59 protein-coding genes and 1 pseudogene (2 of these 60 only partly in view) are annotated in these 55,463 nt (G+C 71.3%); 35 read left to right on the forward strand and 25 right to left on the reverse strand.

What is annotated here, in order from left to right; translation table 11 throughout:
• Together AB0950_RS26015 and AB0950_RS26020 are read right to left on the reverse strand one after the other, a co-directional pair.
• A protein-coding gene (locus AB0950_RS26015; protein ID WP_360160045.1) for an HAD family hydrolase crosses the window boundary here: on the reverse strand, positions 1-556 show its 5' portion. The gene continues 245 nt to the left of window position 1, outside the view; the window shows 556 of its 801 coding nt (coding positions 1-556); it begins with the start codon at positions 554-556; its stop codon lies beyond the left edge, outside the window.
• Positions 505-1,389, reverse strand: a complete 885-nt coding sequence (locus tag AB0950_RS26020; RefSeq protein ID WP_360160046.1) for a winged helix-turn-helix domain-containing protein — start codon at positions 1,387-1,389, stop codon at positions 505-507. The genes AB0950_RS26015 and AB0950_RS26020 overlap by 52 nt, the downstream gene beginning before the upstream one ends.
• Positions 1,390-1,523: 134 nt before the next feature.
• Between AB0950_RS26020 and AB0950_RS26025 the strand changes: the two genes are divergently transcribed.
• Positions 1,524-1,691: a hypothetical protein gene (locus AB0950_RS26025; protein WP_360160047.1), complete on the forward strand. Its 168-nt coding sequence runs from the start codon at positions 1,524-1,526 to the stop codon at positions 1,689-1,691.
• Positions 1,692-1,723: 32 nt separating this feature from the next.
• On the opposite strand, the gene AB0950_RS26030 is transcribed toward AB0950_RS26025, so the two are convergent.
• From AB0950_RS26030 to AB0950_RS26040, 3 genes are all read right to left on the reverse strand, one after another.
• Complete coding sequence (locus AB0950_RS26030) at positions 1,724-2,638, reverse strand: GntR family transcriptional regulator (protein ID WP_360575290.1); 915 nt, start codon at positions 2,636-2,638, stop codon at positions 1,724-1,726.
• Between the two features lie 302 nt (positions 2,639-2,940).
• Positions 2,941-4,176, reverse strand: coding sequence for a GNAT family N-acetyltransferase (locus AB0950_RS26035; protein WP_360160049.1), 1,236 nt, complete (start codon positions 4,174-4,176; stop codon positions 2,941-2,943).
• 52 nt (positions 4,177-4,228) lie between these two features.
• On the reverse strand, positions 4,229-4,918 hold the full coding sequence (locus AB0950_RS26040; RefSeq protein WP_360160050.1) for an aerial mycelium formation protein: 690 nt from the start codon (positions 4,916-4,918) through the stop codon (positions 4,229-4,231).
• Between the two features lie 160 nt (positions 4,919-5,078).
• Here AB0950_RS26040 and dtd point away from each other — a divergent pair, with 160 nt between their 5' ends.
• Positions 5,079-5,504 carry a D-aminoacyl-tRNA deacylase gene (gene dtd, locus AB0950_RS26045; protein WP_360160051.1) on the forward strand — a complete coding sequence of 142 codons (426 nt, stop codon included), beginning with the start codon at positions 5,079-5,081 and terminating at the stop codon, positions 5,502-5,504.
• Positions 5,505-5,559: 55 nt separating this feature from the next.
• On the opposite strand, the gene AB0950_RS26050 is transcribed toward dtd, so the two are convergent.
• The 3 genes from AB0950_RS26050 to AB0950_RS26060 all read right to left on the reverse strand — a co-directional run bounded on the left by AB0950_RS26050 (position 5,560) and on the right by AB0950_RS26060 (position 7,729).
• Positions 5,560-6,525, reverse strand: a complete 966-nt coding sequence (locus tag AB0950_RS26050) for a folate-binding protein (RefSeq protein ID WP_360160052.1) — start codon at positions 6,523-6,525, stop codon at positions 5,560-5,562.
• Positions 6,526-6,534: 9 nt separating this feature from the next.
• Entirely contained in the window at positions 6,535-6,972 is a 438-nt protein-coding gene (locus AB0950_RS26055; protein WP_330339135.1) for a transcriptional repressor, read from the reverse strand.
• A 181-nt stretch (positions 6,973-7,153) separates the two neighbouring features.
• Positions 7,154-7,729, reverse strand: coding sequence for an FABP family protein (locus AB0950_RS26060; RefSeq protein WP_360160053.1), 576 nt, complete (start codon positions 7,727-7,729; stop codon positions 7,154-7,156).
• Between the two features lie 911 nt (positions 7,730-8,640).
• On the opposite strand from AB0950_RS26060, the pseudogene AB0950_RS26065 reads away from it, so the two are divergent.
• Positions 8,641-9,006: pseudogene (locus tag AB0950_RS26065) on the forward strand (helix-turn-helix domain-containing protein); the annotation flags it as partial.
• Here the strand turns inward: AB0950_RS26065 and AB0950_RS26070 are convergent.
• Complete coding sequence (locus AB0950_RS26070; RefSeq protein ID WP_360160054.1) at positions 8,932-10,239, reverse strand: benzoate/H(+) symporter BenE family transporter; 1,308 nt, start codon at positions 10,237-10,239, stop codon at positions 8,932-8,934. The pseudogene AB0950_RS26065 and the gene AB0950_RS26070 sit on opposite strands and share 75 nt — an antisense overlap.
• A gap of 253 nt (positions 10,240-10,492) precedes the next feature.
• On the opposite strand from AB0950_RS26070, the gene AB0950_RS26075 reads away from it, so the two are divergent.
• From AB0950_RS26075 to AB0950_RS26090, 4 genes are all read left to right on the forward strand, one after another.
• The gene (locus AB0950_RS26075; protein WP_366779524.1) at positions 10,493-11,488 is read left to right on the forward strand and encodes a TauD/TfdA family dioxygenase; all 996 of its coding nucleotides are present in this window, start codon (positions 10,493-10,495) and stop codon (positions 11,486-11,488) included.
• Positions 11,475-12,257: a TSUP family transporter gene (locus AB0950_RS26080; protein WP_366779525.1), complete on the forward strand. Its 783-nt coding sequence runs from the start codon at positions 11,475-11,477 to the stop codon at positions 12,255-12,257. The genes AB0950_RS26075 and AB0950_RS26080 overlap by 14 nt, the downstream gene beginning before the upstream one ends.
• Before the next feature lies 1 nt (position 12,258).
• On the forward strand, positions 12,259-12,957 hold the full coding sequence (locus tag AB0950_RS26085) for an amino acid racemase (RefSeq protein ID WP_366779526.1): 699 nt from the start codon (positions 12,259-12,261) through the stop codon (positions 12,955-12,957).
• A 133-nt stretch (positions 12,958-13,090) separates the two neighbouring features.
• On the forward strand, positions 13,091-13,453 hold the full coding sequence (locus AB0950_RS26090) for a DsrE family protein (RefSeq protein WP_360160058.1): 363 nt from the start codon (positions 13,091-13,093) through the stop codon (positions 13,451-13,453).
• Positions 13,454-13,457: 4 nt separating this feature from the next.
• Here the strand turns inward: AB0950_RS26090 and AB0950_RS26095 are convergent, their stop codons facing one another.
• Positions 13,458-13,721 carry a DUF3099 domain-containing protein gene (locus AB0950_RS26095; protein ID WP_360160059.1) on the reverse strand — a complete coding sequence of 88 codons (264 nt, stop codon included), beginning with the start codon at positions 13,719-13,721 and terminating at the stop codon, positions 13,458-13,460.
• Between the two features lie 118 nt (positions 13,722-13,839).
• On the opposite strand from AB0950_RS26095, the gene AB0950_RS26100 reads away from it, so the two are divergent.
• The 5 genes from AB0950_RS26100 (at position 13,840) to AB0950_RS26120 (ending at position 18,560) form a co-directional block, all read left to right on the forward strand.
• Positions 13,840-14,583, forward strand: coding sequence for a DUF2993 domain-containing protein (locus AB0950_RS26100; protein ID WP_360160060.1), 744 nt, complete (start codon positions 13,840-13,842; stop codon positions 14,581-14,583).
• A 408-nt stretch (positions 14,584-14,991) separates the two neighbouring features.
• Complete coding sequence (locus AB0950_RS26105; protein WP_361983456.1) at positions 14,992-15,837, forward strand: sulfurtransferase; 846 nt, start codon at positions 14,992-14,994, stop codon at positions 15,835-15,837.
• 57 nt (positions 15,838-15,894) lie between these two features.
• A complete protein-coding gene (locus AB0950_RS26110) occupies positions 15,895-16,185 on the forward strand; it encodes a DUF1416 domain-containing protein (RefSeq protein WP_004000115.1) in 291 nt (96 codons plus the stop codon).
• A gap of 386 nt (positions 16,186-16,571) precedes the next feature.
• The gene (locus tag AB0950_RS26115) at positions 16,572-17,213 is read left to right on the forward strand and encodes a hypothetical protein (RefSeq protein WP_360160062.1); all 642 of its coding nucleotides are present in this window, start codon (positions 16,572-16,574) and stop codon (positions 17,211-17,213) included.
• A gap of 699 nt (positions 17,214-17,912) precedes the next feature.
• Positions 17,913-18,560: a hypothetical protein gene (locus AB0950_RS26120; protein ID WP_360160063.1), complete on the forward strand. Its 648-nt coding sequence runs from the start codon at positions 17,913-17,915 to the stop codon at positions 18,558-18,560.
• Between the two features lie 194 nt (positions 18,561-18,754).
• Here AB0950_RS26120 and AB0950_RS26125 read toward each other — a convergent pair whose 3' ends face one another.
• Genes AB0950_RS26125 through AB0950_RS26135 form a run of 3 tightly spaced genes read right to left on the reverse strand, consistent with a single transcriptional unit; the run spans position 18,755 to position 21,039 of the window.
• Positions 18,755-19,873, reverse strand: coding sequence for a hypothetical protein (locus AB0950_RS26125; RefSeq protein WP_360160064.1), 1,119 nt, complete (start codon positions 19,871-19,873; stop codon positions 18,755-18,757).
• A 4-nt stretch (positions 19,874-19,877) separates the two neighbouring features.
• Positions 19,878-20,132, reverse strand: coding sequence for a MoaD/ThiS family protein (locus AB0950_RS26130; protein ID WP_366779527.1), 255 nt, complete (start codon positions 20,130-20,132; stop codon positions 19,878-19,880).
• Between the two features lie 46 nt (positions 20,133-20,178).
• Positions 20,179-21,039 carry an alpha/beta fold hydrolase gene (locus AB0950_RS26135; RefSeq protein ID WP_366779528.1) on the reverse strand — a complete coding sequence of 287 codons (861 nt, stop codon included), beginning with the start codon at positions 21,037-21,039 and terminating at the stop codon, positions 20,179-20,181.
• A 178-nt stretch (positions 21,040-21,217) separates the two neighbouring features.
• Here AB0950_RS26135 and AB0950_RS26140 point away from each other — a divergent pair, with 178 nt between their 5' ends.
• The 6 genes from AB0950_RS26140 (at position 21,218) to AB0950_RS26165 (ending at position 26,925) form a co-directional block, all read left to right on the forward strand.
• The gene (locus AB0950_RS26140; RefSeq protein WP_360160067.1) at positions 21,218-21,997 is read left to right on the forward strand and encodes a response regulator transcription factor; all 780 of its coding nucleotides are present in this window, start codon (positions 21,218-21,220) and stop codon (positions 21,995-21,997) included.
• 126 nt (positions 21,998-22,123) lie between these two features.
• Positions 22,124-23,182 carry a LacI family DNA-binding transcriptional regulator gene (locus AB0950_RS26145; RefSeq protein ID WP_360160068.1) on the forward strand — a complete coding sequence of 353 codons (1,059 nt, stop codon included), beginning with the start codon at positions 22,124-22,126 and terminating at the stop codon, positions 23,180-23,182.
• A gap of 158 nt (positions 23,183-23,340) precedes the next feature.
• Complete coding sequence (locus AB0950_RS26150) at positions 23,341-24,324, forward strand: trypsin-like peptidase domain-containing protein (protein ID WP_360160069.1); 984 nt, start codon at positions 23,341-23,343, stop codon at positions 24,322-24,324.
• A gap of 28 nt (positions 24,325-24,352) precedes the next feature.
• A complete protein-coding gene (locus AB0950_RS26155; protein ID WP_360160070.1) occupies positions 24,353-24,598 on the forward strand; it encodes a hypothetical protein in 246 nt (81 codons plus the stop codon).
• A gap of 114 nt (positions 24,599-24,712) precedes the next feature.
• Entirely contained in the window at positions 24,713-25,447 is a 735-nt protein-coding gene (locus AB0950_RS26160; protein ID WP_330339116.1) for a response regulator transcription factor, read from the forward strand.
• On the forward strand, positions 25,444-26,925 hold the full coding sequence (locus AB0950_RS26165; protein WP_366779529.1) for a HAMP domain-containing sensor histidine kinase: 1,482 nt from the start codon (positions 25,444-25,446) through the stop codon (positions 26,923-26,925). Before AB0950_RS26160 ends, AB0950_RS26165 begins: the two co-directional genes overlap by 4 nt.
• Positions 26,926-27,808: 883 nt before the next feature.
• On the opposite strand, the gene AB0950_RS26170 is transcribed toward AB0950_RS26165, so the two are convergent.
• Complete coding sequence (locus tag AB0950_RS26170) at positions 27,809-28,294, reverse strand: MarR family transcriptional regulator (protein ID WP_360160072.1); 486 nt, start codon at positions 28,292-28,294, stop codon at positions 27,809-27,811.
• Positions 28,295-28,412: 118 nt separating this feature from the next.
• Here AB0950_RS26170 and AB0950_RS26175 point away from each other — a divergent pair, with 118 nt between their 5' ends.
• The 6 genes from AB0950_RS26175 to AB0950_RS26200 all read left to right on the forward strand — a co-directional run bounded on the left by AB0950_RS26175 (position 28,413) and on the right by AB0950_RS26200 (position 35,239).
• A complete protein-coding gene (locus AB0950_RS26175) occupies positions 28,413-29,306 on the forward strand; it encodes an NmrA/HSCARG family protein (protein WP_366779530.1) in 894 nt (297 codons plus the stop codon).
• Between the two features lie 103 nt (positions 29,307-29,409).
• Positions 29,410-30,057, forward strand: a complete 648-nt coding sequence (locus AB0950_RS26180; RefSeq protein ID WP_366779531.1) for a Uma2 family endonuclease — start codon at positions 29,410-29,412, stop codon at positions 30,055-30,057.
• 206 nt (positions 30,058-30,263) lie between these two features.
• Complete coding sequence (mshD, locus tag AB0950_RS26185; RefSeq protein ID WP_366779532.1) at positions 30,264-31,190, forward strand: mycothiol synthase; 927 nt, start codon at positions 30,264-30,266, stop codon at positions 31,188-31,190.
• Between the two features lie 264 nt (positions 31,191-31,454).
• The gene (locus AB0950_RS26190) at positions 31,455-33,686 is read left to right on the forward strand and encodes an RNA degradosome polyphosphate kinase (RefSeq protein ID WP_360160076.1); all 2,232 of its coding nucleotides are present in this window, start codon (positions 31,455-31,457) and stop codon (positions 33,684-33,686) included.
• The gene (locus AB0950_RS26195; protein WP_366779533.1) at positions 33,667-34,812 is read left to right on the forward strand and encodes a CHAD domain-containing protein; all 1,146 of its coding nucleotides are present in this window, start codon (positions 33,667-33,669) and stop codon (positions 34,810-34,812) included. Before AB0950_RS26190 ends, AB0950_RS26195 begins: the two co-directional genes overlap by 20 nt.
• A gap of 19 nt (positions 34,813-34,831) precedes the next feature.
• A complete protein-coding gene (locus AB0950_RS26200) occupies positions 34,832-35,239 on the forward strand; it encodes an NUDIX hydrolase (RefSeq protein WP_360160078.1) in 408 nt (135 codons plus the stop codon).
• On the opposite strand, the gene AB0950_RS26205 is transcribed toward AB0950_RS26200, so the two are convergent.
• Entirely contained in the window at positions 35,221-35,394 is a 174-nt protein-coding gene (locus AB0950_RS26205; RefSeq protein WP_360160079.1) for a hypothetical protein, read from the reverse strand. The genes AB0950_RS26200 and AB0950_RS26205 overlap by 19 nt on opposite strands.
• Before the next feature lie 142 nt (positions 35,395-35,536).
• Between AB0950_RS26205 and AB0950_RS26210 the strand changes: the two genes are divergently transcribed.
• The gene (locus AB0950_RS26210) at positions 35,537-36,385 is read left to right on the forward strand and encodes a hypothetical protein (RefSeq protein WP_366779540.1); all 849 of its coding nucleotides are present in this window, start codon (positions 35,537-35,539) and stop codon (positions 36,383-36,385) included.
• 92 nt (positions 36,386-36,477) lie between these two features.
• Positions 36,478-36,666, forward strand: coding sequence for a hypothetical protein (locus AB0950_RS26215; RefSeq protein WP_360160080.1), 189 nt, complete (start codon positions 36,478-36,480; stop codon positions 36,664-36,666).
• On the opposite strand, the gene AB0950_RS26220 is transcribed toward AB0950_RS26215, so the two are convergent.
• A complete protein-coding gene (locus AB0950_RS26220; protein WP_360160081.1) occupies positions 36,663-37,055 on the reverse strand; it encodes a metal-sensitive transcriptional regulator in 393 nt (130 codons plus the stop codon). The two genes, AB0950_RS26215 and AB0950_RS26220, sit on opposite strands and share 4 nt — an antisense overlap.
• Before the next feature lie 217 nt (positions 37,056-37,272).
• Here AB0950_RS26220 and AB0950_RS26225 point away from each other — a divergent pair, with 217 nt between their 5' ends.
• Together AB0950_RS26225 and AB0950_RS26230 are read left to right on the forward strand one after the other, a co-directional pair.
• Positions 37,273-37,893, forward strand: a complete 621-nt coding sequence (locus tag AB0950_RS26225) for a DUF47 family protein (protein WP_116150267.1) — start codon at positions 37,273-37,275, stop codon at positions 37,891-37,893.
• A 7-nt stretch (positions 37,894-37,900) separates the two neighbouring features.
• The gene (locus AB0950_RS26230) at positions 37,901-38,899 is read left to right on the forward strand and encodes an inorganic phosphate transporter (RefSeq protein WP_360160082.1); all 999 of its coding nucleotides are present in this window, start codon (positions 37,901-37,903) and stop codon (positions 38,897-38,899) included.
• Positions 38,900-39,356: 457 nt separating this feature from the next.
• Here AB0950_RS26230 and pstB read toward each other — a convergent pair whose 3' ends face one another.
• The 4 genes from pstB to pstS form a co-directional block, all read right to left on the reverse strand.
• The gene (gene pstB / locus AB0950_RS26235; RefSeq protein ID WP_073901271.1) at positions 39,357-40,133 is read right to left on the reverse strand and encodes a phosphate ABC transporter ATP-binding protein PstB; all 777 of its coding nucleotides are present in this window, start codon (positions 40,131-40,133) and stop codon (positions 39,357-39,359) included.
• Between the two features lie 72 nt (positions 40,134-40,205).
• The gene (gene pstA / locus AB0950_RS26240) at positions 40,206-41,267 is read right to left on the reverse strand and encodes a phosphate ABC transporter permease PstA (RefSeq protein WP_360160083.1); all 1,062 of its coding nucleotides are present in this window, start codon (positions 41,265-41,267) and stop codon (positions 40,206-40,208) included.
• Entirely contained in the window at positions 41,264-42,271 is a 1,008-nt protein-coding gene (gene pstC / locus AB0950_RS26245) for a phosphate ABC transporter permease subunit PstC (RefSeq protein WP_360160084.1), read from the reverse strand. The genes pstA and pstC overlap by 4 nt, the downstream gene beginning before the upstream one ends.
• Positions 42,272-42,385: 114 nt before the next feature.
• Positions 42,386-43,519 carry a phosphate ABC transporter substrate-binding protein PstS gene (gene pstS, locus AB0950_RS26250; protein ID WP_360160105.1) on the reverse strand — a complete coding sequence of 378 codons (1,134 nt, stop codon included), beginning with the start codon at positions 43,517-43,519 and terminating at the stop codon, positions 42,386-42,388.
• Between the two features lie 350 nt (positions 43,520-43,869).
• Between pstS and AB0950_RS26255 the strand changes: the two genes are divergently transcribed.
• On the forward strand, positions 43,870-45,426 hold the full coding sequence (locus AB0950_RS26255; RefSeq protein WP_360160085.1) for an FAD-binding oxidoreductase: 1,557 nt from the start codon (positions 43,870-43,872) through the stop codon (positions 45,424-45,426).
• A 189-nt stretch (positions 45,427-45,615) separates the two neighbouring features.
• Here AB0950_RS26255 and AB0950_RS26260 read toward each other — a convergent pair whose 3' ends face one another.
• The 5 genes from AB0950_RS26260 to AB0950_RS26280 all read right to left on the reverse strand — a co-directional run bounded on the left by AB0950_RS26260 (position 45,616) and on the right by AB0950_RS26280 (position 49,904).
• The gene (locus tag AB0950_RS26260; protein ID WP_366779534.1) at positions 45,616-46,320 is read right to left on the reverse strand and encodes a phosphatase PAP2 family protein; all 705 of its coding nucleotides are present in this window, start codon (positions 46,318-46,320) and stop codon (positions 45,616-45,618) included.
• A gap of 237 nt (positions 46,321-46,557) precedes the next feature.
• Positions 46,558-47,565, reverse strand: coding sequence for a bifunctional lytic transglycosylase/C40 family peptidase (locus tag AB0950_RS26265; protein ID WP_360160087.1), 1,008 nt, complete (start codon positions 47,563-47,565; stop codon positions 46,558-46,560).
• 205 nt (positions 47,566-47,770) lie between these two features.
• On the reverse strand, positions 47,771-48,007 hold the full coding sequence (locus AB0950_RS26270; protein ID WP_360160088.1) for a hypothetical protein: 237 nt from the start codon (positions 48,005-48,007) through the stop codon (positions 47,771-47,773).
• Positions 48,008-48,070: 63 nt separating this feature from the next.
• The gene (locus tag AB0950_RS26275; RefSeq protein WP_366779535.1) at positions 48,071-48,841 is read right to left on the reverse strand and encodes a trypsin-like peptidase domain-containing protein; all 771 of its coding nucleotides are present in this window, start codon (positions 48,839-48,841) and stop codon (positions 48,071-48,073) included.
• A gap of 163 nt (positions 48,842-49,004) precedes the next feature.
• Entirely contained in the window at positions 49,005-49,904 is a 900-nt protein-coding gene (locus tag AB0950_RS26280; protein WP_360160090.1) for an oxidoreductase, read from the reverse strand.
• 62 nt (positions 49,905-49,966) lie between these two features.
• Here AB0950_RS26280 and AB0950_RS26285 point away from each other — a divergent pair, with 62 nt between their 5' ends.
• The 6 genes from AB0950_RS26285 to AB0950_RS26310 form a co-directional block, all read left to right on the forward strand.
• Complete coding sequence (locus AB0950_RS26285; protein ID WP_360160091.1) at positions 49,967-50,572, forward strand: TetR/AcrR family transcriptional regulator; 606 nt, start codon at positions 49,967-49,969, stop codon at positions 50,570-50,572.
• Positions 50,573-51,235: 663 nt separating this feature from the next.
• Positions 51,236-51,544 (forward strand): hypothetical protein, encoded by a 309-nt coding sequence (locus AB0950_RS26290; protein ID WP_014673544.1) that lies wholly within the window; start codon positions 51,236-51,238, stop codon positions 51,542-51,544.
• A 107-nt stretch (positions 51,545-51,651) separates the two neighbouring features.
• Entirely contained in the window at positions 51,652-52,485 is an 834-nt protein-coding gene (locus AB0950_RS26295; RefSeq protein WP_360160092.1) for a hypothetical protein, read from the forward strand.
• Complete coding sequence (locus AB0950_RS26300) at positions 52,475-53,806, forward strand: hypothetical protein (protein ID WP_360160093.1); 1,332 nt, start codon at positions 52,475-52,477, stop codon at positions 53,804-53,806. Before AB0950_RS26295 ends, AB0950_RS26300 begins: the two co-directional genes overlap by 11 nt.
• Positions 53,803-55,362, forward strand: a complete 1,560-nt coding sequence (locus tag AB0950_RS26305; protein WP_366779536.1) for an SCO6880 family protein — start codon at positions 53,803-53,805, stop codon at positions 55,360-55,362. Before AB0950_RS26300 ends, AB0950_RS26305 begins: the two co-directional genes overlap by 4 nt.
• A gap of 14 nt (positions 55,363-55,376) precedes the next feature.
• Positions 55,377-55,463: the 5' portion of an ATP-binding protein gene (locus tag AB0950_RS26310; RefSeq protein WP_360160095.1), read on the forward strand. The gene runs 1,326 nt beyond the window's last position; the window shows 87 of its 1,413 coding nt (coding positions 1-87); its start codon is at positions 55,377-55,379; the stop codon falls past the right edge of the window.

The following is a 55,463-nucleotide window of genomic DNA, read 5'->3' on the forward strand; positions in this document are numbered from 1 at the left end:
CGGTGGTGCGGCCGTAGATGTGGGGGGCGAAGCAGGCGGTGAGGCCGCGGTCGTCCAGGTAGGCGGTGACCACCTTCGGGGAGTTGTTGGTGGTGATGGCCAGCCGGGCGCCCACCGCGGTCCAGGTGCGTATCAGGGGGTCGGCGTAGGCGGTGGGGTGCGCGGAGCCGGCCGCCCGCAGTTCCTCCTGGGTGAGACGTTCCTCCAGCTCGGTCACCAGGTCGCTGCCTGGGTGCCGCAGGTCCACGGCGCGCAGCACCTCGTGCGGGTCCAGCGAGCCGCGTTCGGAGTCGCTGAGCAGGTTGTGCAGCCCGCGCCCGGCCAGCCACTCCACCAGCCCGGTCGCCACCCGTTCGGCCTTGTGCCGCGCGAACAGACGGCAGATCGGTCCGTCGAAGTCCCACAGCACCACGCGGGCGTTTTCGATCAGATCCCGAAGCATCTCGATCTCGTTCGCGCTCTGTTCGGTCTGCGTCGTCTCAGTCTGCGTCGCATCAGAAGTCACTAGGAGAGTGTCAGGTCCGACGTGATGGTTTCCCAGAGGGCGTCGAACCACTTCCGCGATTGCTCCACGAACGCCGCGTCCCGCTCTCCGGCCCGCTGCTCGAAGGAGAACAGCAGCGACTCCGAGCCCAGCGTGTCGTACATCTGAAGCGTCTCACCGCTGTCGGTGGACTCCTCGCGGCGTGTGATCATGTAGTGCGCGAACAGCGCCTCCACCCCGTTGAGCAGATACAGCTTGACCGGCGGCGTGAACGGCAGCGCGCGAAAGGTGACCTGGACGTCGATGTCATGGGTGCCGCGCAGCGCCTGGAGGTTGTACTGCAGCACCTGGCCCTGGGCGTTGCGCATGGCCAGCCAGCGCTGGTGCACGGCGTCGTCCTCCTCGCTCCCGGCGTCGACCGAGACCGGGAAGGCGAGGTTGATGTCGCGGGAGGGCAGCAGGATGCGGGCGTCGATCCGCTCCGGGCGCAGCCGGCCCTCGTGGATCAGGCGCAGCGGCTCACCGAGGGCGGGGATCAGGCTCTGCGCGGTCAGGCACACGGCGTCGATGCGCACGTGCGGCGCCGAGAACGCCTCGGTCAGCCGGGGCGCGAGCGCCACCATCGTGGGCTGCGGCTCCCCGCGCGGCGCCGGCGGCTCGGCGACCCGGGGCGGGCTGCCCTTGCTGACGTCGGCGAGCAGCCCCTCCTCCTGGAGCACCCGCAGCGCCTGGCGTACGGCGCCGCGCTCGACGCCGAACTCTCCGGCCAGCTCGGCCTGGGTGGGCAGGCGCTCGCCGGGCCGCAGCTCCCCGGTGCGGATGCGCCGGCGCAGGGCGTCGGCGATCTCCTGGGGCGTAAGCCTCCTGCTGCCGTTCACTGCCACATGCTCCTGAGTCACGACCAAACGCTACAACTCTGATCCATCTTTGAGGAGTTGCTGGGAAGTTGTTTATGAACCATGACCAAGTGGGGACAACTTAGGTGGAGTTGGTTGCCAACTTTCGCAAGTTGGCCAATCTTCGGAATGGGGGAACCGCCGTGCCTGCCCTCGCTCTCCTCGTCGAGCAACTCGTCCAGTGGAAGTACGGTGTCGCCGGCGCCACCGGACTGCTCCTGATCTCCGTCGGCATCGAGACCAGGAGTCACAAGGCCGTCTCGGCCGGCGCCGTCCTGCTCGCCGTGCTCCTCGCGGGCCCGGCGCTGTAACTCCCGCGCACCGAGCCCCGGGCCCTGTCGCCCTAGGAACTGAGCAGCAGCCCCGAACTGATCGTCTCCCACAGCGCCTCGAACCACCGCCGCGACTGCTCCACGAACGCGTCGTCCCGGCGCCCGGCACGCCGCTCGAAGGCGAACAGCATCGAGCGCGTGCCGTCGGCGTCGTACAGCTCCAGGTGCTCGTGCTCGATCTCCCGCTCGCGGCGCCCCAGCGTGTAGTAGGCGAACAGCGCCTCGGACCCGTTGAGCAGATACAGCTTGACCGGCGGGGTGAACGGCAGCGCGCGGAAGGACACGTGCACGTCGATGCCGTGCGTGGCGGACAGCGCCAGCAGGTTCTGCCGCAGCACCAGGCCCTGGGCGTTGCGCTGCACCAGCCAGCGCCGGTGCAGCAGGCCGTGGTCGTCGGCGGCCACCGGCGCCGGGAAGGCGAGGTCGATGTCCCGGCTGGGCAGCAGCACCCGCACATCGATCTTGGCCGGTTTCAGCCGCCCCGCGTGGATCTGCCTCAGCGGCTCGCCGATGGCCAGCGTGAGCGAGACCGAGGTCAGACAGAGCGCGTCGATCCGCACGTGGGAGGCGGCGAAGGCCTCTGCGATCCGGGGAGCGAGGCCCACCATGGTGGGCTGCGGCGGCGCCGCGGGGCCGGCCGGCGGCCGGGCCGGCCCCGGCACGCCCGCCACCGTGGCCGGGCTGCCCTTGGAAACATTGGTGAGCAGGTGCTCCGACTGCAGGATGCGCAGGGCCTGGCGCACCGCACCGCGCTCGACGCCGAACTCGTCGGCCAGCTCGGCCTGCGTGGGCATGCGCTGACCCGCCCGCAGCACACCGGTCCTGATCCGGCTGCGCAGTTCGTCGGCGATGTCGCGGTGGGACGGGTGAGGCCGCTGCGACCTCGTCCGGCCACTGGCGGAGGCGTGCTCCGGGTCCACGGACAAACACTACAACTTCCCGCCAAGTTGCGGCAGTTCCGTGATAGCTGGTTATGAGTCGCTTCCCAACGGACATAAGTCAGGAGAAGTTGGCTGCCAACTTGTCCAACATGGTCAAGCTTCCCAGTGGTTGGCCGATCGGGCTCCCTTCCGGAGGGGAGCCGGGAGCCCGGACAGGGGACGGCCACCGAAGCGCACAGTCACAACTGAACACGACATCGCACAGCCACAACTGAACACCGCGGCACAGCCACAACTGAACAGCTCGCTACGGATGCACAGTCAGCGTCGCCGGGAGAGGGGAGCGGTCAGAACAGGTCCGGGCACCAGGGTCGCCCGGGCGAGCGGAAAAGGGCGTCGGCCTTCCGGGCGGCGCCCTCTCGTTCTTCCCGCACGCGGCCGAGCGCCGTGAGCCGCAGCGCCGACTCACCGCCGAGCCAGAGGGACGCCAACTCACCGGCGCCCAGCGTGAGATCGGAGCGCTGATCCGTGGGCGCGCAGGAGGCACCGTCCGGCGAGGCGTCCAGCCGGAACCGCCCCGCGGCCAGGCCGTCGCCGTCCACGACCTCCAGCACCAGCGTGCCCGGCACGTCGTACGTCCGCGCCTCAAGGGCGCGTACGACGTCCAGGATGCGCACCCACAGCCAGTCCGCGTGGTCGGTGATCCGGGCCGCGCGCCGGTCCGGGAGGTAGTACGGCAGCAGGTCGTCGGGGCCGCGGGAGCCGCTCTTCACCTTCGTGATCCAGTCGATGGAGCACAGGTAGAGCCACAGGGCGCGCTCGGCGGCCGGGGTGGTGGCGATCAGCTCCTGCACGGTGGCGGTCTGCTCCGGCTGCATGCCGTTCCACGTCTCGTCGGACCGGTACGTCACCAGGCCCCGGACCTCGCCGTCGGCGGCCCTGTGGACGGCGTGGAACGGCTCGGTCCAGTCGGCGTGCAGACGGACGGCGCCGGTGTGCGCCTGCCACCACAGCTCGTTCCGGCTGACCGCGCCCGGCTGCGCCCGGCGGAACCGCTCGTGCAGCTCGGGGCCGAGCTTGCGCACCTCCTCGCCGTCCACGAGGTCGATACGACCGCCGTCGCCGGGCCCGGACCAGCGCGGGTCGAGACCGGTGCGGGGCACCTCGACCGTCCACTCGCTCGTCCAGGTCGCCGGGCCGAAGCCGTACCGGCCGTAGATCGGGTACTCGGCGGCGATCAGCGTGGCGACCACGTCACCGCGCTCCTTCGCCGCCGCCAGGTCCCGGCTCATCATGCGGGTGAGCAGGCCGCGGCGGCGGTGCGTGGGGCTGACGGTGACACCGGAGACCGCGTCCGCGGGGACGGCCGCGCCGCCGACCGCGGTCACCTCCTGCGCGAAGGAGCGGAACGTGGCCACGCACCGGCCGCCGTCGAACGCGCCGAGCAGCCGCCCCGGAACGAACAGCGCCCGCCGGGCTTCGAGTTGCTCGGCGGGCATCACGGGCGGCCGCAGGAAACCGGTGCTCACGGCGCGCTGCCAGTCCTCGAACTCGGCCTCGGTGACGGTACGGACGTCGGTCATGGGCCCACCGTAGGCAGGCCGCGCACCGCGTGTCGCCTCCTTTTCGCCCCGCTCACATCAGCAGGTCGTCCACCTGCGCCTCACCCACCCGGTACCGGCGGGCGATCTCCGCGCTGCACTCGTCGGTCGTACGCTGCAGGCGCTGGCGGCGCCCGGAGACCTCCTGCTCGTAGCGGATCAGGCGCCCCATGGCCACGGTCAGCTCCAGGTCCGTGCGCGCCTGGAGATCGCTCAGCTCGACCTCGGCGAGCATCTCGGCGGCCAGCTGCCGGTACTCCTCGTTGTGCGGGGTGCCGAGCGTGACATGGCGGGCCGAGGAGCGGTGCCGGGCCGGGGCGTCCTTGAGGATCTCCGGGAGCCGGTCGACCATCGAACCGTCTGCGGGCGCCGGCACGGACGCCCGGCCGCGCCGGCACAGCTCGGCGCGCAGGATGTCGATCCGGCCCTGCAGCAGCCGCCGCACATAGCTGAGGTCCGCCTCGTCGCGCTGGGCGTCGCGGCGCAGGGTGCGCAGCTCGGGCAGGCTCAGCCGGGCCAGCTCCGGCTCGGGCCGCGCGGACGGCGTGAGGCCCGCCGGGTGGACGGGGGCCGCCGGATGGACGGGGGCCGCCGGATGCATGGGGCCGGCCGGATGGATGGGACCCGCCGGATGCATGGGGCCCTCCGGCTCTTCGGCGCGCTGGACGGGCGGCCGGTACGTCCCCTGCGCCCCCAGCTGCCCGCTGGTACTCGGTGTGCTCATCGTGCTTGTGACCGTCCCCTCGACCGGCGTGTGACAGCATCGTGCCACCCCAACTGGCCCCTATGTGACCGAGTGCCCCCGAACAGCCCCAGATGGGGGGTAAGGGATCGATATTGGACCCCCTGTCACCGCCTACCGGGCACCCGGCATGATGGTCCGCATGCGAGCGGTGGTGCAGAGAGTGGACGGCGCGAGCGTCGTCGTGGACGGCGAGACGGTCGGCGCGATCGAGGGCGAGGGGCTGTGCGTCCTCGTCGGGGTGACCCACGAGGACACCAAGGAGAAGGCGGCGCAGCTGGCCCGCAAGCTCTGGTCGATCCGGATGCTGCACGACGAGCGGTCGTGCAGCGACATCGACGCCCCGCTGCTGGTCGTCAGCCAGTTCACGCTGTACGGGGATGCCCGGAAGGGCCGCCGGCCCACATGGAACGCGGCGGCCCCCGGCGACGTGGCCGAGCCGCTGGTCGACGAGGTGGTGTCCCAGCTGAGGGCGCTGGGCGCGACGGTGGCCACGGGCCGGTTCGGCGCGCGGATGAGGGTGTCGCTGACGAACGACGGGCCGTTCACGGTGCTGCTGGAGATCTAGCCCGCCGGCCGCGCGCGCCCGCAGCCGTACGACCACGGACTACGCAGCCGTACGACTACGGCTCGACCACGACCTCCTGCGCGGCCGCCGTCTCCCCGGCCAGCAGCCGCGCGTCGACCGGCACATTGCGCTTGACCAGGGCCAGTGCCACCGGTCCCAGCTCGTGGTGCCGTACCGACGTCGTCACGAAACCGACCTTGCGGCCGTCCGGGCCCTCGTCCGCGAGCCGGATCTCGGTGCCCGCCACCGGCAGGTGCACCTCGCTGCCGTCGAGGTGGAGGAAGACCAAGCGGCGCGGGGGCTTGCCCAGGTTCTGGACGCGGGCGACCGTCTCCTGGCCGCGGTAGCAGCCCTTCTGGAGGTGCACGGCGCTGCCGATCCAGCCCAGCTCGTGCGGGATCGTCCGGTGGTCGGTCTCGAAGCCGAGCCGCGGCCGGTGCTGCTCGACCCGCAGCGCCTCGTAAGCGAGCAGGCCGGCGGCCGGCCCGTGCGCGGCGGCGAAGGACTCCAGGTCCTCGCGCGGCAGGAACAGATCACGGCCGTACGGCGTCTCGCGGACGACCACGCCCTGGGGCGCCTCGGCGATGGACCCGGCGGGCAGGTGGACGACCCCGAAGTCGGCCGTCCGGTCGGCGACCTCCACGCGGTAGAAGAACTTCATCGACTCCAGGTACGCGAGCAGCGCGTCCTGGGTGCCGGGCTCGACGTGCGCCCAGACGGTCGTACCGTCGTCCACCAGGTACAGCGCGTGCTCGATGTGCCCGTGCGCGGAGAGGATCAGCGCCTCGGTGGCCTCACCGGCCGGCAGCTCGCTGACGTGCTGGGTGAGCAGGAGGTGCAGCCAGCTCAGCCGGTCCTCACCGCTGACGGTGACGACACCGCGGTGGGACAGGTCGACGAAACCGGCGCCGTCGGCGAGGGCGCGCTGCTCGCGGAACAGGTCTCCGTAGTGCGCGGCGACGCCTTCGTCCACGCCCTCGGCGGGGACGGCGCCGGGCAGGGACAGCAGGGGGCTCTTCATACCGCCAGCCTACGACGTGGTAGTTGAACTCTTCAGGGAACAGTCCTTGCAGCGGCCGAAGATCGCGAAGTGCTTCATGTCGGTGTCGAACCCGAACTGCTGCCGCAGCTTCGCGGTGAACTCGGCGGCCACGTCCACATCGGCCTCGATCACGTTCTCGCAGTCGCGGCACACCAGGTGCAGATGGTGGTGCCGGTCGGCGAGGTGGTAGGTGGGCGCACCGTGACCGAGGTGGGCGTGGCTGACCAGGCCGAGTTCCTCCAGCAGCTCCAGCGTCCGGTAGACGGTGGAAATGTTGACCCCCGACGCCGTCTTCTTCACTTCCGTGAGGATGTCGTCGGGGGTCGCGTGCTCAAGGGTGTCCACGGCTTCGAGGACAAGCTGCCGCTGCGGCGTCAGCCGATAGCCGCGCTGCCTGAGGTCGCTCTTCCAGTCGGTGCTCACCACACGCCCAGTCTAGGGCGGTGTGAGCCGGATCATGGCTCGGCGGACAGGACGGCGACGGGACCACCGCGCCCGCCGTTCGGGTCTGGATCCGGTCCTGTGCGGCCGTCGCGCTCAGATGAGCGGTGAGATACGTGGCGGCGACCTGCCTCGGTTCCGGCAGCCGCAGGCGCACCAGAGCGCCTTACTTGAAGAAGGCGATGCCGTCGTCCGGCAGGTCGTCCGGGAGGGCCTTGGCCCAGCGCTCGACGTCCTCGGGGGTGACGACCTTCTTCAGGTGGGCCGACATGTAGGGGCGGAGCTGGACCTCGGGGGTCTGCTTCTCGCCGACCCACATCAGGTCGCTCTTGACGTAGCCGTACAGGCGCTTGCCGCCGCTGTAGGGGCGGGAGCCGGGCGTGCGGGCCACGGCGTCCGTGACCAGGTCGATCTGCGGCTTCTTCTCGGCCATCTCGCCGTACCAGATCTCGATGACGCCGTCGTCGCGGGTCATCGTCGCCTCGACCTTGCGGTCGGCGTCGATCCGCCAGAAGCCGGACTCCGACTCCAGCGGGCGGACCTTGTTGCCGTCCTTGTCCAGCACCCAGGTGTGCGAGTGGTACTCCAGGAAGTCGCGGCCGTCGTGGGTGAAGCTGACCTCCTGACCGAAGTTGCACTTCTCGGAGCCGGGGAAGTCGTGCACGCCCGCGCCGGCCCAGTTGCCGAGCAGGAAGGCGAGCGGAACCAGGCTCTTGTGCAGGTCGGACGGGATCTCGATCATGAGCGGCGGCTTTCCTGGATCTTTGCCGGGTACGGGGTCAGCGCTGGCCCTGGTACAGCTTCTTCACGGTCAGGTACGCGAAGGCGAGCACGCCGACGCAGACCAGGACCAGCAGGGTTTCGAAGAAAGTCTCCACGGGTGCTCCTCGGGTGAGCGGGCAGTACGCGATACGACAGGGCCGCCCCAAGCTTACGCGTCCCGGGCCCGGCGCTCTCGGCCAGGTCAGCCGTCGTCCGCCCCGGCGCGTGTCTCCCGTTTCGCGTAGGGTCTCGTGCCGTGTGACAAGGGCCGTCACTCCCCGGCGCGGGCGGGACGACCCTTTCGCTCCCCCGGGGCAGCGTCGACTAGGGGGACTTTTGACCAGCGGTAACGAGCTGGAGCACAAACTCGCGCAGCGTCTCTACGAGATCGCCGTCCAGGGCGCCGCCTGGACACCGGCGGCCGTGTGCCGGCGGCTTGCCTGGAGCAGCGAGGAGTACACGGCGGCCATCCAGGTGCTGTCCGAACTCGGCCTGCTGGTGCGGACCACCGCCACGCCCAGCGGCTGGGCCTGCGTGTCGTCCGAATCCGCGCTTCATCACCTTCTCGCCGCCGACGCCCGCCGCGTCGCCGAGCTCGTCGAACAGACCACCCGCACCCGCGAGGCGATGGTGCGGATGCTCACCGACTTCCACCCCATCCACGCCATGCGCCTGTCCGGCACCCAGGCCCAGCTGGTGGAGGGCACGACCAATATCGCGGCCGCCCTGGAGGACGCCGCGCAGCAGGCGTACGAAGAGGTGGTCTCGCTGCACCCGCGCGGGGTGCCCGAGCACATGGTGGAGGAGGGCCTCACGCGCGACCGGCGGGCACTGCGGCGCGGGGTCGCCATGCGTACCGTCCATCTCGCCTCGTCCGCCGCACTGCCCCATATGACCGGCTATCTGCGGGAGTTGCAGAAGGCGGGCGGTCAGGTGCGCACCGCTGTGACGCTGCCGCACCGGCTCATCGTCGTCGACCGGCACCTGGCGATCGTGCCCGCGACAGGCAGCGACGGGCAGCAGGCGGCCGTCGTCGTCTACGACCCGTCGCTGGTCGAGGTGTTCCGCAGCCAGTTCGAGCACGCGTGGGCGCACGCCGCCGCCTTCGGCACGGGGGTGCGTGCCGTCAACGACGAACTCGCGGAGGGCCGGCCCGACCGGCGGCAGCAGGCGGTCCTGCGGTTACTCGCGGAGGGGCTGACCGACGAGGCGGTCGCCCGGCGGCTCGGCGTCTCCGCCCGCACCGTCCGCCGGATGGTCGGCGAGCTGACCTCGGCGCTCGGCGCCGCCAGCCGCTTCCAGGTGGCGGTCCTCGCCGAGCGCGCCGGCTGGCTGGTCCCGGCGGCTCTTGAGCAGGATGTGCGCGACGACCCCGGCGAGGAGCCCCCAGAAGGGTGAGCCGATGCCGGCGACCGTCACTCCGGAGGCGGTCGCGAGGAAGGTGATCACGGAGGCCTCGCGGTGGCGTTCGTCGGCGACCGTGCGGGCCAGACTTCCGCTGAGCGCACCGAGCAAAGCCACCCCGGCCAGCGTCGCCACGAGCGGCTTGGGCAATCCGGTGAACAGGGCGACCAGTGTCGAGCCGAAGCAGCCCACGACCAGGTAGCCGATGCCGCAGCTCACTCCGGCGACCCACCGCCTGGCCGGATCGCGGTGCGCCTCGGGTCCGGTGCAGATCGCGGCGGTGATGGCCGCCGGGTTGACGGCGTGCGAGCCGAACGGCGCGAGCAGCGTCGACACCGCGCCGGTCGTCGCGCACACCAGGCGCTCGTCGGGCCGGTAGCCGTCCGCGCGCAGCACGGCCATCCCCGGCGCGTACTGCCCGGCGAGCGTGGCCACGAGCAGCGGCACGCCGATGCCGAGGAGGGCCCCGGCCGAGAAGTGCGGCACCGTCAGGTGCGGCACGGCCAGGCCGGGCCCCCTGAGGTGCAGGCCGAGGCCGCCGTCGGCCGCGGCGACGGCGAGCCCGACGCCGAGCGCGCACATCACCGCGTAGGTCGGCCACAGGCGCTTGGCGAGCAGATAGCCGGCCACCATGGTGCCGGCCAGCAGCGGGGCCGAGCGCAGCGAGGTGAAGATCGCCGTGCCGAACGAGAAGAGGATTCCGGCGAGCATCGCCGAGACGACGCCCTCCGGAATCCGGGCGAGAACCCGGGCGAACACCCCCGTGGCGGTCAGCGCCGTGGCCGCCACGCCCGCGCAGAGGAAGGCGCCGACGGCGTCGGCGTAGTCGTGCTGTGCGAGGGCCGTGACCAGGATGGCGGCGCCCGGCGTCGAGAACGCCGTGATCACCGGGGTGCGGGTCCACCAGCTGAGTCCGACGCAGGTCAGGCCCGCGCCGATGGAGATCGCCCACACCCACGACGAACGCTGCGCCGCGCTCAGCCCGGCCTTGTCCGCGGCAGCCAGGACGAGGGCGAGCGGTCCCGCGTAGGACACCGCCATCGCCACCACGCCCGCGTTGACCGCGGAGAAGGACACCGACCGCATCGCTCGCACCGACTCAGCCCCAGATGAAGGAGAACAAAGAGACTTCAGACATCGCGACACCTCCCCCGAAGCGTTTGTCGCGCCGCCCCCCATGCTGCCGCAACCGCACGCGCCGGCGGCACGCCAGGGGGCGTCCGCTTCAGGCCTCGTCCCCTACCGGACACGGCCGGGGTGTGACCGGTGCGGGTCATGGACGTTTCCGGACGGTCAACTCCCCTGGTCGCGGCGGTCGTCGGGCCACAGGATCTCCGGCATGACGACTTACGCGGAACCCCGTGCCGATCTCGCCGCGCTCACCCTGGAGCCGGCCGAGACCGCCCTTCTCGACGAACTGCTGCGTGACGTGACCCAGTTGCCGGGCCCCCTGGAAGAGATGATCCAGACCCAGGTGTTCGCCTCGTTCGCCGGGCGTCTGCCGGCCCGGCTGCGCGCGGGCATCGAGTCCTTCCGTGACACGCCGCCGGACCACGGCCTGCTCGTGGTGCGCGGACTGCCCGTCGGCGACATCCCGGCGACCCCGGCGGCGTACGGCGCCAACGTCCTCGGCGAGCGGCACGCCTCGAGCCTGCTCGTCGCCCTGGTCGCGCACCCGCTGGGCGGACTGATCGGCTACGAGGACGAGAAGTCCGGGGCGCTCGTGCACGACGTGTACCCGGTCTCCGGTGACGCGGCGAAGCCCCTGAACTCGGGCTCCACGCTCTTCGACTTCCACACCGAGAACGTGCACCACCCAGTACGCCCCTCCCACCTGGGCCTGCTGTGCCTGCGCGCCGACCACGACCGGCAGGCGGCCACCATGGTCGCCTCGGTCCGCGAGGCGGAGCCGCTGCGCACCGACCGCTACCGCAGCCGCTTCCCGCTCTCCTTCACACGGGGTCTCGCCGAGGACGAGCGGCCGGTGACCGAGCCGCACCCGGTCCTCGTCGACGGCCCGGCCGACTCCCCCGGCACCCGGGTCCGGTTCAACATGCACAACACCTTCGGTACGGACCCGCAGGCGCAGGCCGCCCTGGAGCGGCTCAACCGGGCCATGCACACGGTGCACCGCGCGGTGCGGGCCGACAGGGGTGACCTGCTCCTGGTCGACAACCGGATCGTGGTGCACGGCCGCAGCGACTTCACACCGCGCTACGACGGCAACGACCGCTGGCTGCGCCGGTTCTACCCCTATCCCGGTGAGCTGCGCGCCGACGTCCTGGTGCGGGCCGGCGGCCGGGTGCTCAGCAAGGACAGCTATGCCCGTGCATGACCTGACCCCGACCGCGGCGGCACTGCTCTGCGTCGCCGCCGCGTGCGCGGGCTGGGTGGACGCGGTGGTCGGCGGCGGCGGGCTGCTGCAGGTGCCCGCCCTGCTGATCGCCTTCCCGCACCTGGCCCCCGCGTACGCCCTGGGCACCAACAAGGCGGTCGGTGTCGTCGGCACCTCGGCGGCCGCGGTGACCTACGCCCGCAGGGCCCCCGTCGACATCAGGCTCGCGGCCCGCATCGGTTCCGTGGCGGCCCTGGCGGCGGTGGGCGGGGCGTTCTTCGCCGCCGACGTGAAGAGCGAGGTCCTGCGCCCCGTGATCATGGTGCTGCTGGTCGCCGTCGCCGCCTTCGTCGTCCTCAGACCGCAGTTCGGACAGCGGCCCGGCGCCGCGGTGACCCGGCAGCGGGTCCTGGCCGCCGTGGCGCTCGTCGGCGCGGGCATCGGCTTCTACGACGGCCTGCTGGGACCCGGCACCGGCACCTTCCTGGTGATCGGCCTGGTCGCGGTCCTGTCCATGGACATGGTCACGGCGTCGGCGACCGCGAAGGTCATCAACGTGGGGACGAACCTCGGCGCCCTCGCGATGTTCGCGTACCAGGGCACGGTGCTGTGGGCACTCGCTCCGTTCCTGGCGCTGTTCAACCTGGCGGGCGCCTCGGTGGGCGCCCGCATGGCACTCAAACGCGGCAGCGGTTTCGTCCGGGCCGTGCTGCTCGTCGTCGTGTTCGTGCTGGTCGGCAAACTCGCACTCGACCAATGGGGGACCTGAGATGACCATCGGAATCCTGGGCGGAATGGGCCCGTTGGCCACGGTCGACTTCTACCGGAAGGTGATCGACGCGACCCCGGCCGGTGTCGACCAGGACCATCTGCCGGTCGTGGTGTGGGCCGACCCCACGGTCCCGGACCGCTCCGCGGCGCTCGTCGGGGGCGGGCCCGACCCGACACCCTGGCTGGTCCGCGGTGCGCACCGGCTCGAGGCGATAGGGGCACGGGTCATCGCGACCTCCTGCAACACCGCGCACGCCTTCCTCGACCAGGTACGGGCCAGTGTGCGCGCACCGATGCTCGACATGATCGCGGAGACGGCCGGTGAGATCCGTGCCCACCACCCTCAGGTGAGGTCGGTCGGGCTCCTGGCCACGACCGGCACGGTACGCGCCGGACTGTATCAACGCGCCCTGGCGGCGGCGGGGCTGCGGGTCGTGGTGCCGGGGGAACTCTCCCAGGGCGAGGCCGTGACGGGCGCCATCCGCCGGGTCAAGGCAGGCGACGTCGGTCCCGCCGCGGTCTGCCTGGTCGAGCGCGCGGCCGAGGAGCTGGCGGCCCGGGGTGCGAACCTGCTGGTGGCGGGCTGCACGGAACTGCCTCTGCTCCTGGGTGAGCTGAGCGCCGGCCTCCCGGTCGTCGACCCCACGGCCGCGCTGGCGCGCGCGACGGTACGGCAGGCCCTGGCTCCGGCCGCCTGAGTCAGAGCCGGGCGCCCTTGACCGGCGCACACGAACGCACCCCAGGCGCCCGCGCCGATCAGCAGGAAGTGCTCACCGCCGTCTGCGTGGCCGTGCTCCTCGCGACGGTCGTGCTCACGGCTACGCTGCCGGTATGACCAAAAAGCTCGTGATCAAGGTGACGGCCGGGGCCGACGCGCCCGAGCGCTGCTCGCAGGCGTTCACCGTGGCGGCGGTGGCCGTGGCCAGCGGGGTCGATGTCTCGCTGTGGCTGACCGGGGAGTCGTCCTGGTTCGCGCTGCCGGGGCGGGCCGCCGAGTTCGAGCTGCCGCACGCCGCCCCGCTGCCGGATCTGATCGAGTCCGTCCTGGCGGCCGGCCGCATCACGCTGTGCACCCAGTGCGCGGCCCGCCGGGAGATCACCGAGAAGGACGTCATCGAGGGCGTACGGATCGCGGGCGCGCAGGTCTTCGTACAGGAGGCGCTCGCGGACGGCGCCCAGGCGCTCGTCTACTGACCGCTCAGGTACGCGGGGGCTTCTTGCCGTCCAGCTCGTCCCACCACTCGTCGGACTGGGGATCGCCGGAGGGGTCGTCCCACCAGCGGTCCTCCGGGCCCCGCCGGTTGGCGATCATGGCGGCGACCGGCGGGATGACCATGGCCACGACGCACATGCCGACGGCCGCCGGGACCGACCAGATCCGCACGACTCCCCAGGCCAGGACGAAGAGCCCGATGCAGATCCCCATCATGGCGAAGTAGATGTGACGCCGCCGCGCGTACATAAGTACAGGGTAGGCCGGGTCGTACCTGTCACAACTGATCGACAATGGCCGCCCGGCCGGCGCCCGCAGGGTTACCGTGACGTACCGAAGACCGCTCTCGTCCCCAGGGGAACACCACATGCGCGCCCTGCGAATAATCCTGATCCTCGTCGTGATCCTGGGCGGGCTGTTCGTGATCGCGGACCGGGTGGCCGTGCACTTCGCGGAGGGTGAGGCCGCGGACAAGCTGAAGTCGTCGGAGAACCTGGCCTCGACGCCGGACGTGGACATCAAGGGGTTCCCGTTCCTCACCCAGGTCGCGGGCGGGTCGCTCGATGACGTCGAGGTCGGGATCAAGGACTACGAGGCCGCCACCGGCACCGCCGGCAAGACGATCCGGATCGACGATCTGCAGGCCGACATGAAGGGCGTCTCCTTCTCCGGCGACTACAGCTCCGCCACCGCGGCCAGCGCCACCGGCACCGCGACGATCTCCTACGCCGAGCTGCTGAGGACCGCCAAGTCCCAGCCGACCGAGGTGACCACCGGGGTCTCGGCCAAGGTCGTGGGCCTCTCCGACGGCGGCAACGGCAAGATCAAGGTCGCGGTGCACGTGACCGGCAAGCTCCTGACCGTCCCGGTCGACCGGACGGTGTCCGTGCTCAGCTCCGTGACCGTGGTGAACAACAAGGTCGAGGTGCACGCCGACTCCCTGCCCAAGCTGGCCGCCCTCTCCCTCGCCGAGAGCCGCGTGCGCAACATCACCGACTTCCAGCAGGTCATCGACCACCTCCCCGGCGGGATCGAGCTGGACTCGGTGCGGGCGGCGAAGGACGGCGTGCAGGTCAGCGTGAAGGGTTCGGACGTCAGGCTGGCGGGGTAGGACCAGAGCCGGGTGGACGCATAGCGTCCGACTGGCGAGACGACCGGGTCCGTAGCGTAGATGCGAGGACCTCCCGAGCGCCCGGCGGCCGTACGGCGGCTGCCGAGGCGCTCTTTTCATCCCGCTATTCGGACGATCGAGTCTCGCCATATGACACACCGGTGACACGCCCACCAGACGTCCCTACGATCGAGCCCATGAAGCGACAGGCGGATCTCACGAAGCGGCGGGCAGTGGACCTGTGCCGCGTTGCCGCCATGCTCTGTCGCCCCTTCTGAGCGAAAGTCCCCGACTTCCGCGTCTCACCCCCGCCCTGCTGGAAGGGCACCCGTGCGCCGCCCGGCATTCTCGGGCGCGCCCCCTGTCTACTCGCACGCCCCGCCGCAACTGCCCCGGAGGAGAAAGAGCATGAGCCGCACAGACGTCCTGGTCGACGCCGACTGGCTGCAGGAGCACCTGGACGACCCGGCCATCGCCATCGTCGAGGTGGACGAGGACACGTCCGCCTACGACAAGAACCACATCAAGAACGCGATCCGCATCGACTGGACCAAGGACCTCCAGGACCCGGTCCGCCGCGACTTCATCGACCAGGAGGGCTTCGAGAAGCTCCTGTCGGAGAAGGGCATCGCCAACGACCACACGGTGGTCCTCTACGGCGGCAACAACAACTGGTTCGCCTCGTACGCCTACTGGTACTTCAAGCTGTACGGCCACGAGAACGTCAAGCTCCTCGACGGCGGCCGCAAGAAGTGGGAGCTGGACGCCCGCGAGCTGGTCCCGGGCGACGAGGTCCCGGAGCGCCCGAAGACCGCGTACCAGGCCAAGCCGCAGGACACCTCGATCCGCGCCTTCCGCGACGACGTGGTCAAGGCCATCGGCTCGCAGAACCTGGTCGACGTGCGCTCGCCCGACGAGTTCTCCGGCAAGCTGCTCGCCCCGGCCCACCTGCCGCAGGAGCAGTCCCAGCGCCCGGGTCACGTCCCGAGCGCGAAGAACATCCCGTGGTCGAAGAACGCCAACGACGACGGCACCTTCAAGTCGGACGAGGACCTGAAGGCCCTCTACGCCGAGGAGAACGTGGACCTCGCCAAGGACACGATCGCCTACTGCCGCATCGGTGAGCGCTCGGCCCTGACCTGGTTCGTGCTGCACGAGCTGCTCGGCGTCGAGAACGTCAAGAACTACGACGGCTCCTGGACCGAGTACGGCTCCCTCGTCGGCGTGCCGATCGAGCTCGGCGCCGGCAAGTAAGGCAACAGGTACCCCATCCCGACCGACCTCCCGGTCCAACCCCTTTCGGAGAACAGCATGTGCGGAGCGAAGGCCGGCGGCCCGGACGCCTCGACGATCAAGCCCGGTGAGACCACGATCCAGGGTCAGGTGACCCGCGACGGCGAGCCGGTGACGGGTTACGTCCGTCTGCTCGACTCGACCGGCGAGTTCACTGCCGAGGTGCCGACCTCGGCGACCGGCCAGTTCCGGTTCTACGCGGCCGAGGGCACGTGGACGGTGCGCGCCCTGGTGCCGGGCGCGACGGCGGACCGTACGGTCGTCGTGGCGGAGAAGGGCGCGCTGGCCGAGGTCGCCATCGCGGTCTGAGCGGGTCCGCGCGCAGCAGCGGCACAGTGACGGTCGGAGGGCCGCACCCCGGGTTGGACGCCGGTGGGGTGCGGCCCTTCGGCATGTCCGGGGGCGGTTCCTAGCGGGTCTCGGCTCCGTGCGCCAGCATCGACACGCACTCTGGCGGGGTAGCGATTTGTCATAAGATCATCCAAAGGGTCTAGTGGTGTGTCAATTTCCCTTCAGCGAGGGCGAGTTGACGACCCTTCCATGAACGGCATATGGGGAACATAAGAAACAAATCCCTCTCTTGGCGTACAAAAACCCAGTCTCGCGACTTTCCCGACATGACAGCCCCGGTGATCGCCGAATACGTTCCAAGCAACCGGCGAACGTGTCGGTGTCTCAGAGACTGGAGAAGCACCATGAAGATCTCTCGTTCCACCGCCCTCACGGCCGCCGCGGCGGCCGCCGCGGCTCTGGCCGCGACGGGCGTCACCTACGCGTCGGCCGCCTCGGCGCCGGAGGCGGCCCCGGTCGCCGCTCCGGCCGCCGTCGCCGCGCCCGAGGCGGCTCCTGCCGCTGCCGCACCGCTCGGCGGCTCCGGCACTGGCAACAACAACGACAACAACGGCAACAACGGCAAGGGCAACGAGGGCCGCGAGGACCACGGAGGCGGCGGTCGCGGGGGCTACCGCGGCTTCGAGGGCCGGATCCAGATCAACGAGCGGTCCTACTCGGCCCACCCCGGTGACTGCATCACCGTGGTCAGCGGTCTGGGCGCCCGGACGCTGAACATCCGCAACGACAGCCACCGGGTCGTCGAGGTGTTCCGCGGGGCGGTCTGCGACAACGGCGCTCCCGTCGCGGTCGTCGGTCCGCACAGCCAGAGCGACGGCGTGCGCGTCCGCTGCACGCCGGGCGTCCACGTCCGCAACGGCGTGATCGGCAGCTTCCGCGTGGTCGGCGGCCGCCACGGCGGCGGCTGGGGCGGCGACGGCGGCTGGGGCGGCGACGGCGGCGACGGCGGCGACGGCGGCGGCTGGGGCGGCGACGGCGGCAGGTAATCCGCAGCCCACCCACAACCCCTTGCACACCATGGAGCCCCGGCCCGCCGGAATTGGGCCGGGGCTCCGGCATGTCCGGAGTCCGGCGCAAGGAGCGCCACCGAGAAGGAGGCTGACGCCACGACAGCTCACCGGCGACGGGCCACGGCGGCCGAGGGCGCGTGAACCGCGCCCTCGGCCCCTTTTGTGCGCCGCGACAGGACCGGGAGGCCTGGAGGGCGGTGCGCGGCGGAGAAGGGCGCACAGGCCCGACTGAGGCCTTGCTCGCGGCCCGAGCGGGCCCGCGCCGCCCAAGAGCCGGCCAGAGCCGACCAGAGCCGTCAAGGGCCGTACTCCTGGCGCCGGATGCCCATGGGGTGCGGCCCTCCGCACGCCCTTCCGCACGCCCTTCCGCGTGCCCGGCCGGCCGTTCCTAGCGCGACTCGCACCCTTGCGGCGGCAACGACACGCTTGCCACCAGAGTGGCCATTAGTCATAAGATCATCCAAAAGGGCTAGCGCCTGACAACTCCCGTGTTTTCAGGGCGATTTGACACCGCGCCAGCGGGCGACGAATGGCGACCAATCATCGAATATCGCCCGATCAGCCCATAAAAAACGAAGATCAGAACATTTCACGCGTGACAGCGGCGGCGTTCGGTCAATACGTTCCTCACGACCGGCCGACGAGTCGGCGAGTCTCAGAGACTGGAGAAGCACCATGAAGATCTCTCGTTCCACCGCTGTCACCGCCGCTGCGGCGGCTGCCGCGGCTCTGGCCGCGACCGGTGTCACCTACGCTGCGGCCGCGTCCGCGCCCGAGGCGGCCCCGGCCGCTGCTCCGGCCGCCGTCGCCTCCGCGCCTCTCGACGGCGGTGCCAGCAACAACAACGGGAACAACAACGGCAACAACAACGGCAACAACAACGGCAAGGGCAACGAGGGCAAGGGCAACGAGGGTCACGGGCGCGGCGGCCGTGGCGGCTTCCGCGGCTTCGAGGGCCGGATCGAGATCAACGAGCGGTCCTACTCGGCCCGCCCCGGTGACTGCATCACCGTGGTCAGCGGCCTGGGCGCCCGGACGCTGAACATCCGCAACGACAGCCACAAGACTGTCGAGGTGTTCCGCGGGGCGGTGTGCGACAACGGTGCTCCCGTCGCGACCGTCGGCCCTCACAGCCAGAGCGACGGCGTGCGCATCCGTCCGACCCGCGACCTCAAGGTCAAGGACGGCGTCGTCGGCAGCTTCCGTGTGATCTGCGACGGCTGGGGCGGCCGCGACGGCGGCTGGGGCGGCGACGGCGGCTGGGGCGGCGACGGCGGCTGGGGCGGCGACGGTGGCTGGGGCGGCGACGACGGCTGGAACTGATCCACAGCCCGCCGTATGACAAGGATCCCCGGCCCGCCGGAATCGGGCCGGGGATCCGGCTTGTTTCATTGTCGGGTAAAGACACGCGCGGCGCGCGCCCGGCCGACCCGGGCGCACAGAGGCCACCGTACTCGCCCGGCCTTCCGACACCCGCCGACCGGGTGAACCCGGTCGGCGGCCGGAGAACGAGGGCGCTAACCGAGCGCCCGTCCCAGCACCCATACCACCGGGGCCGCCGCCGACAGCGGCAGCGCCACGCCGGCCGTGAAGTGGACGAAGCGGGACGGGTAGTCGTAGCTCGCGACCCGGTGGCCGACCAAGGCGCAGACGCCGGCCGCCGCACCCAGCAGCGCGCCCTTCGCGCCCAGCCCGGTCATCCCCCCGACCGCGATCCCCGCACCCGCCGCCGCGAGCAGGGACACCGCGACGGACGCGGGGGTCGGCAGGGGCAGGGCCCGGGCCAGGACCGCCACCGCCACCGCCGCCGCGCCCACGGACACCGCGTGCGCGCCGGCGCCCAGGTACCCGGTGGCCAGGACCGACAGCGCCGCCGAGACGACCGTCGCCATCAGGCCGTACATCCGCTCGTCCGGCGAGGCGTGCGAGCGCAGCTGCAGGACCAGGGACAGCAGGACCCAGATGCCGAGCGGCCCGAGGATGGCCGCGGGGGCGTGGTCGCGGCCGGCGGCCAGGACCGCGGCGTCGGCGGCCAGCCCGCCGAGGAACGCCAGCGCGATGCCCTGCCGGGCCGGCCACATGCCGTTCAGCCGGAACCAGCCCGCCGCGGTCACGCCCTGGAGCACCACGAGCGGCACGAGCAGCGCGTACGACGCGACGGGCGCCGTCACGGCGAGCAGCCCGCCCAGCGCCGCGGTCAGCAGCGCCGGCTGCATGCCGGGCTCGATGATCGGCGAACGGCCCTCCAGCCGGGCCCGCTGGGCATCGGTGATCCGGGAGTTCCCGGCGAGCGTGGCGGGGCCGTAGGCGGGCTCGGGCTCCGCCACCGCCTGCGGTGCGGGCGCGGGCTGCGGCTCCGGTGCGGCAGGCGCCGCGTACTGCTGCTGGTACTGCCCCTCGTACGGCTGCTGCTGCACCGGCGTCTGCACCGGCGCGTGCGTCTGCGTCTCCCAGGTCTGGCCCTGCCACTGCTGGGTGAGCTGGGGGTCGTAGGGCTGCTGCTGGTGCTCGTACCCGGGCCACTGCGGCTGCTGCGGGTACTGCTGCTGGTGCGGGTACTGCTGCTGGTGCGGGTCGTAGCCCTCGTACGGGCCGCCCTGGTACGGCTGGCCGCCCTGATACGGCTGGTCGCTCATCGCCTCATCCTCCTGCGAACGGCGGGAGCACTTCGACCGTGCCGCCCTCGGCCAGCCGTACCGTCTCATGCGCGCGGGTCCCGACGGGGTCTGAGTCGACGAGGAAGGAGCAGCGCTGCAGCACGCGCGTGAGTTCACCGGGGTGTCGCGCGCGCACGGCGGCCAGCACGCCGGCGAGCGTGTCCGCCTCGTACGGCTCCTCGGCGACCTCGGCCGCGGCCTTCGCGGCGGCCCAGTAGCGCACCGTGACCTTGGGCATCTCGTTCCTCGATCGACAGCAAGAATGAAATAAGAGTGCTGTCAGGCTAGCCCGCCTTGACCGCCGCCCATCGACCGATCCGGCTCAGCAGGCCGTCGTCCGCCGCGTTCTCGGCGTGTCCCATGCCCGCCTCCACCCAGAGTTCGCCGTGGTCACCGGCCGCCTCGGCGAGCATCCGGGGGTGGTCGAGGGGGAAGTAGCCGTCCCGGTCGCCGTGCACGATCAGCAGCGGGGCGGGGGCGATCCGCGGCACCGCCTCGGCCGGGGACAGCGGCACCGGGTCCCAGTCCCGGTGGTGGATGCGGGTGCGCAGGCCGTAGCGGCCGACCAGGCGGCCCTCGGGGCGGGTGACCAGCCAGTGCAGCCGGCGCATGGGGGCCGTGCCGCGGTAGTACCAGCGGGCCGGGGCGCTGACCGAGACCACCGCGTCCACCGTGCCGGAGTGCAGGGCTGCGTGCCGCAGCACCACCGAGCCGCCCATGGAGAAGCCGACGGTCGCCACGCGCACGTGCCCGAGGCCGCGTGCCCACTCCACGGCGGCGGCGAGGTCCAGGACCTCCTTGTCGCCGACCGTGGAGCGGCCGCCGGAGCGCCCGTGGCCGCGGAAGGAGAAGGTGACGACGGCGCCGTGAGCGCGCAGCCTGCCCGCCACCCGTCGCACATGCGGGCGGTCCACGTCCCCGGTGAACCCGTGGGCGACGACGAACACCAGGTCACGGGTGGGGGAACGGCCGGCGTCCGCAGGGTTTTCCGCGCTTCCGTATACGACGGCGCCCGGATCGTATACGGAATCGATCAAAATGCCGTCGGCACTGCGCAGAAACGTCCGGATAGGGCCCCGTCTGCCTGTCTCGTAATTCGGACGAACGGTGGAACGTGCCACATGACCTGCCGGACCGTTGCTCATGTGGGCTATTCTCGTGGACAGAGGACTCGGGCAGCGAAGCCCCCGGGTCCTTTTGTGCTTTCGGAAGCGTTGTATACGAAGCGGGAAACCTCGGGTGACCGCCGGTGTACGGGCCTTCGGGATCGCAGAGCAGTGCCCGTCCGCACAGCCTCGCAGGGACCGAGGAGGAACCAGACGTATGAGTTCTCTGCTGCTCCTGACCAACGCCCTCCAGCCGTCGACGGAGGTGCTGCCCGCCCTCGGCCTGCTTCTGCACAACGTGCGGGTGGCCCCGGCGGAGGGCCCCGCCCTCGTCGACACCCCGGGCGCCGACGTGATCCTCGTCGACGGCCGCCGCGATCTGCCCCAGGTGCGCAGCCTGTGCCAGCTGCTGCGGTCCACCGGCCCCGGCTGTCCGCTGATCCTGGTCGTCACCGAGGGCGGCCTCGCCGCCGTCACCGCCGACTGGGGCATCGACGACGTGCTCCTCGACACCGCCGGCCCGGCGGAGGTGGAGGCGCGACTGCGGCTGGCCATGGGCCGCCAGCAGCTCGTCAGCGACGACTCGCCGATGGAGATCCGCAACGGCGACCTCTCCGTGGACGAGGCGACCTACAGCGCCAAGCTCAAGGGCCGGGTCCTGGACCTGACCTTCAAGGAGTTCGAGCTGCTCAAATACCTCGCCCAGCACCCGGGCCGGGTCTTCACCCGCGCCCAGCTGCTGCAGGAGGTGTGGGGCTACGACTACTTCGGCGGCACCCGGACCGTCGACGTGCACGTACGGCGGCTGCGCGCCAAGCTCGGCCCGGAGCACGAGTCGCTGATCGGCACGGTCCGCAACGTCGGTTATCGATTCGTTACGCCGGAGAAGGCCGACCGGTCCGGCGAGGAGGCCAAGGCCAGGGCGGACCGGACGAAGGAGGAGAACACGGACACTCCCGCCGCCCGTGACGGCGCCGAGGTCCACGCGGAGGCGTAGTTCCCCGGGGATTTCCGTGGATTTCCCGGGCCAGGCATGGACATCCGTCCGGCGGGGCATTGCTTACGCACATCCAAGCAGTGATACGCCCTGCCCGGACCGGGTCAATCCGCGTAGACTCCGCGCGTGGCCAAGGTGACTCGCGATGACGTGGCACGGCTGGCTGGAACCTCCACCGCCGTCGTCAGTTACGTCATCAACAACGGACCCCGGCCGGTCGCCCCGGCCACGCGCGAGCGTGTCCTCGCCGCGATCAAGGAACTGGGGTACCGCCCCGACCGGGTCGCCCAGGCGATGGCCTCCCGGCGCACCGACCTCATAGGCCTGATCATCCCGGACGCCCGCCAGCCCTTCTTCGGGGAGATGGCGCACGCGGTCGAGCAGGCCGCCTCCGAGCGCGGAAAGATGGTCCTGGTCGGCAACACCGACTACATCGGCGAACGCGAGGTCCACTATCTGCGCGCCTTCCTCGGCATGCGCGTCTCCGGGCTGATCCTCGTCAGCCACGCGCTGAACGACCTGGCCGCCGCCGAGATCGACGCCTGGGACGCCCGGGTGGTGCTGCTGCACGAGCGCCCCGAGGCCATCGACGACGTCGCCGTGGTCACGGACGACCTCGGCGGCGCCCAGCTCGCCGTACGCCACCTGCTGGAGCACGGCTACGACTACGTCGCCTGCATGGGCGGCACCGCCGAGACCCCGGCCGTCGGCGACCCGGTCTCCGACCACGTCGAGGGCTGGAAGCGGGCCATGGCCGAGGCGGGCCTGCCCACCGAGGGCCGGCTGTTCGAGGCGCCGTACAACCGCTACGACGCCTACCGCGTCGCCCTGGACGTCCTCTCCGGCCCCCAGCGGCCGCCGGCGGTCTTCTGCTCCACCGACGACCAGGCGATCGGCCTGCTGCGGGCCGCCCGCGAGCTGCGCATCGACGTGCCCGGCGAGCTGGCGGTGGCCGGCTTCGACGACATCAAGGAGGCGGCGCTCGCCGACCCGCCGCTGACCACGGTCGCCTCCGACCGCTCGGCGATGGCCCGGGCGGCGGTCGACCTGGTGCTGGACGACGGGCTGCGGGTGGCCGGCTCGCGGCGGGAGCGGCTGAAGACCTTCCCGTCCCGGCTCGTGGTGCGCACGAGCTGCGGCTGCGAGACCCGGCCGGACGCCGGTCACGCGCCGCCCGGGCTCTGATCAGGCTCTGACCGGGCTGCGACCAGGCGTTCTGAACGCCGGGTGAGAGCCCGGCCCGGGACACCGGGAAGCGCCTTTATATCGGGCAAACGAGCTTCTGCCGGGCTTCTCAGCGGGCACTCAGGAAGCTCTCATGGTCACGGGGGACTCTTATGAGCATGACCGAGAGCCAGGGTGGATACCCCCAGCAGCCCAGCTACTCCGCTCCCGTGAACCCGGAGTGGCCGCCCCCGCCGCCGTACGAGCCGGCCACCGAGCCCGCTGCGCACAAGAAGCGGCGGAACCGGGGCCCGGTCGCCCTCCTCGCGGCCGTCGCGATCGTCGCGGCCGCGGTCGGCGGCGCCACGGCGTACGGCTTCCAGGAGCTGACCGGCAAGGACACGGTCGCCTCCGCGGGCACGACCACCAACGCGGTGCCGTCGAGCAAGCGCGGGGACGTCGCCGCGATCGCCGCGGCCGTCAGCCCCAGCGTGGTCGAGATCAACGCGACCCTGGGCAACGGCTCCTCCACCGGCTCCGGCGTGATCATCACGTCGAACGGCGAGATCGTCACCAACAACCACGTCGTCTCCGGCGCGCAGTCGATCAAGGTGCGCACCAGCGACGGCAAGAGCTACACCGCCGACGTCGTCGGCACCGACAGCTCCAAGGACCTGGCACTGATCAAGCTGCGCGGCGCCTCGGGCCTCAAGCCCGCGTCCCTGGGCAACTCCTCGAGCGTGCAGGTCGGTGACTCGGTCGTCGCGATCGGCTCCCCCGAGGGCCTGACCGGCACCGTCACCAGCGGTATCGTCTCCGCCCTCGACCGGGACGTGACCGTCTCCACCGACGAGAGCCAGGACCAGGGCGGCGGCGGCCAGTGGCCGTTCCAGTTCGGCGGCCGCCAGTTCAACGGCGACACCGGCTCCTCCACGACGACCTACAAGGCCATACAGACCGACGCCTCGCTGAACCCCGGCAACTCCGGCGGCGCGCTGATCGACGCGAGCGGCAACGTCATCGGGATCAACGCCGCGATGTACTCCTCCAGCCAGCAGGCATCGTCGTCCTCGGACGCCGGCAGCATCGGCCTCGGCTTCGCCATCCCCGTCAACACCGTCAAGTCCGACCTGGCCAAGCTGCGGGCGGGCAACAACAGCTAACCCACGCACGGTCAGCAGGGAGAACGTCATGATCACCAAGGTTTCGCACCAGATCGCCGACCAGGGTCCCGCCGACGTCGTCCTCGCCCTCGCGGTCGCCCTCCACGTGCACGTCACCATCCCGGCGCCGCGCAAGCCCGAGTCGGTGCCGCGCGCGCCGGAGGTGGCCGCCACGCCGGTGCCCGAGCTGATGGGCCTGCGCACCGCCCCCGTCCGCACCCACCGCCGCAAGGTGCCGCTGCACCGCCTGACCGCGGTCCCGGCCTTCGCCTGACCCCGGTGGCGCGCCTCGCGGCTCAGTGCCCTCGGGCCCCGTGGCGTGGCACGCTGAGAGACAGCGGCCAGACCCCGTACACCCCACCCACCGCATCCCGAGGAACCGCGAGCGATGAGCCCCGCCGAAGGCGACCGTGACCCCCAGCGCATCCTGATCGTCGACGACGAGCCGGCCGTACGCGAGGCGCTCCAGCGCAGTCTCGCCTTCGACGGGTACGACACGGAGGTCGCCGTCGACGGCGCGGACGCGCTGGAGAAGGCGACCGCCTACAAGCCCGACCTGGTCGTCCTGGACATCCAGATGCCGCGCATGGACGGCCTGACGGCGGCCCGCCGCATCCGCGGCGCCGGCGACACGACGCCCATCCTGATGCTGACGGCCCGGGACACGGTCGGCGACCGGGTCACCGGGCTGGACGCCGGGGCGGACGACTACCTGGTCAAGCCCTTCGAGCTGGACGAGCTGTTCGCCCGGATCCGCGCGCTGCTGCGGCGCAGCTCGTACGCGGCCGCGGTGTCGGCCCAGGCCCAGCAGGACGAGGCGCTCACCTTCGCCGACCTGCGCATGGACCTCGCGACCCGGGAGGTCACCCGGGGCGGGCGGCCGGTGGAGCTGACCCGCACGGAGTTCACCCTCCTGGAGATGTTCATGGCGCACCCGCGCCAGGTCCTCACCCGCGAGCAGATCCTCAAGGCCGTCTGGGGCTTCGACTTCGAGCCCTCCTCCAACTCCCTCGACGTCTACGTCATGTACCTGCGGCGCAAGACGGAGGCCGGCGGCGAGCCGCGGCTCGTGCACACCGTGCGGGGCGTGGGGTACGTCCTGCGACAGGGCGGCGCCGAGTGAAGAAGCTGGTACGGCGCTACCGCTCCCTGCCGATCAGGACCCGTCTGGCGATGCTGGTCGCGGCGGCCGTGGCGTTCGCGGTGGCGGCGGTGTCGGTGACGGCCTGGTTCATCGTGCAGGGGAAGCTGTACGACCTGATGGACAAGGACCTGCAGACCTCCTCGCAGCGTCCCGTGCGGGCCGGGCAGGTGCTCGATCTGCTGACGGCGTGCCCGCGCAGCCCGACCGACTCCTCCAACGGGCTGCCGGCCCACAACAACATCTATTCGCAGCTGGTCAAGCCGGACGGCACGGCCTGTGTCTCGGCGGACTCGCCGGGCGTGGTGCGGACCACCTCCGCGGACCGGGCGGTCGTCGGGCACGACACCAGCCAGGGCGGCATCCTGCGCAACGGCACGGACACCGACGGCAACCCCGTCCGGGTGCTCACCATGCCGCTGGTGGTCCTCACGGACACCGGGCCGCAGGTGTATCAGGGCGCCGCCTGGATGACCGCCGTACCGCTGGAGAACACCGAGAAGACCCTCAACGATCTCGCCCTGATCCTTCTCCTCGTGTCCGGCATAGGAGTTCTCGGCGCCGGCGCCGCGGGCCTCGCCGTCGCCCGTGCGGGCCTGCGTCCCGTCGACAAGCTCACCGAGGCCGTGGAGCACGTGGCCCGCACGGAGGACCTGACGATCCGCATCCCCGTGGAGGACGACAGCGAGGACGAGGTGGCCCGCCTGTCCCGCTCCTTCAACTCCATGACCGCCTCGCTGGCCAGCTCCCGCGACCTGCAGCAGCAGCTGATCGCCGACGCCGGGCACGAGCTGCGGACGCCCCTGACCTCGCTGCGCACCAACATCGAGCTGCTCACCCGCAGCGAGGAGACGGGCCGGCCGCTCCCGCCGGAGGACCGCAAGGCGCTGCTCGCCTCGGTGAAGGCGCAGGTGACCGAGCTGGCGGCGCTGATCGGCGACCTGCAGGAGCTGTCCCGCTCGGAGGGCCAGCGCGGCGAGCGCGTCCAGGTGGTCTCCTTCGAGGACACGGTCGAGGCGGCCCTGCGCCGGGCCCGGCTGCGCGGCCCGGAACTGACGATCACGGCGGACCTGGAGCCCTGGTACGTCCGCGCGGAGCCCTCGGCGCTGGAGCGGGCGGTCGTCAACATCCTGGACAACGCGGTGAAGTTCAGCCCCGAGGGCGGCACGGTCGAGGTGCAGCTGGCCGACGGCGTCCTGTCCGTCCGCGATCACGGCCCCGGTGTCCCCGAGGACGAACTCCCGCACGTCTTCGACCGCTTCTGGCGCTCCCCCAGCGCGAGGGCCCTGCCGGGCTCGGGCCTCGGCCTGTCCATCGTGGCCCGCACGGTCCAGCAGGCGGGCGGCGAGGTCACCCTGGCCCGCGCGGAGGGGGGCGGCACGGTGGCGACGGTACGGCTGCCGGGCGCACCGATCCCCCCACCGGAGACCCCGGAACCAACGCAAACCCTGACGAGCTGAGCGGCAGGGGGCCCAACCTGGGCCCCGGCCGACTGAGCGGCGCGGGGCCCGGCCGAGGCCCCCGGTTGAGCGGCACGGGGCCCGGTCGAGACCCCCGGTTGAGCGGCACGGGGCCCGGTCGAGGTCCCCGGTTGGTCGAGGCCCCCGGTTGAGCGGCGCGGGGCCCGGTCGAGACCCCGGACGGCTGAGCGGCGCAGGGCCCGGTCGAGACCCCGGACGGCTGGAGCGGCGCGGGGCCCGGCCGAGGCCCTGGACGGCTGGAGCGGCGCGCGTGGTCGGTCGAGACCCCGGCCGGCTGAGCGGCGCAGGGCGCGATCGGGGCCACGGACGTCTGGAGCGGCGCGGGGCCCGGCCGAGGCCCCCGGTTGAGCGGCGCGGGGCCCGGTCGAGACCCCGGACGGCTGGAGCGGCGCACGTGGTCGCCCGAGACCCCGGACGGCTGAGCGGCGTGGGTCCCCGTCGAGACCCTGGACGGCTGAGCGGCGCCGGGCGCGATCGGGGCCCTGGACGGCTGGAGCGGCGCGGGGCCCGGCCCAGGCCCCCGGTTGAGCGGCACGGGGCCCGGTCGAGACCCCGGCCGACTGGAGCGGCATGGGTCCCGGTCGAGGCCCCTGGACGGCTGAGCGGCGCGCGTGGTCGAGGCCCCGGACGGCTGAGCCGCGCGTGGTCGAGTCCCGGCCGGCTGGAGCGGTGCGCGTGGTCGAGACCTCGAGAGCCGGAGCCGTCAGGGCCAGCGGTCTCGTCAGTCCGATGCTGCCGGTCCCGGTCTTCCTCTGGTTGCGCGGTCTCCCTGGTCCCGTCGGCGGCGGGAGCCGGTCCGCAGTGCCGCTTGTGCCGTCGGCCGCGTGCGTCCGGTCCGCCGGTCCCGCTCGGTCCCCTCCGCTCAGTCCGGCTCCGGCTTCGGCAGGGTGCGCAGGTGCTGGATCTGGGCGCGGCTCAGTTCGTTCGCGCGGCGCAGGTGGCGGGTGATCGCCCTCAGTTCGTCCTCGCTGTGGTCGTCGAGCAGGGTCTGCCAGGTGCGGCCCAGCTCGTCCCAGACGGCGGTGACCCGGGCGACGCGCTCCGGTACGGGCGTGACCAGCACCCGGCGCCGGTCCCGGGCGTCCGGCGTGCGGGCCACATAGCCGGCGCGTTCCAGCCGGTCCACCAGGCGGGTGGCGGAGCCCGTGGTGAGGCCGGTGAGGTCGGCGATCTGCCGGACCGGGAGCGGCTCGGGCTCCGCCGTCAGCAGGCTCAGGGCCTGTACGTCGGTGGGGTGCAGCCCGAGGTGGTCGGCGACGGCCTGGTTGAACAGCACGAACGCCGCGTGATAGCGGCGCGACTCCGCCGACAGTTCCTCGTACAGCCGGGCCCGGCTCGGGTCGGTCACGTGACTCGCCCTCCAAAAACGCTGCGCGGCGCAGTGAAATTCCGGATAGCTTCCTGCGCAACGCAGCTAATGCGTCACGCAGTTGTTCACCGCCATCCTATTCTCCCGGGGGACACCCATGCTCACCGTCGCCGTCACCGGCGCCACCGGCGCCCAGGGCGGGGCCACCGCCCGCGCCCTCCTGGCCGCCGGCCACCACGTCCGCGCCCTGACCCGCACTCCCGACGCACCGGCCGCCACGGCCCTGCACGCTCTCGGCGCCGAGATCCGCCGCGCCGACTTCGACGACCGCGCCTCCCTGGACGCGGCCCTGACCGGCGCGGACGCGCTCTTCGCCGTCACGACCCCCTTCGGCACCGACACCGGTACCGAGGTCCGCCAGGGCCGGGCCCTCGTCGAGGCCGCGTCGGCCGCCCGCCTGGACCACGTCGTCCTCACCTCCGCCGCCCACGCCGACCGCGGCACCGGCATCCCGCACTACGACAGCAAGCACGAGATCGAGCGGTGTCTCGCGGCCTCCGGCCTGCCCTGGACGGTGATCGCACCGGCGGCGTTCATGGACAACTACGCCACCGGCTGGACCCTCTCCGGGCTGCGCGAGGGCGTCTTCGGCTGGCCCATGCCCGCCGACCGCCCCTTCGCCCTGATCCCGGCCGCCGACATCGGCGCGTTCGCGGCGCTGGCCCTCACCCGCCGGAGCGCGTTCACGGGCCGCCGTATCGACATCGCGTCCGACACCCGCACCCCCCGGCAGATCGCGGCCGCCCTCGCCACCGCCACCGGCCGCCCGATCACCCACCACGAGGTCCCCCTCGACACCGTCCGCACCCACTCCGCGGACCTGGCGGCCATGTTCGCCTACTTCACCACCACCGGCCTGGACGTCGACGTCCCGGCCCTGCGCCGCGCGTACCCCGAGGTCGGCTGGCAGACCTTCACCGCCTGGGCCACCACCCGGAACTGGCCGGACCAGGCCGACGCCCCGGGGACGCGCTGCCACCCGGAGAGGTGAGCGCAGGACATCTCTCCGCGTCATACGCACGTCCACGCCTGCGGTGATCGCGTTGCTTGTGCCGCACGCACACCCAGCCCACACTTGAGGAGGAGGTGCCACCTTGACCGCTCTCGCACACGAGAGGCCCGAGACCATGTCCGAGGCTCCGGCTGAATCCCTGAACGGACCCGACCTGGACGAGGTCCTGTGGCAGGCGTGGAAGGCCATGGAACTCCCCGAGGGCTACCACGCGGAGATCATCGAGGGAGCCATCGAGGTGTCGCCCACCGGTCGCCTTACCCACGCCCAGATCACGAACCGTCTGCGGCGGGCACTGGACAGATTCCTGGACGGCGCTGAACACGCGTGCCACCAGGACACCAACGTCATCCACAAGCGCAAGGGATGGATCCCGGACGCATTCGTCGCTCCCGAGGACCTCAAGCCCTATGCCGACGAGGAAGGACTGGGAGTGGAGGCCTCCGCTGTCCATCTCGTCGTCGAGGTCGTCTCCCCCGGCAAACGCAACCAGGACCGCGACCGCATCCGCAAGCGCCGCGAGTACGCCCGCGCCGGCATCCCCGTCTACGTGCTCATCGACGACTACGACGGCCAGGGCGCCGTCACCCTCTTCACCGGGCCGCGCCCCGACAAGGCCGACTGGGAGGACATCCACCGGGTCCCGTACGGGACGGAGGTCACCATCCCGGAAGGCCCCGCCAAGGGGTTCGTCATCGGCGAGGGCATCACCGGCCCCAAGCGGAGCTGACCGCAGCATCACCGTCACCTCTTTCCACAGCTTGTGGAAGCGCATGTGCTTTTGCCTTCGGTATCGAAAAACCCCCGTGAACAATTCACAGGGGTATTCCGGAACCGCAGAGATGTTCAGACAGGTTTTGTCCGAGCCCCGTTTGCCGGTTCCGTTGCCCGCTGTGCTGCCTGCGCTGCCCCCGGACCGCCCCGTACTCTCTACGCATGAGCAGCGACGACACCGTACGGGCCTTCCCCGCCCGCTCCATCGAGACCCATTCCGCGCTCACTCCGGACCAGGCCGAGGCGGTGCGGGCCCTGCTCGCCGAGGCCGCCGCGGTCGACGGGCAGCAACCGGTGTCCGAACAGGGCCGGCTGCAGCTGCGCGGCGAGGCCCGCGAGGGCGTCTCGCATCTGCTGCTGAACGTCGACGGCGAACTCGTCGGCTACGCCCAGCTGGAGGACACCGACCCGGTGGAGGCCCCGGCCGCCGAACTCGTCGTCCATCCCGCGCACCGCGGGCACGGGCACGGGCGGGCGCTCGGTGCGGCGCTGCTCGCCGCCTCCGGCAAGCGGCTGCGGGTGTGGGCGCACGGCGGGCACCCCGCCGCCCGGCACCTCGCCCAGGTCCTCGGCCTGACCCTGTTCCGCGAACTGCGGCAGATGCGGCGGCCGTTGACCGACCTGAAGCTGCCCGAGCCGGCGCTCCCGGAGGGCGTGAGCGTGCGCTCCTTCGTGCCCGGCAAGGACGACGCGGCCTGGCTCGCGGTCAACGCGGCCGCCTTCGCCCACCACCCCGAGCAGGGCTCGCTGACCCAGCGGGACCTCGACGACCGCAAGGTCCAGCCGTGGTTCGACCCGGCCGGGTTCTTCCTCGCCGAGCGGCGCGGGGAGCTGATCGGCTTCCACTGGACCAAGGTGCACGCCGAGGAGGGGCTCGGCGAGGTGTACGTCCTCGGCGTCCGCCCCGGCGAGCAGGGCGGCGGCCTCGGCAAGGCCCTCACCACGATCGGCCTGCGGCACCTGGCGGGGCAGCAGCTGCCGACCGCGATGCTCTATGTCGACGCCGACAATCAGGCGGCGGTGTCGGTGTACGAGCGGCTGGGGTTCACGACGTACGAGACGGACCTGATGTACCGCACGGAAACGTGACCCTGCGGGGCTGAGACCGTCCGCCTGGGCGCCGTGGGATTACTCGTCGTGTGCTCCGCGAACCCTGTGATCCGCCCCTCGCTAGCCCGGACGTCATGTCTCCGTAACCATTGATTCAGGCTGGCTTGCGACGCTCGGCCAATGACGCTCGCCGTGCCAGAGCCTTCGCCGCCCCCCGAGGGGCCCGCCCAGAACGGGGCCGGGACGCTCCCGCCCGCACGTTCCGATGCGCCCGTGATGCCGGTGGCGCGGAAGAATGGGTTCATGAGCCAGCACGACGCCCAGGCAGAGGTCCAGCGCATCCAGCCCGACGTGGGCTCCATAGCCGCGCACCGCACGCATTTCGCGCAGGGCGCGGTCTCCGACCTGGAACCGGACATCGACGCGGACCTCGACGCGTACGAGGAGTCGAGGACCGACGGCGCTCCGCTGCCGCAGGGCCGTTTCCTGGACCGTGAACGCAGCTGGCTCGCCTTCAACGAGCGGGTCCTGGAGCTGGCCGAGGATCCGGACACGCCGTTGCTGGAGCGCGCGAACTTCCTCGCGATCTTCGCCAGCAACCTGGACGAGTTCTTCATGGTCCGGGTGGCAGGGCTGAAGCGCCGTATCGCCACCGGCGTGGCCACCCGGTCCGCCTCGGGGCTGCAGCCGCGCGAGGTGCTGGAGATGATCTGGGCCCGCTCGCGCGAGCTCATGGCCCGGCACGCCGCCTGCTACCACGAGGACGTCGCCCCCGCGCTCGCGGAGGAGGGCATCCACCTGGTCCGCTGGAACGAGCTGACCGACAAGGAGCAGGCCCGCCTGTTCACGCTGTTCCGGCACCAGATCTTCCCCGTTCTCACGCCGCTGGCCGTCGACCCCGCGCACCCGTTCCCGTACATCTCCGGCCTCTCCCTGAACCTGGCCGTGGTCGTGCGGAACCCGGTAAGCGGCCACAAGCACTTCGCGCGCGTGAAGGTGCCGCCGCTGCTGTCCCGCTTCCTGGAGAGCAGCCCCGGCCGGTACGTCCCCATCGAGGACGTCATCGCCGCGCACCTGGAGGAGCTGTTCCCGGGCATGGAGGTGCTGGAGCACCACACCTTCCGCCTCACCCGGAACGAGGACCTGGAGGTCGAGGAGGACGACGCCGAGAACCTGCTCCAGGCCCTGGAGAAGGAGCTCATGCGGCGCCGCTTCGGCCCGCCGGTGCGCCTGGAGGTCGAGGAGTCCGTCGACCGCGAGGTGCTGGACCTGCTCGTGCGCGAGCTGAAGATCTCCGAGGCGGAGGTGTACCCGCTGCCGGGTCCGCTCGACCTCACCGGCCTGTTCCGGATCCACGGCCTCGACCGGCCCGAGCTGAAGTACCCGAAGTTCGTCGCCGGCACCCACCGCGACCTCGCCGAGGTGGAGTCCGCGTCCGCGCCGGACATCTTCGCCGCCCTGCGCACCCGCGACGTCCTGCTGCACCACCCGTACGACAGCTTCTCCACGTCCGTGCAGGCGTTCCTGGAGCAGGCGGCGGGCGACCCGGACGTCCTCGCGATCAAGCAGACCCTGTACCGCACCTCCGGCGACTCCCCGATAGTCGACGCGCTGATCGACGCCGCCGAGTCCGGCAAGCAGGTCCTCGTCCTGGTGGAGATCAAGGCCCGCTTCGACGAGCACGCCAACATCAAGTGGGCGCGCAAGCTGGAGGAGGCCGGCTGCCACGTCGTCTACGGCCTGGTCGGCCTGAAGACGCACTGCAAGCTGTCCCTCGTCGTCCGCCAGGAGGGCGAGACGCTGCGCCGCTACAGCCACGTCGGCACGGGCAACTACCACCCGAAGACGGCGCGCCTGTACGAGGACCTCGGCCTGCTCACCGCCGACCCGCAGGTCGGCGCCGACCTCTCCGACCTGTTCAACCGGCTGTCGGGCTACTCGCGCCGGGAGACCTACCGCCGGCTGCTGGTGGCCCCGAAGTCGCTGCGCGACGGTCTGATCTCGCGGATAGAGAAGGAGGTCCAGCACCACCGCGCGGGCCGTCCGGCCTTCGTCCGCATCAAGGTCAACTCCATGGTCGACGAGGCCGTCATCGACGCCCTCTACCGCGCGTCCCAGGCGGGCGTGCCGGTGGACGTGTGGGTGCGCGGCATCTGCGCGCTGCGCCCCGGCGTCTCCGGCCTGTCGGAGAACATCCGGGTCCGCTCGGTCCTCGGCCGCTTCCTCGAGCACTCCCGGGTGTTCGCCTTCGGCAACGGCGGCGAGCCCGAGGTGTGGTTCGGCAGCGCCGACATGATGCACCGCAACCTCGACCGCCGGATAGAAGCCCTGGTGCGGGTCGTCGATCCCGCCCACCGGGCGGCCCTGAACCGGCTGCTCGACACCGGCATGTCCGACGCGACCTCCTCCTGGCACCTCGGCCCGGACGGCGAGTGGACGCGACACGCGACCGACGCGGACGGACAGCCGCTGCGCAACGTCCAGGAGATGCTCATAGACGCCCGGAGGCGCCGGCGTGGCACAGCAACACCTTGACCCGACGGACCCCGCGGCCGCCGAGGTGACCGGGGACGCCCTCGCGGCGTACCTGCGCGCCCAGGCCACGGAGTTCCTGCGCGCCCTGCGCCTGCACCGCGAGACCGGCGGTCACACGGCGGGCGGCGCCGAGGAGTCCGTCGACGCGGCCCGGCTGCTGCGCCGCTCGGCCCGCCGCATCAGCGGCAGCCTGCACACCTTCCGCCCGCTCCTCGACGCCGACTGGTCCGAGGAGATGCGCCCCGAACTGGCGTGGCTGTCCGGCACGTTGGGCCTTGAGCACGCCTACGAGGCCCGGCTGGAACGGCTGCTGCTGGCGCTGCACCGGTTGTCGGGGGCCACGACGTTCCCGGGCCAGGCGGTGGCGACGGCGGGCGTCGGCAGCGTGGGCGCGACGGCGAGCACGGGCGATGCGGCAGCCGCCGGGGCGGCGCCCGCCCCGCTGAAAGCGGCACTGGAGAACACCGGTGGTCCGGCCAACGCGACGGCGACGGCAGAGCGCGGCAACCTCACCGTGGGCGCGGCCAAAGCAGGCGCCCTGCTGGAACGCCAGCTCACCCTCGCCCGGACGAGGGCCCACTCCACAGCCCTGCAGGCACTGGGATCCAGCCGCTTCCACGCCGTCGCCGACAAGGTCGCCGTACTGGCCAGCGAGGTCCCCCTCACCCCCGCCGCGCCCACCACCGACCTGCGCCCGCCGGCAGCCGCCGCGGAGGAACGGCTGACCGCCGCGATCGCGGCGCTCCCCCTGGTCACGGCGGGCCACCCCTACAACGCAGAGGCCCTGGTGCACGGTCTGTCACCGGACCCGGCCCCGCACCCGCAGGACGGCCCCTGGCACCAGGTCCGGCTGCTGCTGCGGCTGCACCGCTACGCCCAGGAGGCGCTGCACGGCGGCAACATGCCGGTGGACGTGCGACTGCTGGCGGCCGGGCGGGCGCTGAACCGGCACCGGGACGCCTCGGAGGCGGCAGCGGCGGCGGCCCAGGCGGCCCGTACGCCCCGGATCGCCCCGGCGACGGCGTACGCGCTCGGCGTGCTCCACGCCGACCAGCGGCACGAGGTGGAGGCCGCCAGGTTCGCCTTCCAGCAGGCCTGGCAGAAGCGGACGGTCAGCACACCCTGAGTCCCCGAAGGAGGGCGGTGTGGACGACACCCTGGTGCGGGCGGCCGGCTGCGTGCTGTGGCGCCGCTCGCCGGCCTCCGGGGACCTGGAGATCTGTCTGGTCCACCGGCCGAAGTACGACGACTGGTCCCACCCCAAGGGCAAGCTCAAGCGGGGTGAGGACCCGCTCGCGGGCGCCCTGCGCGAGGTCGCGGAGGAGACCGGGTACACCGCCCGGCCCGGGGCCGAGCTGCCGACCGTGCGCTATGTGGCGGGCGGCCGTCCCAAGCAGGTGCGGTACTGGGCGGCCGAGGCGGTCTCCGGCCGCTTCACCCCGAACAGCGAGGTGGACCGGATCCTGTGGCTCTCCCCCGCCGCCGCCCGCGGCCGGCTCACCCAGATCCGGGACCGCGAGCTGGTCGACGCCCTTCACAGGCCCGCCGTGTGAGCCTCCGCGTCCGTCCGTGCCTGGCTGCGGGCGCGGCGGGCCGGACCGCGCCAGCCGCAGGTGCAGCGGGCCACGCAGAAACGGCCCTGTTCCGTCGTCGAGGTGAGGTGCTCCTGCCCCTGCCGGACGCGCTCCGGCCCCTCCTGCTGCGCCACGCCGACAACGTTACCGGCCCCTGGATGAAGGGCTCCTGGTGCGGTGTCCGCTCCCTCGCCGCGTGACGACGCCCCCCTGCCCGTCGTTGACCGGAGGAGTAGGGGGCCCGTGACGGACGTACCGGCTGGGGGTAGGCAGGCGATGGAGCGGCGGCAGCACAGGAGCGCGGGCAGTACGGTCCTCGCGGTCGGCATCATGCTCGGCCTCGGGGCGGGTGCCACGGGCTGTTCCGGCAGCGGGGCCGCCGCCGAGGACGTCAAGGGCGGGGGTGATCCGGTCGCCGTGCTGCGCCGGGCGGCCGACACCCTGCGCGGGGCGGGCAGTTCGCAGGCGACCACCTCCATGGAGATGGCCACGGGCGGCACCCGGGTCACCATCCGCGGCCAGGGTGTCTACGACTACCGGCACCGCCTCGGCCGGCTCACCGTCGTGCTGCCCGAGGATCCGGCGGGCGCCTCCGAGCACCAGCCGATCACCGAACTCCTCGCGCCGGGCGCCCTGTTCATGAAGAACCGGGGCGCGGGCGTGCCCGCCGACAAGTGGGTGCGGGTGGACATCGCCACGCTGTCCGACGGCAACCTGGTCACCGGCGGCGCGACCGACCCGTACGCGGCGGCCGAGGTGCTGCGCGGCACCCGCACCGCGGCCTACGTCGGCCGGACCGAGGTCGGCGGCACCCCCGTGCTGCACTACCGGGGCACGGCGGACCTGCGCGGCGCGGCCCGCCTGGCCTCCACCGGGAACCGCGGCCCGCTGGCCGCGGCGGCGAAAGGGTTCGCCACGACCGAAGTCCCGTTCGACGCCTATCTCGACGACCAGGGCCGCATCCGCAAGCTCAGGCAGCGCTTCAGCTTCGTCAACGGCCGGCAGAAGAACCCCGTGGCGGTCGCCTCGACGACCCTGCTGTACGACTTCGGCGCCCCCGCCGACGTACGGCTGCCGCGCTCCGCGGACATCTACGCGGGCCGTATCGCCGAGGACCGCGACTAGTCCCTACCGCCGGTGCGTAAGTAGCCCGTCCGTGCCATGCGCGGTGTGTAGGCCACTCCCTACTCTAGGAAGCCGGTGACGGCAGAGAGAAGGTGAGGCGGGTGGCACCGGTCGGCGGTACGGCGGTGCAGGACCACGTGGCCCTCGCCGAGATCGAGCTGTGCGGGGAGCTGATCATCGCGGCCTCCGCCGCCGAGGACCGGCTCAGTCTGGAGAGCATCGACGAGGTGCTCCGCGTCGCCGAGGAACGCGCGGCCTGCGGGGCCTGCGACCCGGCCTAGGACCGCAGGAGGCGGCCGATCGCCTTCGTCGCCTCGTCCACCTTCGTGTCGATCTCGTCGCCGCCCTTGAGGGCCGCGTCGGCCACGCAGTGCCGCAGGTGCTCCTCCAGCAGCTGCAGCGCGAAGGACTGCAGCGCCTTGGTGGAGGCGGAGACCTGGGTCAGTATGTCGATGCAGTAGGTGTCCTCGTCGACCATCCGCTGCAGGCCGCGGATCTGGCCCTCGATCCGGCGCAGCCGCTTGAGGTGCTCGTCCTTCTGCTTGTGGTAGCCGTGCGTGGCATGCGGGGTGTGCGCGGTCTCACCCGCGGCCGCGCCCGTGGTCTCGCTCACGGTCTCGCCCGTGGTCTGGGAGGGTGCCGTTTCGGCGCCGGCCTCGGTCGTCGTCATCGCGGGCCTCCATTTCGGGACGAGCGGCGGGCACAATCGGGGATCCATACCCCTACTGGGTATATGGTAACCAACTTTCGGGGTAGACAGCCCTTGGTCCGCCCCCGTGCTGATCATCCTGCCCGATGGGCGACACTGGGATGCGGCCCGATAGCCGTGGCCGGATGATGCGCCTAGCATCACCCTGACCGAAACCGAAGCACCTAGAGGAACCCACGTGCGCTTTCGTCTGACCCCCAGGGAGACGAGCTTCTACGACATGTTCGCCGCGTCCGCGGACAACATCGTCACGGGCTCGAAACTCCTGATGGAACTGCTCGGGGCGGACGCTTCCGCCCGGGCCGAGATCGCAGAGCGTATGCGGGCCGCGGAACACGCAGGTGACGACGCCACGCACGCGATCTTCCACCAGCTGAACTCCTCGTTCATCACGCCGTTCGACCGCGAGGACATCTACACCCTCGCCGGGTCCCTCGACGACATCATGGACTTCATGGAGGAGGCCGTCGACCTGGTCGTCCTCTACAACGTCGAGGAACTGCCGAAGGGCGTCGAGCAGCAGATCGAGGTGCTGGCCCGGGCGGCCGAGCTGACCGCGGAGGCGATGCCGAACCTCCGCACGCTGGACAACCTCACCGAGTACTGGATCGAGGTCAACCGCCTGGAGAACCAGGCCGACCAGATCCACCGCAAACTGCTGGCCCACCTCTTCAACGGCAAGTACGACGCGATCGAGGTGCTCAAGCTCAAGCAGATCGTGGACGTCCTGGAAGAGGCGGCCGACGCGTTCGAGCACGTGGCGAACACGGTGGAGACCATCGCCGTCAAGGAGTCCTGAGGCGTCGATGGCCACCTTCGCCCTGGTCGTGACCATCGCGGTCGCGCTCTTCTTCACGTACACGAACGGCTTCCACGACTCGGCGAACGCGATCGCCACGTCGGTCTCCACGCGGGCACTGACCCCGCGGGCGGCGCTCGCCATGGCGGCGGTCATGAACCTGGCCGGCGCCTTTCTGGGCTCCGGGGTCGCCAAGACGGTCAGCGAGGGCCTGATCGAGTCGCCCTCGGGCTCGCACGGGATGGGGATCCTCTTCGCGGCCCTGATCGGCGCGATCACCTGGAACCTGGTCACCTGGTACTTCGGCCTGCCCTCGTCCTCCTCCCACGCCCTGTTCGGCGGCCTGGTGGGCGCGGCCCTCGCGGGCGGTACGGCCGTCCACTGGAACGGCGTGGTCGACAAGATCATCATTCCGATGTTCCTGTCCCCGGTGGTCGGCCTGATCGTCGGCTACCTGGTGATGCTGGCGATCATGTGGCTGTTCCGCCGGGCCAACCCGCACAAGGCCAAGCGCGGCTTCCGGATCGCGCAGACGGTCTCGGCGGCCGGCATGGCCCTCGGTCACGGCCTCCAGGACGCCCAGAAGACGATGGGCGTGGTCGTGATGGCACTGGTGATTTCCGGCCACGAGACGTTCGGCGACCCGATCCCGGTCTGGGTGAAGATCGTCTCGGCGCTGATGCTCTCCCTCGGCACCTACGCGGGCGGCTGGCGCATCATGCGCACGCTCGGCCGCAAGATCATCGAGCTGGACCCGCCACAGGGCTTCGCCGCGGAGGCGACCGGCGCCTCGATCATGTTCGGCACGGCGTACCTCTTCAAGGCCCCGATCTCCACGACCCACGTCATCACCTCGGCGATCATGGGTGTCGGCGCGACCAAGCGCCTCAACGCCGTCCGCTGGGGCGTGGCCAAGAACATCGTCCTGGGCTGGTTCATCACCATGCCGGCCGCGGCCCTGGTCGCGGCCCTGGCCTTCGGCATCGTGAACCTGACGGTCCTGTAAGCCCGTCCGTCCCCGCCCACCCGACTCGCCCGCCTGAAACACGGGCCGAGGGAGGTGGGCGTTCTCATGCACCGAGCCACCGAGCGCTGCCGCGCACGAAGGCCAGGCAGCAAAGGCCGACCGGAGCGGCGTGCTGGGGCGTGCTGACCGGACGCGTGGGGGTGGGGGATCGGGGGGTTCTGCACCCATCCCCAGCCCCTCAGCCAAGCCCTTCCCCCACGCACCCCGGCCCTTCAATCAACCGCTCCCCAGCCGCCGGCCATTCAGCCGACCGAGTCGGGTGGGTGGGCAAAGGGGGCCAGGGGCGGAGCCCCGGCGGGGTTGGGGGCGGAGCCCCCGGATGCGGCAGGGAAGCGGAACGCAGTGGGCCCGCCCCAGAAGAGGGGCGGGCCCTTTGCGTCCTCACGGTGGCACCGCCATGCAGCACCGCGAGGGGTTCTGGGACACCGGCGTCGGCCTAGCCGAAGCGGCCCGAGATGTAGTCCTCGGTGGCCTGGACGGACGGGTTGGAGAAGATGCGCTCGGTGTCGTCGATCTCGATCAGCCGCCCCGGCTGACCCACCGCGGCGAGGTTGAAGAACGCCGTACGGTCCGAGACACGCGCCGCCTGCTGCATGTTGTGCGTCACGATGACGATCGTGAAGCGCTCCTTCAGCTCACCGATCAGGTCCTCGATCGCGAGCGTCGAGATCGGGTCCAGCGCGGAGCACGGCTCGTCCATCAGCAGCACCTTCGGCTCCACCGCGATCGCGCGGGCGATGCACAGACGCTGCTGCTGGCCACCGGACAGCCCGGAGCCCGGCTTGTTCAGCCGGTCCTTGACCTCGTTCCAGAGGTTCGCGCCCTTGAGCGACTTCTCGACGACGTCGCTCAGTTCCGACTTCTTGTAGTTGCCGTTCAGCCGCAGACCCGCCGCCACGTTGTCGAAGATCGACATCGTGGGGAAGGGGTTCGGCCGCTGGAAGACCATGCCCACCTCGCGGCGGACGGACACCGGGTCGATCCCGGCGCCGTACAGGTCCTCGTCGTCCAGCAGCACCTTGCCCTCGACGCGGCCACCCGGCGTGACCTCGTGCATCCGGTTCAGCGTGCGCAGGAACGTCGACTTGCCGCAGCCGGAGGGGCCGATGAACGCCGTCACCGAACGCGGCTCGACGGTCATCGAGATGTCCTCGATCGCCTTGTGGGAGCCGTAGTACGCGGTCAGTCCGCTTACGTCGATTCGCTTGGCCATGTCGTCTACTTCACTTCCAGAAAATCAAGCTCGGTCGCTGTGTGGCCCCGCCCGGAGCCGGAAATAGTCGCCTCAGCGACCGGTCTTGGGGGCCTTCCAGCGGGCGATGCCGCGGGCCACCAGGTTGAGGATCATCACGAAGGCGATCAGCGTGAGGGACGCCGCCCACGCGCGGTCGTACGCCGCTCCCGAACCCGCGCTGTTGGCGAACTGCTGGTAGATGTACAGCGGCAGCGACGCCTGCGCGCCCTCGAAGGGGTTGTTGTTGATGAACGGGTTGCCGAAGACCAGCAGCAGCACCGGCGCGGTCTCACCGGCGATACGGGCGACCGACAGCATGATGCCGGTGGTGATGCCGCCGATGGAGGTCGGCAGGACCACCTTCAGGATGGTGCGCCACTTCGGCACGCCCAGCGCCAGCGAGGCCTCGCGCAGCTCGTTCGGGACGAGCTTGAGCATCTCCTCGGTGGACCGGACGACGACCGGCATCATCAGGATGGCCAGGGCCAGCGAACCGGCGAAGCCGAACGGCTGCATCTTGAAGATGAGCATCAGCGACAGGATGAACAGGCCGGCGACGATCGACGGGATGCCCGTCATGACGTCGACGAAGAACGTCACCGCCTTGGCGAGCCGGCCGCGGCCGTACTCCACCAGGTAGATCGCGGTGAGCACGCCGATCGGGGCGCCGATCAGGGTGCCCAGGCCGACCTGCTCCAGGCTGCCGATGATGGCGTGGTAGATGCCGCCGCCGGGCTCGTCGTCGGCGACGACGCCCATCGAGTGGGTCAGGAAGTAGACGTCCAGGACCTTCACACCGCGCGCGACGGTCACCCAGATCAGGGAGACCAGCGGGATCACGGCGACCAGGAAGGCGACCCAGACCAGGCTGGTCGCCACGCGGTCCTTGGCCTGGCGGCGGCCCTCGACGCGCGCGGCGACGCCGTACGTGCCGAGGACGAACAGGACCGCGGCGATCAGACCCCACTGGATCCTGCTGTCCAGGCCGGCGGCCAGGGAGATGCCGATGCCGAGGACCAGGGAGCCGGCGGCGGTCGCCCACGGCGTCCACTTCGGCAGGCTGGCGGCCCGCAGGCTGCTCGAGCGCTTGTCGGTCAGGCTTGCGGTGCTCATGCGTTGGCCCCCGAGTACTCCGCGCGGCGGGCGATGATCAGCCGGGCCGCGCCGTTGACCAGCAGGGTGATGACGAAGAGGACCAGACCGGAGGCGATGAGCGCGTCCCGGCCGAACTCGGTCGCCTCGCTGAACTTGCTGGCGATGTTCTGGGCGAAGGTGCCGCCGCCCGGGTTGAGCAGGCTGGCGTGGATGATGAAGTCGGGGGAGAGCACGGTGGCCACGGCCATCGTCTCACCGAGGGCGCGGCCGAGGCCGAGCATCGACGCGGAGATCACACCGGAGCGGCCGAAGGGCAGCACGGACATGCGGACGACCTCCCAGCGCGTGGCGCCGAGGGCCAGGGCGGCCTCCTCGTGCATGCGCGGGACCTGGCGGAAGACCTCGCGGCTCACGTTGGTGATGATCGGCAGGATCATGATCGCGAGCAGGATGCCGACGCTGAGCATGGAGCGCGGCGCGCCCTTGTCCCAGGAGAAGATCCCGGTCCAGCCGAAGAAGTCGTCGAGCCAGCCGTACAGGCCGTTCATGTGCGGCACCAGGACCAGGGCGCCCCACAGGCCGTAGACGATGGACGGCACGGCGGCGAGCAGGTCGATCACGTACGCCACCGGGCCGGACAGGCGGCGCGGTGCGTAGTGCGTGATGAACAGCGCGATCGCGACCGCGACCGGGACGGCGATGACCATGGCGATGACCGAGGAGACGATCGTGCCGAAGGCCAGCACCGCGATGCCGAAGGTCGGCGGGGTGAGGTTGGTGTTCCACTCGGAGGTGGTCAGGAAGTTGCCGTGGTCCTTGCTGATCGCGAGGGAGGCACGGTAGGTGAGGAAGACCGCGATCGCGGCCATGATCACCAGCAGCAGGATGCCCGAGCCGCGGGTCAGGCCCAGGAAGATCCGGTCGCCGGGGCGGGTCGCACCGCGGGCGGCGCGTTTCTGCTCGGTCAGCGAGGGCTGGGGCGTGGGCGGCGGTGCGTCTGGGGTCTTGGTCGATATGTCCATCGGGTTCTCCGGTCTGCGGAACCGGGCGCCCTCACGGGCGGCGGCTCATGGCGGCGGTGCACCGGACGGTGCGGCCCGGGCCCTGGCGGGCGCGGGCCGCACTTTCGGATCAGGTCAGCTCAGGCCCTCGATGGTGGTGCGGACCTTGGCGATGATCTCGTCGGGGACGGGCGCGTAGTCGATCGTGGAGAGGATCTTCTGGCCGTCCTCGCTGGCGATGTAGCGCAGGAACGCCTTGGTGGCGGGCAGGGTGTCCGCCTTGTTGCCCTTGTCGCAGACGATCTCGTACGTGACCAGGGTGATCGGGTAGGCGCCGTCGGCCTTGGTCTTGTAGTCGAGCTTCAGCGACAGGTCCTTGCCGGTGCCGATGACCTTGGCGGCCGCGATGTCGGCGGTGGCGGACGCGGTGCTCGGCGCGACCGGCTTGCTGGCGCCGGTGTCGATGGAGACGGCCTTCATGCCGTCCTTGACGTAGGACAGCTCGAAGTAGCCGATGGCGCCGGAGGTCTGCTTGACCTGCTGGGCCACACCCGCGGACTGCGGGGCGGACTGGCCGCCCTTGGCCTGCCAGGCCTTGCCGCCGGAGTACTTCCAGTTGTCCGGGGTGGTGGCGATCAGGTACTTGGTGAAGTTGTCCGTGGTGCCGGACTCGTCCGAGCGGTGGAACGCCTGGATCTTCAGGTCGGGCAGCTTCGCCGACGGGTTCAGCTTCTTGATCGCCTGGTCGTTCCAGTTGGTGATCTTGCTGTCGAAGATCTTGGCGATGGTCGGGGCGTCCAGGACCAGGTTGTCGACGCCCGGCACGTTGTAACCGAGGGCGATCGGGCCGCCGACCATCGGCAGGTCGATGCCCTGGCCGCCGTTGCACACCTTCTTCGAGGCCGTGACCTCTTCGGGCTTCAGCGCGGAGTCGGAGCCGGCGAAGGCGAGCTGGCCCTGGGTGAAGGAGGTGACGCCGGCGCCGGAGCCGCCGCCCTTGTAGTTGATCTGCACGCCGCAGGCCTGGGAGAAGTTCTTGACCCAGGCGTCGATCGCGTTCTTCTGCGCGGAGGAGCCGTCTGCGAGCAGCTGACCCTTGGCGTTGTCGCACTTGATCGAGGAGGCGTTGGTGGCCCCGGACGGCTTGCCCGAGGCGTTGGAACCGCCGCCGTTGTCGTCGGAGCCGCACGCCGTCAGGGCCAGGGCGCCGGTCACGGCGATCGCACCGAGCGACAGGGCGCGCAGCCGGTTCTTGCGCTGAAGCTTCACTTTCGGGAGTTCCTTCCAGGAGCCGCCGCGGTCGGCGGCGTGCGAGGTATGGAGCCAGCGCGGGCGCCACAGGGCCGCGCTCCGCACCGTCACGGCCGAAATTAGGCAGAACAGGTGAAGCCGCCGATGGCCGGAAGTGAACGAGGGGTGAACCCCTGCCGTCGGCCTGGTTAGGTCACGGAATGCTCACGGGGAGAACACATGGAGGTTCCGGCCCCCGGGTTACGCGGACGCGGCATCGACGTTCGGTTCCCTGTGGATGAACTGTTACGAACCAACGCGCCGAAGCGGTCGTCTCACCCCACGACAGGCCAAGGGGGCCTGCGGAAGGGCGACACACGACGATGGGCATGGAACGGCGTACGTTCATCGCGGGCGGCACGGCCGTACTGGCCGCGACCGCACTGACCGGCTGCAGCTCGGGCGCGGGCGGGCCGGCCGCCTCGACGCGCACGGGATCCTCTCCGCTGGCCTCGCTGAAGACCGCGGGCGACAGCGCCGCCGCGAACTGGGCGGCCCTCGCCCGCGACCTGGACGGCACCCTGGTCCGGCCCGGGGACGCCGACTGGAAGACGGCGCACCAGCTGTACAACACCCGCTTCGACGGCCTGAAGCCCGCCGCGGTCGCCTATGCGGCGCACGCCGACGACATCCGCACCACCCTCGCCTACGCCCAGGCGCACGCGATACGCGTGTCCATACGCAACGGCGGCCACTCCTACGCGGGCTACTCCTCCGGCGACAACCGCCTCATCCTCGACGTGTCGAAGCTGAACCGCATCCGCGTCTCCGGCGGGCAGGCGGTGGTCGGCGCCGGCTCCAAGCTGATCGACGTCTACCGGGCGCTGGCCGCGAAGGGCGCGACCATACCCGCCGGCTCCTGCCCCACCGTCGGCGTCTCCGGCCTGGTCCTCGGCGGCGGCCACGGGGTCGCGTCGCGGGCGTACGGCCTGACCTGCGACAGCCTCACCCGGGCGACCCTGATCACCGCGGACGGCACCCAGGTGACGGCCGACGCCAGCAGCCACTCCGACCTGTTCTGGGCGCTGCGCGGCGCCGGCAACGGCAACTTCGGCGTCGTCACCGAGCTGCAGTTCAAGACCCACCCGGCGCCGCAGGCCGTGACGGCGTACCTGACCTGGCCGTGGGCGAAGGCCGCGGCCGTGCTCAAGGCCTGGCAGGAGTGGGGTCCGGGCCAGCCCGACGAGATCTGGTCGTCCCTGCACCTGGAGTGCGCGCCGGGCCGCACCCCCACCGTCTCCGTGGCCTGCTTCTCCCTGGGCACCTACGGCGAGCTGCAGAACGCCGTGGACCGGCTGGCCCACGCGGCCGGCGCGAACGCCTCCTCCGTCAGCCTGCGCCGCCGGGGCTACGAGGAGGCGATGGAGATCTACGCCGGCTGCTCGTCCTTCTCCGCCGACGCCCAGTGCCATCTGCCGGGCCCCACCCCGGGCCGCTCGCCGCAGGGCCGGCTGGACCGGGAGACGTACGCGGCCCGCTCCGACTTCTTCGACCGCTCGCTGTCGGCGGCCGGCATCCAGACGGTGCTGCGGCAGATCGCCTCGGTGCGGGGCGGCGCGGGCAGCATCGCGTTCACGGCCCTCGGCGGCGCGGTCAACCGCGTCTCCCCCACGGCGACGGCCTTCGTCCACCGCCGCTCCCGGATGCTGGCCCAGTACATCGCGTCCTGGAGCGCGGGGGCCTCCGGCGGTACGGCGCAGGCGTGGCTGGACTCGGCCCACAAGGCGATGGCTCCGTACGCCTCGGGGGCGGCGTACCAGAACTACACGGATCCGACGCTGGCGAACTGGAAGAAGGCGTATTACGGGGACGCGGTGACGAGGCTCGGGAAGGTGAAGCAGCAGTACGACCCGCAGAGGTTCTTCTCGTACGCGCAGGGGGTGTAGGGCGGGGTTGGCGGGGGGTGGCGCGGCGATGTGTCCGGCCGCGGGTGCGTGGGGGCTGGTCGCGCAGTTCCCCGCGCCCCTTACGGGGCCGGCTCCGCCGTCGCTGCGGGCAGTCGTGCCGCTGGGACGGCACGGGTGGGCGCAGCGGCACCCCGCGCGCGCGGGCAAGCGAACCCCCGCCGCGGAGAACTACGCCGCCAGGTCCCGTTCCTCGGACTCGGCGGACGTACGCACGCCGGGCAGCAGGGCGTCATGGCGGCCGGACTCAGCAGCGCGCCCCCGTACGAGCCACCCCGCCCTCGGTGAGCGCTCCACCGCGCGCATCAGCGGGGTGAGCAGTGCCATGGCGAGCGGGGACAGCAGGAGGGCGACGGCCGTGCCGAGGGCGAAGCCGCCGACGACGTCCGTCGGATAGTGCACGCCCATGAAGACCCGGCAGAAGCCTTCCAGCAGCGCGAGCCCTATCCCCACGAGGCCGAAGCGGCGGTGGGCGACGAAGAGGCCCACGCCCAGGGCCATGGTGATGGTCGCGTGGTCGCTGACGAAGGAGTAGTCGGTCTTGCCGGAGACCAGGACGTCCAGTCCCTGGTGTTGCACGAAGGGCCGGGGCCGCGCCACGAAGCCCCGGATGGGGACGTTCACCAGCACGGCGATGCCGGCCGCGAGCGGCGCCCACACCAGCGCGGCCACGGAGGGCGCGGCGTCCTCGCCGCCCCGGCGCCGCACGGTCCACCAGCACCACAGCACGAGCAGGACCATGGCGAGCAGCAGGCCGTACTCGCCGACGAACTCCATGGTCCGGTCGAACCAGTGCGGGGCGTCCTTGGCGAGGCCGTTGATGTCGTAGAGCAGGCCGACGTCGGGGTTCGATCCGGATTCGGCGAGTACAGCCATGGTGCTGCGGCCCCTTCGTCGTCTGCCGGACGCACCTCGTGTGCGTCGCTCCTACCCCCGTGGTTCGTAGATCCGCTTCCGCTGCACTGTCGCAACTGCCCGTACTGACGTCCGCTCGGCTACGTCAACAGGAACGCACGGCCCCCATCAATACGTTCCACTCTCCACTGAATGATCACGCAGACGTTATCGAAGAGAGACTCATCACCGCAGCTCAGGGGGTTGGTTCACGCTGGGTCACACGTTCGTGGGGAGCGCTTTTGCGCCATCTTCGGTGACGCGGGTGGCGCCGAAGTAGTCGGGGGTGTCGATGGGGTCGAAGCGGATCACGGCCCCGGTGCGCGGCGCGTCGATCATGTACCCGCCGCCGACGTAGATCCCCACGTGGTGGATGGCCCGCGAGTCGCCCAGGTCGGTGGAGAAGAACACCAGGTCGCCCGGCAGGAGCTGACCGCGCGAGGGGTGCGGCCCGGCGTTGTACTGGTCGTTGGCGACCCGCGGCAGGGTGATCCCGACCTTCGCGTACGCGGCCTGCGTGAGCCCCGAGCAGTCGAACCGCCCGCCCTGCGAGGCCGATCCCTCGCCGCCCCACAGATACGGTGTGCCGAGCTTGCTCTGCGCGAACGCGATGGCGCCGGCGGCCTGTTGGGTGGGGTCGATCCGACGGGCCGGGGCGGCGAAGCTCTGCGCCAGGCTGCGGATCCGCTTGACGTAGTTCTGCGTCTCGCCGATCGGCGGGACGCCGCCGGCCTGTATGACGCGGTAGGCACCGGCGTTGTAGGCGGCGAGCATGTTGTCGGAGACGTTGCCCGGCACGTCCTTCACGTACTTCGCCAGTTCGCAGTCGTAGGAGGCGGCCGACGGGATCGCGTCGGCCGGGTCCCAGATGTCCCGCTTGCCGTCGCCGTTGCCGTCGATGCCGTGGGTGGCCCACGTGCTGGGGATGAACTGGGCGATGCCGCGCGCGTCGGCGGGGCTGACGACGGTCGGGTTCCAGCCGCTCTCCTGGTACAGCTGGGCGGCGAGCAGCGCGGGGGTGAGCGCCGGGCACAGGTTGCCCCACTTCTGCACGAGCGACTTGTAGGCGGTCGGTACGGCGCCCGTCGCCAGCGCCCGGCCACCCGTGCCGAATCCGTTGACGAGGTTCCCGGCGACGACGTACACCCCGATGACGAGCAGCATGACGAAGCCCGTCCCGGCCCCCACGAGGGCGCCCCCGACCACCCACGCCTTACGCACCGTCAACCGCCCCTCGCCACCGGCCAGTCCACCCGGAGCAGTCTAAGAGCGCACGGGCCTGCGGCACGAGAACGCAATACGCCGCTCACAGCGGAATCTCATGCCCCCATGGTGTGCATCCGGCCGAACGGCGTGGGGAGTTGCCCGAGCCGATCCGTGCGGGCGGCCTCGCGGGCCGCGTGGGCGCGCCCGGCCAGGGCTCCGGCAGCCGCTATCTCCGCCCGCTCAGCGGCGCCTTCTTCAGGGACGTCGTGTCCAGCGCCGCGCCGGCCGCCTCCGCGCCGGTGGCCGGCGCCTCGCCGGTGCTGAAGACCCTGTATCTGCGCCGGTTCGCCCAGCGCACGGCCGCGGCGGCGACGGCGAAGGCCAGGACCGAGAAGCCGAAGGTGACGACGGGGGACGGCACGGCCTGTCCGGTGGCGGCGATCCGCTCGCGGACGGTCAGCACCTCGGGCCGGCGGCTGCTCGCCGGACCGCCTGCCGCGCCCGCCGCCTTCCCGTCGCCTGCGCTTCAGGGATCGCCGATCGCGTCCCTGTACAGCTCGGCCGCCTCGGTGCCCAGCACCACGCTGTACGACACGTCGTCGGTCGAGCCGCCCTCCTCGTGGCCGCCGAGGATGCCCACGACCTGGGCGTCACCGTTGATCCAGGGGCTGCCGCTGGTGCCGCCGGCGAAGGACGGGCAGTCGATGCGCTGCTGGGTGCGGCTGTGCGCGACGGGCTTGTTGGTGCACCTGATGGGCACCTCGCGGGAGTCGGGGTAGCCGATGACGGTCACGGCGGTGGCCCCGGTGGCCGTACCGGTGGTGAAGCGGTTGGCGCCCACGACGTCCTCGAGGCGCCTGCCGTCCAGGTTCTCCACAGTGGCGAACGCCAGGTCGCTGTCCTCGTCCTGGTCCTTGGCCCACCCGTCGGGCAGGTAGCGCCCGGTCACCTTCCACACCCCGTACGGCGCCTGTCCGTCCCGGTAGCCCGGCACGAACACCAGGTCGCTGTCGGCGCCGTTCACGCAGTGCGCCGCGGTGACGACGAGGTTGCCCTGCGGGCTGTGCACGACCGACGCCGTGCAGAAGTGACCACCGGCCAGGTCGTCCGCCCGGTCGGCGGCGAACAGCGCGCCGACCCGTGCCGTGTGCCGAGTGGCGACGGCGTCGGCGGTGACCCCGAAGGGGCCCGGGCCGTCGTCGGCGGCCGCGACCGACGCCGAGGTCAGGGCGAGCATCACCACCGCGCCGAGCAACGTGGGGCGCGAGGTGACCCTGATGCGTGAGGTGCGCTTCATCAGTGCTCACTGTCCCCCACGAACGTGAGAATCCGACCGTGACTTATCTGAGATTTTCCTGTGAAACCTCCCGGCACTCCGAGCCGCGTGCGCCGACGCCGGCACCGCTCCGCCCCCCTGACACTCCGGCCACCCACGATTACGCTACGTCACGCCACTGACATCACGAGCCGGCCGGCTTCAGCCCCCACTCGACCCCCGTCAGCTCCTCCGACAGGGTCCACAGGCGCCGGGCCGCCTCCGGGTCGCCGGCCGCCGGGCTGCGGCCGACCAGCGTGGGGGCGCCGCGCATCTCGCCGAGGCCGGAGGGGCCGACGTAGGACGCGCCGGGGAGGTCCTCGGTGGCCGCGTAGAGGGTGGGCAGGGCGCCCGCCCGGTCGCTCTGCGCGAAGATCCTGTTCCCGACGGACAGGAGGGCCCGGGCCAGGGCGCTGGCGTGGTGGCTCTGCAGATTGGTGGACGCGTAGCCGGGGTGGGCGGCGACGGCGCGCACGGGCGAGCCGGCCTCGGCGAGGCGGCGCTGGAGCTCCAGGGTGAACAGGAGATTGGCCAGCTTGGACTGGGAGTAGGCGCGGGTCGGGGTGTAGCGGCCGCGCAGGTTCACGTCCTCGAAGTGGATCACCTTGTCGCCGTAGCGGTGGTAGGCGGAGGACACCGTCACCACCCGGTCCCGCACATACGGCAGGAGCAGGTTGGTCAGCGCGAAGTGCCCCAGGTGGTTGGTGCCGAACTGCATCTCGAAGCCCTGCTTGGTGCGCTGCTCCGGCAGCATCATCACGCCCGCGTTGTTGATCAGCAGGTCCAGCGGGCGGTCCCAGCCGTCCGCGAACTCCCGCACCGAGTCCAGGTCGGCCAGGTCCAGGCGCCGCACCTCGGTGCTGCCGCTCACCTTCGCCGCGGCGGCGCCGCCCCGCGCGAGGTCCCGTACGGCGAACACCACATGCGCTCCGGCGCGGGCGAGTGCCTCGGCGGTGACCAAACCGAGGCCGCTGTTGGCGCCGGTGATCACGGCCGTACGGCCGGTCAGGTCGGGAAGACGGGTCGCGTTCCAGTTGTCAGCCATGCCCCCAAAGTAGACATCGACAACAATGCTGTCAATGACAACATCGAGATACGATGGCCGGCATGCCCCCGTCGCCCGCCAGCCGCCCCTACCACCACGGAGACCTGCGCGCAGCCCTGCTCAAGAGCGCCGAGCGCACCCTGCGCGAGAAGGGCGTCGGCGCGCTCTCGCTGCGCGAGCTGGCCCGGGACGTCGGAGTGAGCCACGCGGCACCCGGCCGGCACTTCAAGGACAAGCAGGCCCTCGTGGACGCCCTCGCGCTGGAGGGGTACGAGCGGCTGAACCGGTCCCTGGGCACCGCCGCCGCACGGCCCGGCCTCACCTTCGAGGGGCGGATGACGGCCCTGGCCCGCGCCTACCTCGGCTTCGCCGTCGACAACCCCGAGCTGCTCGAGCTGATGTTCGCGCGCAAGCACGACCCCGACAGCTCCGACCGGCTCGCCGCGGCCGTCGACCAGTCCTTCGGCTCCCTCACCCGGATGGTCGCGGACGCCCAGGAGCAGGGCGAGATCATCGCCGGCGACCCCGAGCGGATCACCATGGCCGTCGCCGCGAGCCTGCACGGCCTCGCCGCCCTCATCGCCGCCTGCGCCCTCGACGCCGAGGAGACCCTGAGCGGCCTGGACGAACACGTCCACCTGCTGCTGCACGGCCTCAAGCCCCGCTGACGCGCGCCACCGCCCTGCGCGCGGCGCCTGTGCGCCCGGTCAAGCCGCACCCAGCACAGCACCAGCACACCGTCATCGGCCAGCAATCCCCCAACCGCCCCGAGTAAGGCGGAAGTCAGGATTCCGAAAGCCTCTTGTTGCCGCGCACTCAACAAGGCGATGGTCGCCACGGGCCGCCGCCCGCACCGGCCACCCCGTCGGGTCACGGGGAGCCGCCAGGTGAGGGGGACGTGGGGTCCCCTCGGCGGCACGGAAGGAAGACGGGCCACGACAGCCGGCCGCGGCCCGTCTTCCCTGCCCGGACCCCTCGCACCACCGGCGCCCCCGGCCGCGGAGCACGCCTGCCGCGCCGGGGGCCTGGCCATTTCCGGCACCCGTCCCATGAGAACATCGTCCAGACGCCTCACCCGACCGGCCGTCAGAAAACGTGCCAGGTCGCAAGAGAGGACAACGACGGAACCACACGACAGGTTCCGGTCGGACCTCGTTGCCCGGCGTGACCTGCCGTGATACACAGAGTGACCGAACGCGCCATTCGTACGAAACCCGCCAGTCAATGACGTCAAGTCGACATACGCCGGCGGCGTTGTCGGCGACAATGAGGCCTGACCTCTGCACACCGCAGGGGGCCGACGGAACTACCCACCAGGGGCGGTGACTTACATGCTCTTTGCGGCCGACAAGGGAGACATCAACACCATCATCGGCGGAATCGCTCCGGACTGGGGGCCCTTCGGCAGCCTGGGCAACGAGGCCAAGGTGATGATCGAGGTGGTCATGGCCGTGGCCATCCTGCTGTGCCTCGGCATCGCGGTCTGGGGCGCGGCCAAACAGCGCATCGGCGCCACGGCCCTGCGCGACACCTTCAGCGCCGAACAGGGCAAGGGCCTGATCATCGCCGGCCTGACCGGGGTCTTCATCATCGGCTCCCTCGGCACCCTGTTCACGATCGTGTACGGCATGGCGGTCTGAGTCCCCGAAGGTTGCGTCTCCCTGATGTCGAGTCACCAGACCGCGCCCGCGCGGCAACCAGCACGGCTACCGTCGTACGCCTACGAGGGTGAGGGAGCGCGCACGCCATGACCTCCGGAGACGAGCAGGCCTACAGCGACTACGACGACACCGGCCACACCCGCACCCGCCTCCCCGAAACCGACCCCTACGGCGGCGCCCCCCGCCGAACCCCCCACCGCTCCTCCTCCCGCAGCCTGGTCACCGTGGTCGGAGTGGTGGTCCTCCTCATCGCAGCGATCGCTTTCGCCAACAGGGGGGACGGGTCGTCGTCCGACGGTTCGACGACGAAGGGCTCCCAGCCGCACACGTCATCCACCGCCGCCACGGGAACCCGACCGGTGAACACGAAGACCAGCGGCATCCCCTCGGGCTTCGCCCATACGGAGCAGGGGGCGGAGAGCGCGGCGGCGAACTACGCGGTGGCGTTGGGTTCGGCCGAGATGTTCAACACCGCGCGAAGGCACGAGATCGTCAACGCGGTCTACGCCCCGGATGTCGCGGCAGCCCGGCAATCGGCGTTGGACAGCGCGTACTCCAGCCAGCAGTTCCTCTCCAACATCGGCCTGACCAAGGATGGAACACCGCCGCAGGGTCAGACCTTCGTATCGCGCGTCATTCCCGTCGGCACCAAAGTGACGGCGTCTGGAGCGGACACCAACAAGGTCGAGGTTTGGTACACCTCGCTCTTCGGTCTCTCTGGCGACGCCTCGACGAACCCGGTCACAGAGAGCTGGTACACCACGACGTACCAGCTGAAGTGGGTCGACAACGACTGGAAGATCACCGACTTCCAGCAGAAGGACGGCCCTGTACCCGTGGGCCGCGACCAAAAGGCATCCACTGCCGAGGACATGACGAAGGCCGTCGAGGAGTACGGAGGGTTCACGTATGCCCGCTAACCGCCGCACCCTCAGGATCGCGTCGGTCCTTGCAGCCGTGCAGACCACCGCGGTGTTGCTCGCCACCCGCGCCGTCGCCGCGCCCTCGCCGACCCCGACGAAGAGCAACGATCCCTGCGACCTGATCCGAGGCCCCGCCAAGCAGTTCTGCAACAAGGACGGCGGCTCCGGCGGCGGCACCGGATCCACCCCCGACAACCCCCTCACCGACACCCTCGACCCCCTCTCCTCGCTCGCCAAGGGCTGTGCCAACGCCGCCTCCTGGACCATCGGCAAGCTCAGTCACGCCGTGAAGGACACCGCCAACGTCGACTTCACCAACCCCAAGTTCCTGCAGCAGTACGCCATCGTGTTCGCCGCGTCCACGATCCTCACGCTGCTGCTGTGGCTCCTCGCCGTCGCCAAGCGCGCGGTGCGCGGCGTGCCGTTGACCACCGCCATCTCGGAAGCCGTCGGCTTCCTGTGGCTGACGGTGCTGGCGTCCGCGTTCACCCCGCTGATCCTCTACACCGTCGTGTCCGCGACCGACGGAGTGACCGACGTCCTCGCCAAGGCCACCGGCGACCAGGCCGACACGTTCTTCGGCACCTTCTCCGGCGCCCTCGGCAAGGGCACCGACATCGGCGGCGGCCCGATCATGCTGATCGTCGTCTCCCTGGTCAGCATCCTCGCCGCCGGCGTCCTCTGGCTGGAGCTGGTCATCAGGGCCGCGCTCCTCTACGTCGGCGCCCTCCTCGGAACCGTCGTCTACGCGGGGCTCGTGGACAAGAACCTGTGGGGGCACGTGCGACGCTGGGCGGGCATCATGATCGCCGTCATCCTCGTGAAGCCCGTCATCGTCATCGTGCTCGGGCTCGCCGGCGCGCTCTCCACCGGCAACGGCCCCGACGCCTTCTCCGCCGTCGTCTCCGGCCTCGCCATCATCCTGCTCGCCATCTTCGCCAGCGCGATGATCTACCGCTTCGTCCCCGGCTTCGGCGACGAGATCGCCAACGGCCGCAACAACCGCATCATGCAGGGCGCCGAGTCCAAGGCCGCCGCCGTCATCAGCTCCCCCGCCACCCTCGTCGCCCAGGGCATCAAGACCCACAGCACCCGCGCCGACAGCAACGGCGCGGCAGGCGGGCAGAGCAGCACCCCCCGCCCCGCCAACCCCGCCACCGGCGGCGTCGCCGCGCACAGCAGCCGTACCCCCACCGGCGGCGGAGCCGTCCCCTCCGCCACACCCGCGCCCCGCGCGCCCAGCCCGGCCAGCCCCGCCAACACCCCGCACGCCAGCAACACCCGCAACATCAACCGCACGGGAGGTGAAGGGCGTTGACGACCGAGTCCCACCTGTCCCATCCGGTCACGCCCCGCCGTACGTATCTCATCGGCCGTGCCCGGCCGAACGCGATCATCGGCCGGAACCGCGAGTCCGGCGAGATCGCGCTGATCATCGCGGGCGCGTTCCTCGGCATGATGTGCGGCCTCGTCGTCCCGGTGCTCTCCCTGCGCATCGTGCTGCTGATGGGCTTCCCGCTGCTCGCGCTCGCCGCGGTCTACGTGCCGTACAAGCGCCGCACCTTCTACAAGTGGTTCGAGATCAACCGCAGCTACAAACGCACCATCAAGGGCGGCACCGCCGTCTACCGGTCCGGCGTCATGGAGGCGGGCACCCGGCTCGACGGACGCGAGGTCGAGATCGGGCCCCCGCCCGGCATCGGCCGGATCAACTGGCTCGCCGCCCCCTTCGGGCCCGACGAGATCGCCGTACTCCTGCACGCCGACCGCAAGACCGTCACCGCCTGCATCGAGATCGAGGGCCCCGGCGTCGGCCTGCGCGACTCCGAGGACCAGGAAGCCCTCGTCGACCGCTTCGGCACGCTGCTCAAGCACGTCGCCAACGGAGACGGCTTCGTCACCCGCCTGCAGATGCTCGCCCGCACCCTGCCCGCCGACCCCGACGCGCACGCCAAGGACGTCGCCCAGCGCGGCGACCCCCGCGCCCCCGGCTGGCTCCAGCAGTCGTACGACCAGCTGCAGTCCATGGTGTCCACCAGCAGCGAGCAGCACCGCGCCTACCTCGTCGCCTGCATGCACTACAACCGCGAACTCGCCGCCGAGGCACAGGCCATGGCCCGCGCCGTCCGCGCCCGCGGCGGCAAGGTCGACCGGGACGCGGGCCTCGCCGTCGTCATGGCCCGCGAGCTGACCGACATCTGCTCCCGGCTCCAGGAGGCCGACATCCGGGTACGGCAGCCCCTGGGACAGAGCCGGCTCGCCTCCCTCATCCACGCCATGTACGACCCGGACCACCCCATCGACCACATCCAGGCCATGACCAAGCGCAACGCCTGGCCGGCCGAGCTGGACGCCATGGAGCCCACCTACCTCCAGGCCAAGACCCGCGAGTCCACCACCCGCGCCCCCTGGTGCCACGCCACGGCCTGGGTGAAGGAGTGGCCGATGACCCCGGTGGGCGTCAACTTCCTCGCCCCCCTCCTCGTCCACACCCCGGACGTCATCCGAACGGTCGCCGTGACGATGGATCTCGAGCCCACCGAGGTAGCCATCGAACGCATGCTGACCGAGAAGACCAACGACGAGGCCGAGGCCTCCCGCGCCGCCAAGATGAACCGCACCGTCGACCCGCGCGACGTCGCCGCCCACAACCGCCTCGACCAGCGCGGCGAGGACCTCGCCAGCGGCGCGGCCGGCGTCAACCTCGTCGGCTACATCACCGTCTCCTCCCGCAACCCGGACGCCCTCGCCCGCGACAAGCGGACGATAAGGGCCTCCGCCGGCAAGTCGTACCTCAAGCTGGAGTGGTGCGACCGAGAGCACCACCGCGCCTTCGTGAACACACTTCCCTTCGCCACCGGCATCCGAAGGTAGGGGCTGATTCGCCGATGCGGGATCCGCTGTCCGTCCTCACCGACGCCTTCACCTCCTTCCTCTTCGGGAAGGTCGAGACCACCCGGCTGCCGGTGCGCACC

The organism is Streptomyces sp. NPDC007189, assembly GCF_040703635.1.
Taxonomy (GTDB): domain Bacteria; phylum Actinomycetota; class Actinomycetes; order Streptomycetales; family Streptomycetaceae; genus Streptomyces.

Coding starts and splice junctions, on each gene's coding strand:
- AB0950_RS26035 (WP_360160049.1), bottom strand. CDS start 4,176: ATGACCGACGTCCGTACCGTCACCGAGGCCGAGTTCGAGGACTGGCAG.
- AB0950_RS26040 (WP_360160050.1), bottom strand. CDS start 4,918: ATGAGCACACCGAGTACCAGCGGGCAGCTGGGGGCGCAGGGGACGTAC.
- dtd (WP_360160051.1), top strand. CDS start 5,079: ATGCGAGCGGTGGTGCAGAGAGTGGACGGCGCGAGCGTCGTCGTGGAC.
- AB0950_RS26050 (WP_360160052.1), bottom strand. CDS start 6,525: ATGAAGAGCCCCCTGCTGTCCCTGCCCGGCGCCGTCCCCGCCGAGGGC.
- AB0950_RS26060 (WP_360160053.1), bottom strand. CDS start 7,729: ATGATCGAGATCCCGTCCGACCTGCACAAGAGCCTGGTTCCGCTCGCC.
- AB0950_RS26070 (WP_360160054.1), bottom strand. CDS start 10,239: ATGCGGTCGGTGTCCTTCTCCGCGGTCAACGCGGGCGTGGTGGCGATG.
- AB0950_RS26075 (WP_366779524.1), top strand. CDS start 10,493: ATGACGACTTACGCGGAACCCCGTGCCGATCTCGCCGCGCTCACCCTG.
- AB0950_RS26080 (WP_366779525.1), top strand. CDS start 11,475: ATGCCCGTGCATGACCTGACCCCGACCGCGGCGGCACTGCTCTGCGTC.
- AB0950_RS26085 (WP_366779526.1), top strand. CDS start 12,259: ATGACCATCGGAATCCTGGGCGGAATGGGCCCGTTGGCCACGGTCGAC.
- AB0950_RS26090 (WP_360160058.1), top strand. CDS start 13,091: ATGACCAAAAAGCTCGTGATCAAGGTGACGGCCGGGGCCGACGCGCCC.
- AB0950_RS26095 (WP_360160059.1), bottom strand. CDS start 13,721: ATGTACGCGCGGCGGCGTCACATCTACTTCGCCATGATGGGGATCTGC.
- AB0950_RS26100 (WP_360160060.1), top strand. CDS start 13,840: ATGCGCGCCCTGCGAATAATCCTGATCCTCGTCGTGATCCTGGGCGGG.
- AB0950_RS26105 (WP_361983456.1), top strand. CDS start 14,992: ATGAGCCGCACAGACGTCCTGGTCGACGCCGACTGGCTGCAGGAGCAC.
- AB0950_RS26110 (WP_004000115.1), top strand. CDS start 15,895: ATGTGCGGAGCGAAGGCCGGCGGCCCGGACGCCTCGACGATCAAGCCC.
- AB0950_RS26115 (WP_360160062.1), top strand. CDS start 16,572: ATGAAGATCTCTCGTTCCACCGCCCTCACGGCCGCCGCGGCGGCCGCC.
- AB0950_RS26120 (WP_360160063.1), top strand. CDS start 17,913: ATGAAGATCTCTCGTTCCACCGCTGTCACCGCCGCTGCGGCGGCTGCC.
- AB0950_RS26125 (WP_360160064.1), bottom strand. CDS start 19,873: ATGAGCGACCAGCCGTATCAGGGCGGCCAGCCGTACCAGGGCGGCCCG.
- AB0950_RS26130 (WP_366779527.1), bottom strand. CDS start 20,132: ATGCCCAAGGTCACGGTGCGCTACTGGGCCGCCGCGAAGGCCGCGGCC.
- AB0950_RS26135 (WP_366779528.1), bottom strand. CDS start 21,039: ATGAGCAACGGTCCGGCAGGTCATGTGGCACGTTCCACCGTTCGTCCG.
- AB0950_RS26140 (WP_360160067.1), top strand. CDS start 21,218: ATGAGTTCTCTGCTGCTCCTGACCAACGCCCTCCAGCCGTCGACGGAG.
- AB0950_RS26150 (WP_360160069.1), top strand. CDS start 23,341: ATGACCGAGAGCCAGGGTGGATACCCCCAGCAGCCCAGCTACTCCGCT.
- AB0950_RS26155 (WP_360160070.1), top strand. CDS start 24,353: ATGATCACCAAGGTTTCGCACCAGATCGCCGACCAGGGTCCCGCCGAC.
- AB0950_RS26160 (WP_330339116.1), top strand. CDS start 24,713: ATGAGCCCCGCCGAAGGCGACCGTGACCCCCAGCGCATCCTGATCGTC.
- AB0950_RS26175 (WP_366779530.1), top strand. CDS start 28,413: ATGCTCACCGTCGCCGTCACCGGCGCCACCGGCGCCCAGGGCGGGGCC.
- mshD (WP_366779532.1), top strand. CDS start 30,264: ATGAGCAGCGACGACACCGTACGGGCCTTCCCCGCCCGCTCCATCGAG.
- AB0950_RS26190 (WP_360160076.1), top strand. CDS start 31,455: ATGAGCCAGCACGACGCCCAGGCAGAGGTCCAGCGCATCCAGCCCGAC.
- AB0950_RS26210 (WP_366779540.1), top strand. CDS start 35,537: ATGGAGCGGCGGCAGCACAGGAGCGCGGGCAGTACGGTCCTCGCGGTC.
- AB0950_RS26220 (WP_360160081.1), bottom strand. CDS start 37,055: ATGACGACGACCGAGGCCGGCGCCGAAACGGCACCCTCCCAGACCACG.
- AB0950_RS26230 (WP_360160082.1), top strand. CDS start 37,901: ATGGCCACCTTCGCCCTGGTCGTGACCATCGCGGTCGCGCTCTTCTTC.
- pstB (WP_073901271.1), bottom strand. CDS start 40,133: ATGGCCAAGCGAATCGACGTAAGCGGACTGACCGCGTACTACGGCTCC.
- pstA (WP_360160083.1), bottom strand. CDS start 41,267: ATGAGCACCGCAAGCCTGACCGACAAGCGCTCGAGCAGCCTGCGGGCC.
- pstC (WP_360160084.1), bottom strand. CDS start 42,271: ATGGACATATCGACCAAGACCCCAGACGCACCGCCGCCCACGCCCCAG.
- AB0950_RS26255 (WP_360160085.1), top strand. CDS start 43,870: ATGGAACGGCGTACGTTCATCGCGGGCGGCACGGCCGTACTGGCCGCG.
- AB0950_RS26260 (WP_366779534.1), bottom strand. CDS start 46,320: ATGGCTGTACTCGCCGAATCCGGATCGAACCCCGACGTCGGCCTGCTC.
- AB0950_RS26275 (WP_366779535.1), bottom strand. CDS start 48,841: ATGAAGCGCACCTCACGCATCAGGGTCACCTCGCGCCCCACGTTGCTC.
- AB0950_RS26280 (WP_360160090.1), bottom strand. CDS start 49,904: ATGGCTGACAACTGGAACGCGACCCGTCTTCCCGACCTGACCGGCCGT.
- AB0950_RS26285 (WP_360160091.1), top strand. CDS start 49,967: ATGCCCCCGTCGCCCGCCAGCCGCCCCTACCACCACGGAGACCTGCGC.
- AB0950_RS26290 (WP_014673544.1), top strand. CDS start 51,236: ATGCTCTTTGCGGCCGACAAGGGAGACATCAACACCATCATCGGCGGA.
- AB0950_RS26295 (WP_360160092.1), top strand. CDS start 51,652: ATGACCTCCGGAGACGAGCAGGCCTACAGCGACTACGACGACACCGGC.
- AB0950_RS26300 (WP_360160093.1), top strand. CDS start 52,475: ATGCCCGCTAACCGCCGCACCCTCAGGATCGCGTCGGTCCTTGCAGCC.